Below are 56,051 nucleotides of genomic sequence, written 5' to 3' on the forward strand. Positions count from 1 at the left end.
TCGGCAGCTGTTTTTCTCGGCGGTATGTTGTTGCTGGGGATTCAACCGGGTGTATCCATGGTATCGACGCACCTTGATCTGACGTACACGATTATCTGGTCACTTGCATTGGCGAATATTTTAGGGGCAGCGTTGTGTATTTTCTTAACACGCCCTATCTCAATGCTGACTTACATTAAGTTTTCGATTTTAGCGCCTGTCATTTTGACTCTGATTCTGTTCGCAGCGTATCAGGCAACACGTAGCTTTGGTGACTTCCTAGCGCTAGGTGTGGTTGCATTGATTGGTGTGATGATGAAAAGTGCAAACTGGCCTCGTCCGGCATTTTTGATCGGTTTTGTACTATCTGCGGGTGCAGAAAACTACTTTTTCCAAAGCATTCAGTTTTATGAATACAGCTGGTTTACTCGTCCTGGTGTCTTGATCATCGGTGCACTGATCTTATGTGGTCTATTTTTACCACCAGTATTCCGCAGAGTTATGCGCAAACGCCAAACTCAGCAAGAAGCTGAAGCAGCAACTCAGCCAGAGAACAACTTTAGTTTAGATTTTTGGATTGCAGGTGCATTTCTGGTCGTGTCAGCTGTGTTTGGTTACCAAGTATGGGGCGAGCAGACGCTTACAAGAGCTTTCCCATTAATCGCGGTGACGTTATTAGGTGGCTCATCTTTAATGGTGATCATTCAACATCTACGTAATCGTAATTTGGTTGTCCCAGTCGAAATTCGCCAAGGTCTGGTTTACGTTCTTGGGTTCTTTGTGATGGCGTTTTTATACTTTGAACTTGGTTTCTTGACTACAACCTTTATTTTCACCTTGTTGTTTGTGTACTTCTTTGCCCAAGCGGGAGTGGTGAAATCTGTGTCGATTGCTTGTGGTTTGCTGATCTTCTTGTTAGGAATGGGACGTTTAATGAGCGTCGACTATCCAGAAGGTTTGTTTGACGGCTATGTGCTGGCCATTGCTAATATGATTTAGTGTTTTAGACTACATTTTGTAGCCTCCGCTAACCCCAGTGTTGATATGGCACTGGGGTTTTTTTTGTGTGGTATTCGATGTGTTATAACGCTTAAACACCATCATAGTCCTAATGGTGAATGGCTGTCCGATCTTCCTTGCTCTAAACCTTATTATGCATTCAGGATCATTAGGCTTATGGATTCAGCATCACTAGACATCAAAAGATGTCCAATAAGCGAATGTATGAAGGTGTTTGGTATGCGCATGATCAGGCGTATATCGCCACTTGACGAAGGTGTATCGGACCGTCAATCGAAGACAAGGCGAAGTATATTTAAGCGCGAAATTTGCAGTAAATATCGATAACAGGGAGTGTTTATCCATTTAGTTTAAGTATGCTGCTGAGGCAGCGAACCGTTCCGACGATCTAAGCACTAGCAGCGATGCAGATTAAGTTGTTGAATCTTGGCTGGGTGTTACGGTTCAAATCCCCTCCGAATCAGGACTCAGTCCTCTAGTTGAAATGATTTTTAGGTCGAACAATATGCTGTTCTTTTTTTAAGTGATTGGCTAGATAGACTTTGGGTTTATGTTTAGATTGGCCAAAAAAAAGCGCCCCGAGGGGCGCCGAAAAACATGACATTTAACTGCCATAAAAGGGTTATTGCACGATCTCGGGTCCCATGATTGCGTATGGTAACGCAGTGGATAGAGCTGGGATGTAAGTTACCAAGATCAAGAATACAAATAGCACCGCTACAAACGGCATGGCAGCTTTTACGACGCGCGCTAAGCTCATGCCGGTGATCCCCGATGTTACAAAGAGATTCAAACCAATTGGCGGTGTGATCATACCGATTTCCATATTTACCACCATGATGATACCTAGGTGGATTGGGTCAACACCAAGCTCCATAGCAATCGGGAACACAACTGGTGCAACGATAACTAATAGACCTGATGGCTCCATGAACTGACCACCAATCAACAATAGAATGTTGACAGCGATTAGGAAGGTAAACCAGTTGAAGCCTACGCCAAGCATCCACTCTGTGATTGCTTGTGGAATACGCTCTGCCGACAAGGTGTGAGCAAACAACAAAGCGTTAGCGATGATGAACATCAGCATCACAGTCGTTTTAGTGCCTTCCAGCATGGTTTTACGTGTTTCGTCACCAAATAGAGCAGGGAAGAAACCACGAACCATAAGTGATAGGTTACGGCCCCAGATTGGTATACCCGCCGCCATGCAGCCTACAAGACCTGTGTCTAGGTGTTGGCCACGTTTGGAGATGTAAAACAAAGCAGTCACGATACCTAGTGCTAGGCCAACTAAAGCACGTGCGCCACCAGTAAAGGAGTCACTGTTAGCGAAGGCGAAGAAGGACATGATTTCCCAAACTAAGAACAAGGATACACCGTAAACAGTACCGTTGAAGCCAACACGTGCTGCTGGGGCATCTGAGTCGTTTGTCCAAGTTTGACCTTTTAGAGGCCCCATATCACGATATACAAATAGAGCAATGAATATCGAATACACCGCGGCCACAACCGCAGCTTCAGTTGGGGTAAAGGCACCGCCGTAGATACCACCCATGATGATAACGATTAGGAACAAGCCCCACCCCGCTTCTTTACCACCACGAACGAGATGGCCAAAGCCTTTCCATTCTTCTGCAGGTAGGTTTTTGATACGTGCCACAACATAGATAGCAAGCATGAGCATACCACCAGCCATAAGGCCTGGGATGACACCCGCCAAGAACATACGACCAACAGATACGTCAGTTGCTGCGGCGTACACTACCATTACGATAGATGGCGGAATCAAAATACCCAGTGTACCAGCGTTCGCGATGATGCCAGAGGCGAACTCTTTTGAGTAACCTACTTGACGCATACCTGCAATCGCAATAGTACCGATTGCAACAACAGTCGCTGGCGATGAGCCAGATAACGCTGCAAACATCATACACGCTAATACCGATGCCATCGCTAGACCGCCGCGGAAATGCCCTACGGAGGCGATAGCAAAGTTGATGAGACGTTTTGCAACACCACCCGTTGACATAAAAGACGATGCCAACACAAAGAATGGGATCGCTAATAGTGTGTAATGCTGACCCGCGCCAAACAGTGAAATCGCTACTGAAGACAAGGAGTCATGCGAGAAAAATGTGATGAATAAAATGGACGATAAGCCCAATGAAATACCAACCGGTAGCCCGATAAAGAGCAAGGTCAGTACCATACCAAATAAAATTAATGCTTCCACGATACTCTCCTAACCCAATTAGTCTTTCAACGCGCCTTTGTTCTCTTCAACCAAATCTTGCGCTTCGTGACCACTAATCAACATGTCGCGCTTATTGGTTGCAATCGCCCAAAAGGCTTGCAGAGAACGGTAGGCAAGAAGTGCCAAACTGATTGGTAAGATAACGAGTACTAACCAGCGGTGCACACGGGGTTGAAGATCAAATGCTTCCGCAAAGAAAACAGGGTAGCGAAGTTCGTCTTGCCCTAAGCCAATGCGCCACATTTTATACCAGTATTCGATTGCGCCACCGCGAACATCGACACCGAGCATGGCAAGCCAAGTAGAGTCTAATAGGATCAGGCCATAGAGCATAGCGCCCGCTGCGCCAACCAAAGACAGGAATTTCATCGCTGGGCGTGGCACCGCATTAAGTACAATGTCTACCCCGAGATGGATGCCTGTTTTGATGCCATAGCTCATGCCTAGCAGAATCAGCCAAGAGAACATCACCGTATTAAATTCAAGGGCGGCGATCCAACCAGTATTGAACGCATAACGTGCAATAACCTGTCCGAAAGACACAACCATGATAGAGGTGATGACAAGAACCAGTAAGTTCTCTTCTAGACGTTCCATAAAAGTAGGGAAACGCTTTTCCAGTACCCAAAGTACTAGAATAAAAATAAGTAGGTATAAATGAGGCCAATATGCCATGGGATTACTCCTGATCTACGAAACGCAGCCCAATAGAACCGTATACACTATATGAATCGGATGGTGACCACAAAGTGAAAGGTGGAAGGAGCTGACCCCGGATGGGGTCAGCATTGCTGCACTGTCAAGCTGGGCTTAGGCGCCAGCTGCGGCTTCGATGGTTTCTGTGCCAATTGAATCTTCGAACTGTTTCCAAACAGGCTTCATCGTCTCAACCCACTCATTACGTTGCTCTGGAGTCAATACGTTGATTTTGCCACCTGCTTTAAGAATGTTCTCGCGGTTCGCGGCTTCAGCAGCTTTTACATTTAGGTTGGCTTCTTGAGTGACTTCGTTTGCAATACGCATGAACTGCTCACGATCGTCATCACTTAGGCTATTTAGGAATTCAGAAGATGTCATGAACAAGTAAGCCAACAACTGGTGGTTGGTTTCTGTCACGCTATCTTGAACCTCGTAGAATTTTTTCGTGTAGATGTTAGACCAAGTATTCTCTTGACCATCCACAACGCCCGTTTGCAATGCACCGTATACTTCTGAGAAGGACATCGCTTGTGGAGAAGCGCCCATTGCAGAGATCATTTGCTTCGCAACATCAGAGGTTTGAACGCGGAATTTTAGACCTTTAGCATCGCTAGGTACGATCAATGGTTTGTTGGCAGAGAAGTATTTCATACCAGACATCCAGTAGCCCAAACCAACGAAGCCAGCGTATTCATCCATCACGGTTAATAGCTCTTGACCTTTTTCGGTTTGAGTAAAGCGGATCGCATGATCCATATCTTTAAAGATGAAAGGTAGGTCAAATACACCGTACTTAGCCGTGTAAGAACCAAATTTAGATAGGGAAGGTGCTAGAAGTTGGACATCACCTAGAAGAAGAGCTTCAAGCTCTTTAGAATCACCAAACAGGGTAGAGTTTGGGTAAACTTCGACACACAGTTTGCCATCCATTTCTTTATTAACACGCTCAGCAAAACTGTTAGCAGCCACCACTTTAGGGTGAGTCGTACCGCCTGTTACGTGGCTGAATTTAACAACGCGCTCTCCAGAATCACAGCTAGCAGAAGCTGTAGTTGCAGTGAAAGCTAAGGCAGCAGTTGTTAGTGCAAGGCTAATTTTTTTCATTGTTATATGACTCCAAATATAGGTTTTATTATTGTTAGTTTGGTCTTCGCCAAACGAGCAACAAATTGATGGTTGCTGGTCATACTTCTTACATATTGCGTGCCAACTTTTTGAGTTTTATATAAGTTGATGATATATATCACTTTTATTTTTTTATTCGGCTGTTTCTAAGAAAATTCGAAAATTCTGTTGAGTGGTATTACGCCGACGAGATGATTGTGGTGGGTGGAATTCCGCCTATTAAGGCAGTTGATTTAATCGCTCTTGAACGGTTTGCTTGAGCGCTTGATAAAAATGCTTTTTGCCGTGGAATCCGAGCCGCTTGGCATCCTTCTCAGAAAGGATATTTAGTGCGCAGCCCAGTAACAGTCTATCTTTCGGAATATTCTCATCGAGTTGTTTGTTTTGAAGCAGTAGCAAAACAAGACTCAGTAACTGCCCACGAATAGCATCGTAAGGACGGTGATACTGACAAAAAAGCGTTAAATCAGCAGAGTCTTTGGGTGTGAATTGATAGAGTGGTGGAAAGTCGCCTATTTCACAATGTTGGTTAATTAACGCCGATAGATCCTGTGGCAGAGTGCGTAAATTGAGTGGTGTTTCACGGTGCCATTGACGAGAAAAGTGCTGTTGCCACTGTTCTAATTTAGTGTTCGCTACAGGTGAGGTAGCGCGCAACATCATCATCGAGTAGCTGCCGCTGGCCTGGTCTTTGCTAGATCCGAGTCTTACCATCTTATAGTGGTTTGTTAGCCAAAATGACAAGACATCTGCCGTCGCAGCAAAACTCGTCGCAACGAATTCGATATTATGTTGTTTGGCGCCCTGATAGATTCGGGCGAGCAAACGACTGCCGAGCCCTAACCGGCGCTGCCCCGAGGCAATGGCAATTCGACTAATACGCCAATACCGGAAGCGCCCGGCATCGTCAAAACCCTCATGTGCGAGCAGGGACTGGGGTAGCAAGTGACCTCTTGGACGCCGTTTACCTTGTAAAACCTGCCCGCTAAGGACATCTGGAAGCCCGCCTTCCTCGCTGATGAGAGCAACCCCGACTAGTTGATCGTGCTCGTACTCTAGAAAAGTAGTAACGCTGGGGTCATCGACTATCCATCTTTTATTATCAGGATTGGTTTGATAGTGAGCATTCACTAATAACGCAAAGGCTTGGTCTAGTAGATCAGGGTGGGACAACCAATCGGTGCCATTTAACCTTGAGGGTCGCGTACTATAAATATGCTTGGGTTGGAAATCCTGAAACAGCATTGCATCGAGCCAAGCCTCTAACGGGTCATTTTCCGCCCAGCGTATCGGTTGCTGTAAGGTGTGACGATAATAGGGTTTACGGTGCTGACGTAAACTCTCTGAAAAACGCAGACCAAAGCCTCTTCCTACGCCCTCGTATCCAAAATCTGTACTGCTGTAAATAACCGTTTTTGCTTTGTTTGCCATGTCTTCCAACATGGGTATCGGCAGACTCGCCGCTTCATCAACCACTAACAGGTCATAGTGGCGGTCATTAGCAAGTAAAGCATCTGGAGCAATAAATGGTAAGCTCGCGGAATTTAGTGTTTCGAACCGATGTTTAACAGTAGAAATGTTATGCGGTGCCGTCGCAGTACATGCAATGCATAGGTTGTCTTGTTTGGCTTGGTGAAGTAGCTCTCCTAGTAAAAAAGACTTACCGCGTCCTCTGGGTGCAAGTAGCGTATGTAAGGCATTAGTATGATTGTTTAATGTTGCAATAAGAGCAGCCTGATTCTCCGTTAACTCGGGTGAACTTACGTCTCCAATTGTAAGGGAGGGAAGAGGGTTCTCAGGCCACTGCGTCGTAAACGGGGAAGGAACCGCGTCAGCCGCAGTACTCTCGATATTATGAAGCGCGTCCCAAAATATGCATTTATAACTGCTTTTATGGTTCGCTTCTGTCATAGGCCACGGTAAAAAGCGTGCTAGTTCCCGATCGTCTCTGTTTTTCCAGTCATCGCCTAAGTGAACGACCAGTAACCCACCTCCGTTTACGGTACCTGCCAATATTGCTAATGCAGAGAGGTTCAAGCCTTCGCTGAGGTCAATAAATACCGCATCGTAACTATTACCTAACTGGTTCTTGAGCGCATTGAGACCGATGTAACGGGCGTGCTGATCGTCAAGCGCTTGATGAGAGACGACTAGGGTGTTTTGGAGGTTGTGACAGGTGCGATAAAACAGGGCTAACGCCTCTGGCAGCGATGTTTTACTTAAAATACAGTGGCGATGTTGGTGACGCGAAAGCAGCATGGTAAGGGCTCAAAAGATTGGATCATGATAAGAGATACTTTGAATAGGCACCTCTTATCATGATACCCCTGCAGAACTTGCAATAAAACGCTTTAGGACACCGTAAATTTGGATAATTGATTCCGCAGCGATTGCGCTAATTCTTGAATATGGATGCTTTGTGCTTGTGAATTATTCGCCTCTTCAAGCGTGCTTTGTGCTTCTTGATGGAGCGTGTTTGCATTGCCTTTTATTTGCGTTGCTGCAACGCTTTGCTCCTCCGCTGAAGCCGCCACACTGGCGATCCCTTCTGCGACAACGACCATTGATTGGCGTATTTGCGCCAATAACTCCCCAGCATCGCTTGCTTGAGATACACTGAGTTCCACTTGGTCGCGACCTTCTTGCATTGTCGAAACCGCAGAGCGGCTGCCTTCTTGTAAGCGCGTCACTACCTTATGGATTTCTTCTGTCGATTGCTGAGTGCGTTGCGCCAGAACGCGGACCTCATCCGCAACCACTGCAAATCCTCTACCTTGCTCTCCTGCACGTGCCGCTTCAATGGCTGCGTTTAATGCTAGTAAGTTCGTTTGCTCAGCAATGTCGTTGATGACGGTGACCACCGCCCCGATATTCGAGGTGCTACTTTCAACATCTTCAATGGTTTGCGCTGCGCGTTCAAAGGAACTGGATAAGTTGCTGACTGTATTTTTGACGAGTTCTACAGCTTGGTAACCACTTTCGGTCGCCGCGCTGACCGAGTTTGACTCTTCAGAGACTTCAACTGAATTACTGGCCACCTCTTCGGTTGAGGCGGAGATTTGTTCAATGGCGGAGGCGACTTCCACACACGACTGAGTGCTAGACGAGGCCGATGACATCAAATGAGCATTGGCTTCATTAATTTGATGTGCAGCGCCATGCAGCGCCTGACTGGATTCATTGACTTGAATGATAAGGCTTTGAAGGTCATCACGCATACCACGAATGGAATGTTGTAAATGGTGTAGCTCGTTGTTGCTGTCTTTTGGTACTGGCTTTTTAAAGCGGTAGGTTAAATTGCCTAAACCGATTTCTTTCAGGCCAGCGTTGATTTCCCGCAAAGGCGAGAGTGCACGACGTATAAAGTACCAAACTGCCAAGGATAACAGTATTGCCCCAACTGCAGCGATGACAGCGATGACTAAAAGGATGCTGTTGATCTCAGCTTGATACTCGGAACTATAAGTCTTGATAGCGACCACCCAGTTCCAACCCTTTACGTGTTGGAAAATGGCTTTAGATTCACGAGCGTCAGAGTCTTGCCCATCGACTTTAACAGTGTAATACAGGGCACCGTTGTCAGATTGAAACATTTTTTGAAATTCAGACTTCAATGCAGGGAATAGAGCATACAAGTTCTTGCCTGCAACAGACGGATGAACTAATAAATTGCCTTCGTTGGAACCCATATCCGCGACATAAACATAGCCTGACTTACCAAAGGTTAACCCTGACAGTTGTTCGCTAATGTCTTTGAGTATGTCATCTAAGGATACCAAGGTAATAACGAATAGCGTGTCATCGGTGGCTAAGGGGCGAATATCTGCGAGGTAGTCAAGGCCCTCAATAGTAATCATTTCAGAAGAGGGAAGGTTTGTCGGCAGTGAAAACTGCTGATCGAAAGCACTCGATGATGAGGACAAGAGTTTGTATTGGTTGCCATCTCTTTGCGCCAAAAGAATGTCTGTTTGGGCGATATTTTTCAGGTTTTGTAGACTGGCATCATTTTTTTGGATCGGCTGACCATTTATTAAAACCTGACTGCTATTACGGGTGACAGATTTTGAAAGCATGGCGTTGGTCATACTGGATGCACGCGTTAGAGACTCTTTAATGAGTGCGTGCTCGGTTTCTAGTTCATGTGCAACCAATGATACTTCTGTGAGTTGATGGTCGGTAACAATGTCGTTGAGCTTCTGACTCAGTACTTCGTTGATCGCGATGACCAGCACTACGAATATAGTCGTGATGAGCAGCAATACGCCAAGACCGACTTGATTGGGTAGGCGCATGTTTTTAACAGCTGAGAGCATGACCGATACGTCCTTTTTCTTATAAATGATCAGGTTGCTCTTTTATAAAGTATTTCGTATTGATCTATTATGGCAAACTATGAAAAAAAATGTATTTTTTCAGTTTTGGTCCGACATTTATGATCATTCTCAATGATTGAAATAAATGCGAGTGGCGTAGGCGATCTGAGTGCTACCAAGTAATCGATTTATGATTCCAATCCATGTAGCTGGCTTTTCCATCAGGCTCCATGGTTGCCATTAGCGATAATAATTGCGAAGCAACAAACTCAGGCGTAAAGAGCTTGCCTTCCGGTACAGAGCTTTGAAAAGGTTTTGATAACGGTGTGTCCGTCGTGCCAGGGTGAAACGCTAGCAGCTTTACATTCTTTGCTCGTCTAGCAAGCTCAATAGAAGCCGTCTGAATCATCATGTTTAGAGCGGCCTTGGAAGCCCGGTAACTGTACCAGCCGCCTAAATTATTATCGGATATGCTACCAATACGAGCACTGAAAATGGCCACTTTGCTTGGCGTGCTACTTTTGATTAATGGCGTTAAATGCTTGAGCCAAAGCGTTGGCACTACGGTATTACTATGTAAAGTGTCCATCAGCGCAGCGCCATCAATGTCTTCAATCTTTTTCTCTGGTTTTTTTTGCTCGTTGTGTAACACCCCATTGCAAATAAAGACATGACTGACGGGATATCGAAGATCAAGTGAACGACAAAGCGCAGCGATATTATGTTCTTGGTAGTCGCATGTTAATGGAGTAACTTTGGCGGTTGTCTGTTGCGCTTTACGACTGATAGTAATGATTTCGCAGATATCGTTGCGATCGAGGAGAGCTTGAATAATAGCCTGAGCGATTGCACTGCTGGCCCCGACAACGATTGCAGAATAAGACATGTTACGACCCCTTAAAAGTATATATGGGGTACGCTACATATCAGGATTTGGATGAGTTAATCGCGATCGCAGTAGCCTTTTTCGCAGGGTTCGCAGCGTGCTTTACCAGTCAGCCAGTAAGATAACTTGTAGCGATGTTTCGCAAAGAGTAAATACGCTTGGTCTGCAAACCATCGCACTACTGGTAAGCGTAAGATAGCGAGCCACGAATGCTTGCCAACGGCTTTCCAGACGGCACGTGTCGCATCAAGCCCTAGTAGCAGAGTACCATCGTCGAGTTGTGCGTGAAGCATCCGATCTGCGGCGTGTTTATCGATATGAGAAAACTCATCCGCGAAGCGATCGGAATGAATATCAACTAAATCCAGTTGATGCTGGTGATCATACTGTCGTAACTGTGCCATCTCTTTCACGCAAAGAGGACAATAGCTGTCATAGAAGAGCGTGATCATAAGTCACCATTAATATCGCGGGTATAACATCAATAAATGCATGGAGCAGACAGATACCGTTAAAACAAAGCGCATACCTGGGTAATAGCTAGTATCTGTGCGAACCATTTTGAGCCATCTTGCTTCAACCCAAAATAGGCTCACATAGCCAAGCAGAAGCACAAGCAAAGACAATTGCGGTTGGTTCGTCAGTAAACCAACCCATGCGACCAAGGCAATAAGATTGCTGCAAATAAGTAGTAGGCGACCTTTTGTCTGGAAAGGTTGTTCTAGCACTTGTCCCCAAATAGCGCCACCTAAAAAGCTTAAGATGATGGCGCCGTAAGAAATAAACAACTTTTGAGCCGTTAAACTCGCGTGGAACCAGCCAGTATGATAGGCCAGCAAACTGCCTATGAATGGTAAAAGGCCTAAGAAGCCAAGTGACGTGATGAGATAGCGAGATGACGTTCGCATGGTACGGGCCTTAAAGTGAAACTGTGCAAAGAATACGCATTATCCAATACTATGGATCACAAAACATCAAAAAAAGTTGATTGATTCAGATTTTTTCGCCCATTGAGCGAAATCCGGTCACGGAGTACAATGGCGAACTTATTTTTTATCGGCGACGCGGTGTGTGTCAGCTGTTCTAGAACTAATAAACTAAGGTGTGTTTAGAAAATGCCAGCTAAAACGATGGATGAACTCGTCTCCCTTTGTAAGCGTCGTGGATTTATTTTCCAAGGCAGTGAAATATACGGTGGTATGCAAGGGGCTTATGACTACGGTCCACTAGGCATTGAGCTAAAAAATAACCTTAAAGGTGCTTGGTGGCGTGCCATGGTATATGACCGTGATGATGTCGAAGGTCTTGATGCTGCGATCATTCAAAACAAGCACGTTTATAAGTACTCTGGTCACGAAGATACCTTCACTGACCCGATGGTTGATTGTCACGAATGTAAATCGCGCATGCGTGCTGACCACATGAAAGACATCAAGAAATGTGACAACTGTGGCTCTGATAATGTGACTGAGCCGCGCGATTTTAATTTGATGTTTAAAACCAACGTTGGCCCCATGGTTAACGAAGACTCTTACACTTACCTACGTCCGGAAACGGCACAGGGTATCTTTACTAATTTTAAAAATGTCGTTGACTCAACAGCGCGCTCTTTGCCATTTGGTATCGCTCAGATTGGTAAATCGTTTCGTAATGAAATCACGCCACGTAACTTTATTTTCCGCGTTCGTGAGTTCGAACAAATGGAATTAGAATTCTTCTGTAAACCAGGAGAAGACGAGCAATGGCATGATACATGGGTGAAGCTACGTAAACAGTGGTGGTTAGATCAGGGGCTCGGTGAAGAAAATATTGAGTTCGAATACGTTACTGGTGACGACCTAGCGCATTATTCAAAAGCGACTGTGGATATCTTGTACAAGTTTCCACATGGTTTTGAAGAATTGGAAGGGGTTGCGAACCGTACAGATTACGACCTTGGCTCTCACACGAAAGCCCAAGATGAATTTGGTCTGTCTGCAAAAGTTAAGCCGAACGCGCATTCAACAACTAAATTGGCAGTACGCGATCTTGAAGCGAACAAAATGGTGGTGCCGTTTTGTATTGAGCCATCCGCAGGTCTAGACCGCGGTGTATTGGCGGTGTTGACAGAAGCCTTCACAGAAGAAGAGTTAGAAAACGGCTCCAGTCGAATTGTTTTAAAACTTAAGCCACACCTTGCGCCGATCAAAGTCGCGGTATTGCCGCTTAAGAAAAACAAGCCAGAAATCGTAGAAGCGGCCAAAGGTATAAAAAACCGTCTGCAGAAACTGGGTCTGGGCCGCATCCTATACGAGAACACAGGCAACGTAGGTAAGGGTTACCGTCGTCATGATGAAGTGGGTACACCTTTGTGTATCACCGTTGACTTTGACACCATCGAGCAAGAAGGTGCGCCAGTAACGGTTCGTCATCGCGATACGATGGCGCAAGAAGTAGTTAATACGGCTGACCTGCCAAGCTTTATTTTGAATTACTTTGTAAACCAAGATTAAGCTTTTATTTTTGGTATAAAAAACCGACGCACATGTGCGTCGGTTTTTTTATGGGTGCTGCATTGCTATGCTTTTTTTCAATGATGTGCTCAGAAAAACTAAAGAGTGCTTGCTAGTAGTCAGTGCTACCTTATAACTGTTTTGGATGAAAACAATTATAAGGGAAACCAAATATGAGAACATTATGGATACTTGGACTGGCATTGCCAGTGGTTGCGCACGCGAACGTTGAACAATGCTCGACTGAGACGTTCAGCGCTTCTGGCTTAACTGTGACGTCAGCAAGTTGGGAGGCTCCTGAAGGGAATGTACATGTTGAGAACTGTTTGGTTCGGGGTGTTCTAAACCCTTATGTGGGGCAGGATAACCGCGACTACGCAATTGACTTTGAATTGCGTTTGCCTAAGGATTGGAGCCAGCAATTTGCCTATCAGTTCAATGGTGGTGCAGACGGTGTGGTGAAGCCAGCTCTTGGAAACCTCAGCAGCTTTTTACCGAAAGAGTATGCGGTGAACCGTGGTATGGCTGTTGTATCGACCAACGGTGGACATGACCCGAAGCATCATAAAGATATGGGCTTAGCCAGTGGAAGTGGTTTTGGTTTCGATGCCAAGGCAAGGGCACGGTATGGTTATGCGGCGGTTGAAGAAATGTATCCGGTCGCCAATCGCCTTATTGAACAATTCTACGGCGCCCCTGCTAGCTATCGATATGGGATTGGACCATCCAACGGTGGTCGTATGGCGATGGTTGCAGCCTCCCGCTTTCCAAACTTTTTTGACGGTCTAATGGTTGGGTATCCAGGTTTCAATCTACCTAAAGCAGCGATACAACATGCTTGGGATGTGCAGCATTTATACAGTTTGACAGGTGATTTAAAAACGTCTTTTAGCCGTGAGCAGTTGTCAGCTGTGGGAGACTATGTCGTAAAGCAATGTGATAATTTGGATGGCTTAGAAGACGGTTTAATTTTTAATGCGTCGCAGTGTCAGAATCTCGTTGATATGAATGATTTGGTTTGTCAGGACTCAAATACCTGCCTATCCCAAGAACAAGCAGACGTCTTAATAGCTATGCATCAAGGTCCGACAAATAGCGCTGGCCAACCGTTATACAGTGATTGGTACTTTGATGCGGGCATTGGCTCGGAAAATTGGCGCGTCTGGAAGATCGAGAGCCCAGTTCCAGCGTGGGGCTATAATCCGATCATTGGCGCTATGGGATCTTCGGCATTAGCGACGGTATTCACAACGCCGCCGACGCCAGTGGATGGTGATCCAAAAGCATTGATTGATTTTCTATTGGAGTTTGATTTCGACAAAGACGCGCCGCGTATTTATGCTGAGACCGAACATTACCCAGAATCAGCAATGGACTTCATGACACCGCCTGATGTCGCCAATCCGACCTTAGCTGGCTTCAAAGCGGCAGGTGGTAAGATGATCATTTACCATGGTAATAGTGATCCAGTTTTCTCGGTCGCTGATACCATTCGTTGGTACAAAATGTTGGACAAAAACCACAACGGCAAAGCTAATGAATTTGTGAATTTCTACCAAGTTCCTGGCATGCCTCATGGTAATGGCGGCCCCTCTCTTGATCACTTCGATACGCTAAGCTCTTTAGTGGCTTGGGTTGAGCAAGATAAGAAGCCAGGTCGAATTATCAGTAGTGCATTACCAGATAAAGAAGTTAGTGAAACGTTACAAGGGGCGACACGACCTTTGTGCCCATTCCCAACCATTGCGGTTTACAACGGTGGTGATACCAAAGACGCAGCGTCTTTCGTGTGTCGCTAATCGTTCATCTACCTGTAAAGTAAGCTGATTTATCAACAAGCGAGACACTTTTTGTCTCGCTTGTTTTATTTGTGCTGATCAAAAAACTGCGTCACATCATCAACAATCGGCGCTTTACTTGGTAAAAACCAAATTAAACTCGACACCATCTCAACGTGCCCAGCGTTGGGGTAGGTTTTGGTGGTCACTTCACCTTGTTGTTCACGAATCTTAGCGCTTAGGAGATCGATATTTCGTCTTCCTACCAAATCATCCTGTTCACCCCATAAAAGCTGCATCGGTGGCTCATCTCCATCGATAAACGTTGTCACCGTCATCTGAGGGTAGCGTTCCGGTGGGCCGAAAATGTCTTTCAGGTCTTCGGCAACCGGTACAAAATCATAGGGTCCAGCTAAGCCTGAAAACGCATCAATGATCGTCGGGTCTAGTTGGTGAGCAGCAAGATAGTCTGGATTGGCACAGATCAGTGCGCCAATATGAGCGCCCGCTGAGTGTCCTAAAATAAAGAATTGATTGGTGTTACCGTAATATTGATCGATATTACTAAATGTCCAAGCAATCGCTTCGGCACCGTCTTCAACAAATGCGGGAAATTTGACTTCAGGATATTTACGATAATCTGGAATAACAACAACATAGCCTTGTTGTGCAAAGGTTTCGCCAACAAACTGATACATTTCTTTATTTCCATCTTGCCAACTGCCACCGTAAAAGAAGACGACAACAGGGTGTTTGTTGTCTGCTGAGGCGTCTTCGGGCACATAGATATCCAGCTGTGCTAGGTGGTGCGCTCCATAGCTAACTTCTGTTACGCGCTCGGTATTACTTAGCTTAGCGGGGATGTTGGCAATGTCGACTCCTACCTGCGTACAGCCAGCCATAACCAATGATGTAAGCGCAATCCATGAACGTTTGAGTTTAATGACGGCATCCTCTTAACATTATGCTTTAAAGGGGATACGCAGCAAACGGTAAAAAGGATGACTAATAGTGAGGATAAAAGCCCGAATTCCTTATAGGTTCCATGAATGCTCCTTGGCGTTAGGCTGCAATTCAGGATAATCCTTACCATGATAAATTAAGGAGAGCATATGAACCCGACCATCGAACTACTTACCTCTCACCGATCAATCAGAAAGTTTACTTCTGAGTCACTACCACCTAATTTACTTGAAACGCTTGTGAAAGCGGGCCAAGGCGCGTCGACCAGCAATCACGTGCAAGCCTGTTCCGTGATCCGAGTATCAGATGCGGCAAATCGTGAGACGATCATGGCGTTGGCGGGGAACCAACCTTACATCAGCACAGCGCCTGAATTTCTCGTATTCTGTGCGGATATGAAGCGCAATGTCGACGCGGCAGAGCGTACTGGTATTGAAGCTACCCGGGGTATGACCGAGCAGCTTCTGGTTTCGACGGTCGATGTTGCATTGTTTGCGCAAAACGTCGCCGTTGCAGCCGAATCGGTAGGATTAGGTATTGTCTATATTGGCGGCATTCGTAATAACCCTGCACCAATCAGCGAGCTGCTAAAGCTGCCCGAGCATGTTTACCCTGTTTTTGGAATGTGTATCGGATACCCAGACCAACAGCCTGAAGTTAAGCCGCGCTTGCCCCTAACAACCGTGCTAAAGCAGGATTACTACAACTCAGAGGATGACGAAGCCATCATCAATCGCTACGACCAAGACATGTCAGATTATTACCTGCATCGCAGTGGTGCAGCGAAAGACTCCAATTGGTCAAAAGGTATGGCTCCCATGTTTAGTGGCAAACTTCGTCCCCACATGCGCGAGTTCTTGATTTCGAAAGGTTTTGAGATGAAATGATGACGTCTGACGCTTAACCAGAATGATTCATCATTTAATCGATATTAATTTGCATGAGCCGCTTGGCAAGCGCTATCTCTCTGGCTATAATGGGCGCCGCTTTTAGGGCCTGTAGCTCAGTTGGTTAGAGCATCCGACTCATAATCGGCAGGTCCCCCGTTCAAGTCGGGGCAGGCCCACCATATAAAATAAGCCCCAGTAGGTAGTTACTTGCTGGGGCTTTTTTATTGCTATTTCTTTTTGGATTTCGCAAAGGGGTTGCTGCGTAGACTGGGGCCTTTCGTTACGTCCGGTGGCGGAAGGTCGATTTTGGGCTTCTTATCTTTCCCCGAGTTGGCGTTAGGCGTTGAATTCGCTTTGGCAGACTTTTGGTTCCGAGGGTGAGAGTCGGGCACTCGGTGCTCTGCTTCAAATCCGGGGATCTCTTTGCGTGGGATGCGTTGCTTTAATAAGGCTTCGATCGCTCGTAGGGCTTCAATTTCATCGGCGCAGACAAGTGATACAGCGCGCCCTTCTAGGCCAGCACGGCCGGTCCGACCAATTCGATGGATGTAGTCTTCGGCCACGTGTGGCAGGCTGACATTGATGACGACGGGTAATTCTGCGATGTCCAAGCCGCGGGCTGCGACATCGGTGGCGACTAAGTAATTGAGTTGCCCGTCACGAAACGCTTTTAACGCAGCAAGGCGAATGTATTGCTGTTTGTCACCGTGCATGGCAGCGGCATTAAAGTCTTCCGCGATCAGTAGCTCGGTGAGTTCATCGGCTTCACGTTTGGTTTTTACAAAGATCAGTGCTTGGTGCCAATGCTGGCGGTGTAGCAACTCGGCTAGAAGCTCAGGCTTTCGGGCTTTGTCGACAGGGTAGACTTGGTGGCGCACTGTCGTGGCAACCTTATTGCTTTGCTTCACGGCCACTTCTTCAGGGTTATTTAGCCACACTTTCGCCAATTGTTTGACCGCATCGGAGTAGGTCGCAGAGAACATCATGGTTTGGCGAGTGTTGGGCAGAATGGCGAGCAGCTCATTGAGGGATTCTTCAAAGCCAAGATCCAGCATGCGATCGGCTTCATCCAGCACTAGATATTCTAGTTCGTCAAACGCGACGGCACCTTGCTTCATTAAGTCCATTAATCGGCCAGGAGTCGCGACTAAAATATCGGTTCCACGTTTTAGACCATTTATTTGAGGGTGGGTTTTCACACCACCGTAAACGATTTGGCTACGTAGCCCGAGCCCTTGGCTATATTTGCGTACGCTTTCGCCGATTTGGCTGGCCAGTTCCCGTGTCGGCGCTAAGATTAGGCAGCGTACTTGGTTTGGGCTTGCTCTGTTCTGCCCAGCAAGCTTCTCCAACAATGGCAGCGTAAACGCCGCGGTTTTCCCCGTCCCTGTTTGAGCAGCTGCGATGATGTCATTGCCTGACAAAAGCAGAGGGATGGCCTTTGCTTGGATGGGGGTTGGCTGTGTATAACCAAGAGTGTTTAAGTTATCGATTAGCGGCTGAGATAGCCCGAGTTTTGCAAAGGTCATAGCACTTCAAAGAATAAGAGGGTTTAAGGCATGCAGCACAATTAACAGCGCTGCACGTCAACAGAGACTTTAATGGTTTGAGATTCACCGCCGTCAAATATTACGCCCTGTAGTGGCGTGACGTCGCTGTAATCTCGTCCCCAAGCCGTCACAATATGTTGGTCGCTTGGCATAAGGTTGTTAGTGGGGTCAAACTCTACCCAACCCATGTCTGGAATGTAAATGGCAAACCAAGCATGTGATGCATCGGCACCCACAAGTTTTTCTTGTCCTGGAGGGGGTAAGGTTTCCAAATAACCACTGACGTAGCGTGCCGGCAAGCCGACGGACCGAATGCAGGCAATGGCTAAATGAGCAAAGTCTTGGCAAACCCCTCGTTTTTCCAATAGAACTTGTTCCACAGGGGTACTGACGCTTGTTGCAGTGGGGTCAAAGGTAAATTCATTGAATATTTTTTGGGTAAAGTCGAGCGCTGCTTGTAACACGGGTACGGTATCATCAAAAGTTTGTGCGGCATAATCGGCCAAATCTGATGAGCGATGGATAAGCGGTGAATCCATCAAATATTCTTTCGTCATGCGAAGCTCTGGTGTCTCTGCTGCGGCAAGCAATTGGCGCAGCTCCCCGCAGGTAACTGAGCCAAGAAACAGTTGTTGGGAGCGTTCCAACGGCGTTATGTCATAGACGCATTCCATATCAATTATCAGCTTTTTATGAGGCTCTTGAATCGAAAAGTAGTACGTCGGATTACCGAAATAGTCTTCGCTCTCGGTTTGGTATATGGGCGTCGGGGTAACGTGTAGACGTCGGTTTACACAGATCTGATTTAACGTGTCTCTTGGTAATAGGTGCGCCATGTTATAGCACAGGGTTACCGCTGATCCATATTTGTATTCTGTGAGATGTCGTACTCGGTACTTCATACGTCATTCTTCCATTTCGATTTGATCAGCTGCTGAGGGCCTGCTGTGTGATCAAAATACTTGTCACTGATAATGGTCGTGAGCTGTTCTAACTGGTCGGTGATTTCTGTCATCAGTAATTCTAGGTTTTGACGTGTTTGGGACGATTCTTCTGTTTGAGCTAAGTCTTCCAAATCAGCCAATTGAATGTCATTAAGAGACTTAATAATCAGTTTGTTCTCTGGCGACAAACCAAGACCTGCCTGCTGTGTATGCGGTAGCTCGTTGACGTATTTTCGTAGTTGTTCAACCTGATAGATCAAGGAGCGTGGGTTGCTTCGATCAATCATCAGTAAGTCTAGACCGAACGATACCCTGGCTTGCGTGCGATAACGTCGACGAAAGGAGATCAATGCTTCCACACTCAGTAACACGGATTCTAGTATCTGTTGTTGCTGTAAGCTTGGTAACGGCTTACTTAAGGTCGTTTTAAGCAACTTGGCGGTTAGTAAGGCGCGTTCGGTTCGTCGTCCAATCTCTTGGAACATCCAGTCCATGCCCCGTAACATGCTCTCGTGACTGAGGCCTGATAAAGCGAGTAGAGTTGTGACTAAGCCATCTAACGACTCCTCTGGCACCGCGGGTAAACCATTTATATAAGCGCGTTCTAAGCTGTGAATGTGATCACGTAACTCATTCAGAATGATACGCGTGTCGGCAGATAGCATTTCTTTGACTTGTTCGCCGCAGGACAACATCAACTGCAAATTGGCTTTAATGCTACCTGTACGTTGGCCGTCGATTACCAGCGAGGCCAGCTCATCGTTGGGTTGTTGAGTAAGTTCTGGGTTATCAACAAAGCCAGGCAAGCACCCAGTAATTTCAGACAATGCACTTAACAAAACTTCTCGACTTTCATCGGGGAAGTGGTCAATGCCATTGAGCTGTTTAAACGTCGTGCGCATTAGCCGTAGGCCCATCTCAGCTCGTTCAGCATAACGGCCAAACCAAAAGAGATTTTCTATGACGCGACTAGGCAGGTTGCTTTGCTGTGCTTGGACTGCTTGTATGGTCGCGACACTGACTTCACGATCGAGTTCAGGTGTATCGCTGAGAATCCAGGTGTCTTTACTGCGAGAGCCGGATAAATTGGTGACGATGTCTTCACCTGGAAAATCTGCGACTCGCGTCAGGCCACCAGGCATCACACAATACCCTTCATCCGTCGCAACAGTAAATGCTCTCAGCAGACACGGGCGATTACTTAATTGTTCTTTATCCCAAATGGGCATCATCGAGCCTGGGATATAAGTTTGCGCGACGTACTCGGTTGGGTTTGCCAAGATCGTGGCTTTGGCGTTTGCTAACCCTTCTTTATCCAGAGTATGGCCGTAAAGGCTTTTGCTTTGAGTGCTGCGATGCGCTGGTTTGATGATGAAGTCGGCTAAATGTTCGAGCACATAATGTAATTGCTCAGGGTCTCCACACCAGCGGGACTCCACTGATGGCAACAGTGGTGCCTCATTCATCAGACATTGACTGATTTGGGGTAAGAATGACAATAGCGCGGGGGTTTCGAGAATCCCTGATCCGATTGGGTTTGCAATGACGACATTTCCCTGACGAGCAACTTCGAGTAATCCCGGGACGCCTAGCATCGCATCGGACGTCAGCTCAGCTTGATCGCAATAGTTGTCCTCTAGCCGACGCATAATGACATCGACTTGTGTCAAACCCGTGAGAGACTTCATCCAGACTTTACCATTGCGAACGGTTAAATCGCCGCCTTGTACTAATGGGTAGCCTAGGTGGTTGGACAGATAAGCGTGTTCAAAGTAAGTGTTGCTGTATGCCCCTGGTGTTAACACGACAATACGAGGCGAGTCAGTGATATGACTGGCTAAGTTCGTTAACGTGTCACGCACGTTTTGAAAGAAGCGTGCCAACCGCATGGTATGGCTATCACGGAACAAACTCGGGAGTATTCGTGAGACAACCGTGCGGTTTTCCAGTGCATAGCCTGCTCCGCTAGGGGTTTGAGTACGATCACCAATCGCAATGAATTGACCACTTTGATCTCGCACCATATCCACAGCGTGAAAGGTTAAATGCTTGATACCAGGCAAATTCATATTGTGGCATTGGCGTAAGAAGCCTGGATGCGCAAAGATGATTTCCGACGGCACAATCCCTTCTTTTAACAAGCGTTGCTCGCCGTAAAGGTCTTTGAAAATAAGGTCGAACAGCGTCGAGCGCTGCTGTAAGGCTAACTCGATGTGTTGCCATTCTGCACAGGTGATGGCATTTGGCAAAATATCTAATGCCCAAACAGATGGCGATAACGGGTCATTTTTAAGGTTAAAGGTGGCACCGTCATCGCGCAAAATACGCTGCGCGCGACTGTGTCGGTCTTGCATTCCTTGCATACCTAAACTGGTAATACACTCCAAAATGGCTTGCCAATGTGGGCGAGCCGCCCCGTTGGAGGTAAACGCTTCATCATACGCACCTACGGGTTGTTTGTAGGGAGACGTAAGCAGCGACGTTGATGTCGCTGCTGTTTGAGTGGAAACAAGGCTGTTCATGATCTCTGAGTTCTGAAGTAATTAAAGCCTAGTATACTTCTTTCTGAGATCTAATGTATGTGGATACTCATGACATATTTCCTCTTCTGGTGGCGCCATCGGTCGAGGGACATGCTCGTTTTCATAGAACTCCCGTAAACCAGCCAATTCCGGTGCTGGTGAGATAGGTCCTTGGCTAAAGCCATGATCCCAAAAACGGTTCACACGCCTTGCTTCAGCTTCATTGCTGTTAACTGGGAGCGTATCGTAGCTACGTCCTCCTGGGTGGCTGACATGGTACGTACAGCCACCAACCGACATGCCATTCCACGTATCGATCAGATCAAAGACTAACGGCGCATCGGGCTCTAACGTTGGATGGAGCGCAGACGGTGGTGCCCACGCTTTATAACGAACGGCGCCGACGGCTTCGTCTTTACGCCCTGTGTTGCGAAGTGGTACACGACGACCATTACATGCCAACACATAACGACCTTCCGTTAACCCAGTTAATCGTACTTGCAAGCGTTCGACGGAAGAATCCACATAGCGAGCAGTGCCTGACTGGCTGACTTCCTCGCCTAACACATGCCAAGGCTCAATCGCCCAACGCAGTTCAAGCTCGACTTCCCCGATTTGCTGACGCCCGTAATGAGGGAAGCGGAATTCCTCAAAGGCAGCCAACCATTCTAATTTGAAAGGGAAACCATGTGCTTGAAGGTCATCAACGACTTCTTTGATGTCGTTCCAAACAAAGTGCGGCAGCATAAATTTGTCATGCAATGATGTGCCCCAGCGGACTAATGGCTTTTTATAAGGTTCGTTCCAAAAACGTGCGACCAAACAACGTAGTAAAAGCATCTGAACGATGGACATCCGCGCGTGCGGTGGCATTTCAAAGCCACGGAATTCGAGCAATCCTTGGCGACCACTGCTGGTACCCGCCGCGTAAAGCTTATCAATACAAAATTCCGAACGGTGAGTATTACCTGTGATGTCGACCAGTAAATTGCGCATTAGGCGATCGACTAGCCAAGGTTCTTCTACGAAGCCATCTGGCATGTTTTGAAAAGCAATCTCCATCTCGTAGAGAGCTTCATCACGACCTTCGTCTGGACGGGGGGCTTGGCTGGTTGGGCCAATAAACATGCCAGAAAATAGGTAAGAAAGCCCAGGATGATGCTGCCAGTAAGTGACTAAGCTGCGCAGTAAATCAGGGCGACGTAGCAGTGGGCTATCGGCCGGCGTTTTACCACCGAGAGTAACGTGGTTACCGCCACCCGTACCCGTGTGACGACCATCCAGCATGAACTTTTCCGAGCCTAGACGACATTGGAATGCTTCCTCATAGAGCGTCTCCGTATTGTATACTAGCTCCTTCCAGTTATTTGCTGGGTGTATATTGACTTCGATAACACCTGGATCAGGCGTGATCAAGAACTTCTGCATACGTGAATCTTTAGGGGGCTCATAGCCCTCTATGATCACAGGGATGGATAATTCTGAAGCGGTGGTTTCAATGGCATGAATCAAAGCCACATAGTGCTCTAGTAAATCCACTGGTGGTAAGAACACATGCATACGGCCATCACGAACTTCAACACACAACGAGGTGCGAATCACTTCTTTATTGGTGACCTTGCGCTGCTCTTCAGGTTTAACGCTGGCCTTCTTCTGTTTGTAGCGTGCTTGCAACGTGGTTGCTGCTTTAACTGGCTCTGAGGTGCGGCCAAACGTCGGCAGTGGATCACTTGAGTCAAACGGATCCCGTGGGTGAGTTTGCTCCTCTTGGCTGATCGCCGGTAAAGAGTTGAGGGGTAAACGTAGCCCCATTGGGCTGTCACCAGGAATCAGCGTGATGGTATCAGCACGCATTGGCCAAAGGCTGCTTTGCCACTCATCATTACGATATTGCACCGGTAAAACGTAGCCACTGACTCGGTCAAGTCCGTGATTCAGTAGTTTGGCTAATCGGCGGCGCTCTAGGTCGTCTTCGAGCGATGCTTTGCGGGGATTCACATTATCCGGTAGGGAGCGCTCAAGCCATAAATAATAAAGCGTGTCTTCGTAGGTGGGTTGAAGATACTTCTGTTCTAAACCTAGCGTGTCACAAAGCTTTGTACCAAATTTCGCTGCATCTTTCTCTGTTAGACCATAGTTTTTATCAACGCGCGCTAGGAGTTCTGGGCTGTGCCAAAGTGCCTCACCATCTGTGCGCCAAAAACAACCGAGCGCCCAGCGAGGCACTTCTTCACCCGGGTACCATTTACCTTGCCCATAATGCAGCAATCCATTTGCGCCAAACTTGGCTTTCATGCGCAGTAATAGATCTTTTGCAAGGCGCAGTTTGTCTGCACCTAGCGCGCCAGTATTCCATTGGTCTGAATCCATATCATCAACGGAGACAAAAGTTGGTTCGCCACCCATGGTTAAGCGAACATCGCCCTCGTTGAGCTGTTGATCTACGGCTTCCCCGAGCGCTTTGATATTGCGCCACTCTTCATCACTGTAGGGTTTGGTTACACGAGGATCTTCATGAATACGCGTAACAACGTTGCTGTAGCTGAATTCACACTCACACTCGTCGGTAAAGCCTGTAATCGGCGCAGCAGAGATAGGTTCGGCAGTACAAGCCAAAGGAATATGGCCTTCACCGGCAAATAAACCACTGGTGGGGTCTAAACCTACCCAACCTGCACCTGGTAGATAGACTTCACACCATGCATGCAAATCAGTGAAGTCTTCTTCAGGGCCAGACGGGCCGTCAAGTGCTTTGATGTCTGCGGTGAGTTGGACAAGATAACCAGACGCAAAGCGGGCTGCGAGTCCTAGGTGGCGCAAAATTTGTACTAATAGCCATGAGGTATCACGACATGAGCCCTTTTTTAGCGTGAGCGTTTCTTCACAAGTTTGAACGCCTGGCTCTAAGCGGATACCGTAGCCAATATCACTGGCTAAGCGGCTGTTCACTTCGACAAGAAAGTCGATAATTGGCTTTTCTGTTAGATCGACATCTTTAAGCCATTCTTGTAACGCTTCGCAGTCCTCAGACGTTTTGAGGTAAGGTGTTAGCTCTTCTGTCAGTTGCTTATCGTAGGCAAACGGAAAGGTTTCAGCATAGCTTTCCACGAAGAAATCAAATGGATTGATGACTGTCATGTCGGCGATGACTTCGACTGCAAATTCCAGCTTATTGGTTTTTTCCGTAAACACTAATCGAGCTTGGTGGTTGCCATACGGGTCTTGCTGCCAGTTAATAAAATGATCACTTGGGCTAACTTTTAGTGAGTAGCCGTGAATATGAGTACGTGAGTGTGGCGCTGGGCGCAAACGCAATATATGCGGAGCAACGTTTACAAAGCGGTCAAATTCGTAGGTAGTCGTGTGTTGAATCGCTACACGAATGGTCATGCCGCATCTCCTTGTTTAAAGTTAAACCAATTTTCCGTGATCTGATGATGTAATGAGATGATGTCGAGTTGGACTTGGTTTAGGTACTCGCTGAAGTCTTCGTTAAGCATGCTTGAGTGCTCAATGCCTTGTGTTTTGTTCAAAAGGTTATCCGCTGTGACCAATACAATTCCTGCACGCGGTAACGCAGAGGCGGCGTTCTTAATTTCGCCTATGCAATATTGTTGCGAGCGAGGGAAGTTTGGATCGGTTAGTAAAAACGTTACTGCCCGTGCACCACTAATGGAGGTGCGCATAGTACGTCGGAAACTCAAATACGCGCTTTGTGATTTCAATACTTTTGACCAGACGACTTGGCCAAGTTCAATGGCTTCTTCGGCACGTGATTGGAGCATTAGAGTGTTGGCCGCATCAATGATTCGAGTGTTCATATCGGCACGTTCTAAATAGCGTCCAAGGATGAGGAAGCTCCAGCCTGCATCTCGGTCCATGGTGGCGGCGAATAGCCCGATGATCTTTTGGCAGCCTTCGACAATGGTGTTCAAATAAGCATGGCGATCAGAGCGATTGATGCCCCGTTTAATGTTTTCGCGAGCGTACATATCGAGCTCGTTAATGAGCTCCCATGTCTCACCGGGCATGACATCTCGGCTGGTTCGAATGTTTTCGCGAACCATTTTCAAAGACGATAATAATGAGCTTGAGTTGGTGTCATCCGAAAGTAAAAACTTGACGACATTATGCTCGTCACGAATCTTGTAGCGTTGGTTAAAGGCTTCAACGCCACTGTTTATCTCGATCAAGTTGTACCAAGAGATCGCCACATTTGGTGGCAAATCAAATAATAGGTCGTCGTATACACTCACCAAACGAGCCGTGTTTTCTACACGCTCAAGGTAGCGAGCACTCCAATATAAGCGTTCAGCAACTCTTGAAAGCATAGTTAGTCTCCTTTAGTTTCCACAATCCATGTGTCTTTACTACCACCACCTTGTGACGAATTGACGACTAACGAGCCTTTTTTCATAGCGACGCGTGTCAGCCCTCCGGTAGTAACGTGAGTGGTTTTACTTTGTAAAATAAATGGGCGCAGATCGAGATGGCGCGGTTCCAATGAACCTTTGCCTATCAAGGTCGGTGAAGTAGATAATTTTAGCGTTGGTTGGGCAATGTAATTGCGTGGATTGTCTTTGATCAGCTGCGCGAATAACTGCTGATCTTTTTTCGTTGAATGCGGACCGACGAGCATGCCGTAGCCACCAGACTCGTTTGCAGGCTTGACGACAAGCTTGTCGAGATTGGCGAGAACATATTCACGATCTTTTTCGTCATCACATAGATAAGTTTTAACGTTCGCCAAAATGGGTTCTTCGTCCAAGTAGTATCGAATTAAGTCGGGGACATAAGCGTATACAACTTTGTCGTCGGCAACGCCAGCGCCTGGCGCATTGGCGAGTGCCACATTGCCCGCTTGCCAAGCACGCATCAACCCTGGAACGCCCAAGACAGAGTCTTTATGGAACACTTCTGGGTCAATAAATAGGTCGTCAATGCGTCGATAGATCACGTCAACACGTTCTGGTCCGTAGATGGTTTTCATGTAAACGCAGTCATCGGAATCGACGAATAAGTCACTGCCTTCTACTAATTCAACCCCCATTTGTTGTGCTAAAAAAGCGTGCTCAAAGTAAGCAGAGTTATAGATTCCAGGCGTTAACACAACGATTTCAGGTTGCTCTGTGTCTCTTGGTGACAGGGCGGCGAGGGTATCAAATAGATCTGATGTGTAGGAGCCAACTGGTAATATGTCGTCGTTTTCAAACAGCTCTGGTAGAACTCGCTTGGTAATTGCACGATTTTCCAACATATAGGACACACCAGAGGGCACGCGTAAGTTGTCTTCCAATACAAAAAACTTACCTTCTTCATCCCTAACTAGGTCCGTCCCACAGATGTGGGCCCACACGCCGTATGCAGGGGATACGCCGACACACTCTGGTCGAAAGTTTTTTGAATGTTTAATGATGTGTTCTGGAATGATGCCATCTTTGATGCAGTTTTGATCGTGGTATAGATCATCAATAAAGCGATTGAGGGCTGTAAGTCTTTGTTTGAGCCCTGCGGCGGTGACTTCCCAATCTTTCGCGTCAATGGTTCGTGGGATGATGTCAAAGGGCCATGCTCGGTCAATGTTCCCTTCTTCGGTGTAGACTGTAAAGCTGACTCCCATTTCTTGAACGGTTGCCTCGGCTGCAATTCTGCGCTTTTCTAACTCTTCCGTTGGTAGCGAATCGAGGTATTTGAGAAGTTGTTTTGCAGGTGCTCGAGCATTGCCTTCTTGGCTGATTAGTTCATCGTAGAAAATGCCAGCTTGGTAGTTCGCTGTCAGTGTATCCATATCTTTGGTGTCCCCTTAACGGCTTATAAACCGCATCAACAGTGTGCATCCATTTGATCTATAACTCTATTGATGCGCTAAAAATGCGCCCTTGGCAAATGGTTTTATGTGTTTCGGACAAATTAGTTGTTCTTATTCAGTGTTAGCCGACATGTCACTGAACCGCTAGTCATTATTTGGCTAAATTGCCAGATGTATCTAGCAATTAGGCTAGTATCCATAACATCGTCTAACCTATATCAAGTAACTCGCATCCATTTTTGCTAATATGTCACTGGATTTGATCAATGGATAAGGAATTTGTCGTGAATGATGTGCATCAGACGTGCCATATTATTGTTGTTGGTGCGGGGATCGGTGGATTAACGCTGGCGTTGGGGTTGGCGAAGCAGGGTCATCAAGTCAGAATATTTGAGCAAACGAAAACGTTGTCTGAGGTTGGGGCAGGTTTACAACTTAGCGCCAACTCAATGAAAGTGATGCGCTCACTTGGTATTGATAATGCTCTAAAAACACATCATTTTGCACCTCAAAACGCTTGTATTCGAGATTATCGCTCTGGTCGTTACTACTTAAAAAGTGCGCTTGGTAAGACGGCTCAAACACGTTACGGAGCGCCTTACTGGCATGTCCATCGGGCCGATCTTCACAGCATATTGGTTCAGCAGTGTTATGCTAATGGGGTTGAGATAGAGCTTAACCATCGTGTTATGGGGTACCGTAACACCAAGCAAAATGTCACGGTTTTGCTGGAAGGAAAAACGGAACAAGCAGATCTGTTGATTGGCGCAGACGGCATTCATTCTAAAGTGCGAGAGTTAATGCTTGGTATCGAGGCACCATTCTTTACTGGGCAAGTCGCTTGGCGCGGCACCGTGCGAGCGGATGATATAAAGCACATTAACGTGAAGCCCGATGCGACCGTCTGGGCGGGACCCAATCAACATCTTGTAACGTACTATCTACGTGGCGGTGAATTGGTAAATTTTGTAGCGGTTGAAGAGCGTGCTGAATGGTTGCAAGAATCGTGGCGAACAGAGGGAAACGTTAATGAATTACAACAGAAGTTTGCGGGTTGGCATCCTGAAGTAACCGAAGTCTTAGCCGCGTGTGACAAAACGTTTCTATGGGCGCTTAATGGGCGACCAACTTTAACAAGATGGTCTGATCAACGCGTCGTGCTATTAGGTGATGCGTGTCACCCAATGCTGCCGTTCATGGCGCAAGGCGCGTCCATGGCCATTGAAGATGCATACGTCTTGGCTCAATTGTTAACAAAATATCATTATTCTGACGCGTATCAAAAATATGAAGCGCTCCGTAAACCTCGGACGACACAAATTCAGCAAATGTCACGAGATAACGCGAGCTTATATCACATGCATGGTGGCTTAGCTGGGCAGCTCAAACTCAATGCGTTGAGTCTTGTTTCCCGTTATGCCAAAGGCATTGTAGACAGTAAACTTGATCAAGTTTATGGCTACGATGTCACTAGCTTACCTCTTTAACGTAGCGAACCTAGTTTGCTGCGAATCTTTTACAAGGATCTCTATCGTGGGTCATCGCTCCCATTTTAAAGCCGAACTCGTACTTTTGTTAGTCACGATAATTGCAGCGTTCGGTTGGATTTTTTCAAAAGAGGCGCTGCAAGGGCTACCGCCGTTTTTCTTTATGGCCGCACGATTTATGGTCGCGGGTTTTGTCTTGTGTATTGCGGGTCGGAAATACTTTCATAGTTTGCGTTGGCAGGATATCAAGGGCGCTATGACTGTGGGCTTAGTGATGGGAATCACGATGGCGTTTTGGGTGCTGGGCTTAGATCAAGGCAGCAGTCTTGGGGTGGGGGCATTCATTACCAGTTTAGGTGTTATCTTAGTGCCTGTCTTTGCTCGCTTTATTTTTGGTGATAGGCCGCCTGTAAGTATCTGGTTTGCTTTACCGTTTGCGGTTTTAGGGTTGGGCTGTTTGGCCCTGAATGGCCGTGTTGAGTTTGAGTGGGCGTTACTGTTTTTCATGGCTGCTGCGGTCTCATCAGCGTTACAGTTTAATCTTCTATCACGCATGTCCACGAGATTGCATGTACTGGTTTTGACCGCTATACAGTTGACCGTCTCAGGGTTGTTTTTGGCTGTCTTGTCAGCGCTGACAGAAACATTGCCAGCCGCCGTGCCGCTTCCTATTTTTGGTTGGTTCCTAGCCAGTGCGTTGATTGCCACCAGTTTGCGGTTCTTACTGCAAACGTATGGTCAAAGTCTTACACCTGCCAGCCACGCTGCTGTGATTATGAATCTTGAGCCAGTATGGACAGCGTTATTGGCGGCATTGTGGTTCAGCGAGCAGATGCTAATGATTCAAATTATTGGGTGTGTACTCATATTTCTGGCGATGTTAATCAGTAGGTGGACTCAAATCCGAGCCATATTTACCGCTAATTAAGACCGATTATGATTTGGGAACAGTTCATCAAATATGCGCTGGTAGAGTGCGTGAGCTTGGATCGAGAAAGGTCTTTGTAAACACTGGCTTCGAGAAAGCATGCCTTCTGTTAAGGAGACAAGAAACTCAACGCGAGCTGCGATATCGATCTCATCTTCTAGATGGTAGCGTTGTTTTACGATGCTCACTGCTTGAGCGTTTAAGCGCAATTCTGCGTCGTATTGGATCTTGGCGACTTTGGGGTTACGAGTTGCCTCCGCACGAATTTCAATATGGAGTATGCGTTGGTTATAAAAATCCTGCGTTTCTACCTGTTCAAAATGGCGGGCAAGCCAGTCTTTCTTATCTAAAAAATCTTCCATAAGAGATAAGTATTCTTCGGTTTTGCGTTCTACCAGTGCATGAATAATGTCTTCTTTGCTTTCAAAGTAGCGATAAATCTGACCAACACTCAAGCCTGCTGTTTTCGCAATGCTGCTCATACTGGCGCGGTGAAACCCCTTTTCTATAACGTGCACGATAAATGCATCCAAAATGTGCTGGCGGCGTTGTTGCTCATTTATCGTTGGCGTTTTCATATTTATTTGCACTATTTATACATGGGAACTACGGATAGGCTCGATTATAGTGTGAGTGAACGTTCATTCTCAAATGATAATTATTGGAGTTTTCTCAGTATATGCTGTCACGAAATACACTTTTGATCGGGGTGATGCTGGCCTCTGCTGTCTTGGCGGGTTGCCAAGAAAGCGAAAGCAGTTCTAAGAGTGGGGCGGCGTCTGCACCTCAGCAAAGGCCGGCGACTCAAGTCGGTGTAATCACGATCCAATCGGCAGATGTTGAGCTGACATCCGAGCTACCCGGTCGAACCGTTTCTAGCCTTGAAGCTGAGATTCGCCCACAAGTTGGTGGGATTGTTGAAAAGCGTTTATTCGAAGAAGGGCAAACCGTCGCAGCCGGTGACCTGCTGTATCAGATAGAGTCTTCGTCCTATGAAAGTCGTGTTGAACAGGCTCAGGCAGACCTAGAAAGTGCCGAGGCGACACTTAAATCAACAAAGCAAACTTATGATCGTTACCGTGCTTTAAAACAACAGAATAACGTTTCTCAGCAGAATCTTGATGATGCCTATGTTGCATATTTGTCGGCCGTCGCTGCTCAGAAAAAAGCGAAGGCGTCGTTGAATAGTGCGAAAATCGACCTTGAACATACCCAAATTACCGCGCCTATTGATGGCAAAATTGGCATTTCTCGAGTGTCGGTTGGTGCTTTAGTGACTGCTGCACAAGCGACGGTTATGACGACGATCCGTGCAACCTCTCCGATGTATGTCGACTTAGCTCAGACGAGCGTGGATCAACTCCATATACGTACTCTATTGCGTGATGCCAACATTGAGCAGGGCTCTCAAAACGTCACCCTGACGCTCGAAGATGGTTCGGTTTATCCATTTGAAGGAAAAGTAAAGACGCGCGAAGTCAGTGTTGATGCGCAGACAGGCTCTGTCACCATTCGTGCTCAGTTTCCGAATCCAGATGGTTTGCTGTTGCCAGGGATGTTTGTCCGCGGCGAAATTGCTGATTTACGCGATAGACAGGCGTTGTTAGTACCTCAGCAAGGTATCTCTCGAAACGTTAAAGGTGAGGCCGTGGCATTGGTCGTCACGCCTGACAATAAAGTAGAACAGCGGATCGTTAAAACCGAACGCGCGGTTGGTAATCAGTGGTATGTGACCCAAGGAATCACTGTAGGCGATAAGGTGATTGTAGAAGGAACGGCAAAAGTTCGTGTAGGTTCAGATGTGACATCAGTTGAATTGAAGCGTGATGCTCAAACAGGTCGTATGGTTGCCGTAAACGCTGCAACCAGTGGCCAGTAAACTAGGGAGTCGTTCATGATCGCTCAATTTTTTGTTCGCCGACCTGTGTTCGCGTGGGTTATTTCGATTGTTATCATGTTGGCAGGGGTTTTGGCGATTACGCAATTGCCTGTGTCACAATATCCTAACGTTGCACCGCCATCCATTCGGATAACGGCAAGTTATAATGGCGCATCCGCTGAGACAGTAGAAAACAGTGTTACGCAAATCATTGAACAGCAATTAACTGGCTTAGATGGGTTGTTGTATTTCTCATCCAGTAGCAGTGCCAGTGGCCGTTCCAGTATTCAAGTCACTTTTGAACAAGGGACCGATGCTGATACGGCACAAGTCCAAGTGCAAAACAAAGTACAGCAGATTTCGTCCAGCTTACCTAATTCCGTGCAGCAGATGGGAGTCTCTGTCACCAAATCCCAATCTGATTTTTTGCTGATTTTGGCGCTGTTTGACGAGACCGATCGTGATACCGCAAGCGACTTATCAGATTATTTGGTCTCAAATATACAAGATCCAATCTCGCGGGTTGATGGTGTCGGCAGTGTACAAATCTTTGGTTCCGCTTACGCCATGCGTATTTGGTTAGACCCTCTTAAGTTGGCGACCTATAACCTAATGCCTTCGGATGTGTCGAGTGCTATTGCGTCGCAAAACACCCAAGTAGCAGCAGGCAGTTTAGGTAGCTATCCAGCGGAGCAAGGTCAAGAGCTTAATGTGACTGTGACCGCTCAATCAAAGCTGCAAACGCCAGAGGAATTCGAAAATATCATCTTAAAGTATGATGATAATGGTGCGACAGTGCGTCTAAAAAATGTCGCTAAGGTTGAGCTTGGCAGCGAAAACTATAACTTCTCACCACGCTTAAACGGTCACCCCTCTTCCGGTATGGCTGTGATGTTAGCTCCTGGAGCTAATGCGCTGTCGACCTCAGAAGCTGTTCGTGCTGAGTTGGATAAGCTGAAAAGAAACCTACCTGACGGCTACTCTATCGAGCTACCGCGAGATTCGACAGACTTCATTAAAATTTCCATTAAAGAAGTTGTGAAGACCATGTTTGAGGCCATCGCGCTGGTGGTCATCGTCATGTTTGTATTTTTGCAAAGCTGGCGGGCAACCTTGATACCTGCCATTGCGGTGCCTGTCGTGTTGTTAGGTACATTTGGCGTCTTGCAAGCGTTTGGTTACTCCATTAATACCTTGACCATGTTCGGCTTGGTGCTCTCGATTGGTTTATTGGTTGATGATGCCATCGTCGTCGTAGAGAACGTCGAACGGGTGATGGAAGAGGAAAAACTATCTGCCCGCGAAGCAACGATTAAGTCGATGAAGGAAATTACCAGCGCATTAATCGGTATTGCTGTGGTTTTATCAGCGGTGTTTGTGCCGATGGCCTTCTTTAGTGGCTCGACTGGGGTAATCTACCGTCAGTTTTCGATCACGATTGTATCGTCGATGATTTTGTCAGTTATTGTTGCGTTGACTTTGTCGCCTGCGTTATGTGCCACTCTTCTAAAGCCGAGCCATCACAAACAAAAGCGCGGTCTTGGTGCTTGGTTTAATAAGACGTTCGATGGTTTTAACAAACGTTATACGGGGAGCGTAGCGCGTTTAATCAGAAAGCCAGTGCGTTGGATGGCCGGTTATTTGGTGATCATTGCTGGGATGGGTTACCTGATGGTGAATGTTCCGACAGGGTTCTTACCTGAAGAGGACCAAGGTTCGATCATGGTAATGGTGTCATTGCCAGAAGGCGCATCGCTGGCCCGAACCGAAGAAGTGATGGAGCAAGTTCAAAATCATTTCTTGGAAGGAGAGAAAGACTACGTTGATTCGATCTTCACAATCTCGGGCTTTAGTTTTATGGGTACTGGACAAAATGCCGGTATGGCATTTGTATTGCTCAAAGATTGGGACGAGCGAACTGCACCTGGCAGCAGTGCGAAAGCAATCGTAGGGCGCTCATATGGTGCGTTTGCGCGACTCAGAGATGCACGCATATTCTCACTTTTGCCTCCTTCTATAATGGGGCTTGGGCAAAGTAATGGCTTTACCTTTCAGTTGCAAGCCGCAGGTAATACCACTCGAGATACATTGGTCGAAATGCGTAGTCAGTTACTGGCTGATGCGAATGCAAGCGCTATTTTGAATGGAGTGCGCATGGGCGGGCAAGGCGAGACTACTCAACTGCATATCGATATTGATCAGGAAAAAGCGGCTGCATTGGGGCTTTCTATGAACGACATCAGTCGCACACTCTCAGCCGCGTGGGCAGGGAGTTATGTGAATGATTTTATTGACCGTGGGCGAGTGAAGAAAGTGTACCTTCAAGGTGACGCGGCATACCGTGGCGCGCCATCTGATCTACAGCATTGGTATGTGCGCGGAGACGGTAATACGATGACGCCATTCTCTGCTTTTTCTGAGAGTGAATGGACGTTCGGCCCTAAGAGTCTGACGCGCTTCAATGGCTTACCTTCTTATCAAATTCAAGGTTCCGCAGCGCCTGGTTTAAGTTCTGGTGATGCCATGACTGAGATGGCTCGGTTAGCTGATAACTTGCCTTCTGGGGCAACGTACTCGTGGAGTGGCTTATCTTATCAAGAACAGCAGGCGGGTGGTCAGACTTACTTTTTGTATGCCATTTCTATTCTGGTGGTGTTTTTGTGTCTTGCCGCGTTGTATGAAAGTTGGACGGTGCCTTTTTCTGTCATCATGGTAATTCCGTTGGGTGTTTTAGGTGCAGCTGCGGCCGTCTACTTTAGGGAGTTGCAAAATGATGTATTCTTCCAAGTCGCGTTGCTGACGACGATAGGGTTGTCGTCTAAAAATGCGATATTGATCGTAGAGTTTGCTGAAGCGGCCTATCGACGTGGTGAAACCGTTTGGGATGCGGCAAAAGAAGCCGCGACGCTTCGCTTACGCCCAATCATTATGACGTCTTTAGCGTTCATTGTCGGGACGTTGCCGTTAGCGTTGTCCTCTGGGGCTGGCGCGAACAGTCGTATTTCTATTGGTACGGGTATCGTAGGGGGAACGCTGTCAGCGACTGTACTAGCGATATTTTTTGTACCGCTGTTCTTTGTGTTGATCCGTCGTATGTTCCCAAAACGTCCGATAGTTGATTGATTCTGGTGACTGAATGAACAATCAAAAGGAGCCAATGGCTCCTTTTTTTTCTAAGTAGGCTACTTATTAGTCATGCTTTAGGTTTTTGAGCGCTTAAACTTGACCTTTTGGTTGTTGTTACACAGTTGACTGATCTCCACTGGTTTACCCTGTTTGTTAATACTTACTAACCCTATCCCAGATTGGTTTAGTAATCGTTCTCCTCGATTGGCGTTTTCGGGTTTACGTGGGGAAATATGGAGCGTGCGACGTTTGGTAAAGATATTCAACGGTGACCATGGTGCATAAAGCCAGCGGTTGAGTCGGTCAAACCAATCTAAAAGACGGTGTGGGAACTCGTTACGCTGGCCGCTGCTAGTGATTTGCCAGATATTAGGGCTGCTTTTATGACCTCTAAGTTGAACATCGTAAACAAACGAGTAATGCACATCACCGGATAGGATGATGAAATTATTAGGGGTTTTAGGGTGAGTAAATAGGTTGATCAATGCGTAAGCGGATCCGGGGTGTGCCATCCAGTTTTCAGCATCAACCATCAAGGGTTTGCCACACCATGCAAAAATAGCTTGAACCGTTTCAATCAGCTTAACGCCAAAAATTGGAGCGGGTGATACGAGTATTACCGAGTCTAAATCTTTTATTTCTTGTTGAAGGTCCGTAATCGCTTCCCAGTCCATCAGTCCAGACGGATGATTTAGCCCTTTTTCCGAACGCCAGCGATGAGTGCGAGTATCTAACACGACCAGCTTTGGCGCAGTGTCCCACTCATAATGCCATTGATCGAACTTCAATAGCCGATCAATGAATACATCTTTTGCGTCGTTGTGGTTATCTTCAATGGCGACTTGCGCATCGTGAAAGAAAGATTGGTCAAACGTACTTGGGCTATTGCCCCAGCCTTGACACAGAAAGTAGCCGAAGATGGCATTGCCAATGATGCGCTTGGAGAGGGGGTGTTCGTATGCGGTTTGCTCCCATTCAGCGGTCAGGTTCCAGTCATCTGTGACATCGTGGTCATCAAAAATCATCGCGGTTGGAAGGTGAGCTAACACCCGTTGGGTGCGATGGAGCTGAGTCACAAATTCTTCTAGTGCTTTTTGCTCTTTTAGGTAGCGACTTTGATCGTCATCGTCTTGAATACTCGACGGGATGTTTAATGAGATTGACTTCCACAAGTTTGGCGACCATACCAGCAGATACATGCATAGTATTTCCGCGAGGCTAATAAGGTGATTATGTGCTGTGTCAGTGGTAAACACAGGTTTTCGTTTGCCTTTGAAAAATTGCTGGTAGATCGCTTCGGATTCTTGGTTCTGGGGTAGGAGGGCTTCGCGATGATAGTAAAGTGGATCATGATTAAGGTCATGCTCTCGGTCGGGCAAAGACTCTTCATCAATTTCAAGTATTGTGATGGCCTGTCTGATAGCGCTGAGCATTGGGCCTGCCACATCATCGGCATAGATTTGGTCACCAGATAGCATGAGCAGCGCTGGCCGTTCGTCTATGGGGACTGTTTCGACCCATTTGTCTGCCTGTGCAAGGCCGTCACCGATGTGATGGCGTTCGTTTAGGTTCTTATAGCCGTAATGAGCCTTACGGCATGACCCATGAAGCAACGAATCAATCCGCGTTTTTCGGATAAATGTTGGTAGGGTTTCAGAGTCGTAGCACAGCTCGTCTAGTTGCCCCGAAATCGTCTCGCCAGTGATTGGATCGAGCAATTTAATTGAGTAAGAATAAGGGGTTAACTCTTCGATTTCTTGTTCTGTGTGGACAGTAATGAAATGTAGAAAAAGCTTTTTACCGACCTTGATACGCTGCGAGCTAGTGTCGCTAGAAAAAGGATGATGTTCATCAAACAAGTCAATGATTAAATCATACGGGGCGCTAGTGGCCAGCCAGATGTGGCAACAGTGTGTTTCTAGTTTGCGTAGTATTGGACCTGCTAAAATGGGTGTAAGGGTGCTGCTTTGAGTATCTAAGGGTAAGTGCATTTTTATACTCTATCTTGTTGAGGCCAATCTTCATGCTACAGCATGTTACGCACTAATTATGTGTATTCTTAGTCAGGCTAATCCATGTTTTTTGCAATAAATGAAGTTTTTGTATTCTTGCAACGCACGCTTAGATTCGTTAGCGTATATAAATCAAAGTTATTTTAGTCATCCTGCTCAGAGTATAGTTCGTTTGGCGCAGTAAATTAGGTAAGCACATGATTAAGAAGTCTTTTTGTTGTACTTTGATGGCTGCTATGGCCATGGGTGCAGGTGTGGCGTCTGCTCAGACGCATGAAGTCCCTAGCCCCGCTTCAACAGACAAGACCGATAAGCGCTTTTCTTTCCCTTCAAAAACCCATTTTTTAATGGCGGTTGATCTTCAAATAGATGCTCGCATTCAATACAAAGACGTTTCCAATCTAATTGGGATCGAAAGTATGCAACCATCGGATAAATTAGCGATTTATCGTGGTATGCGTAAAGCAATGCTAAAACACGCTGCAAGAAAGTGGGATTCAGGTGTCGCTGACGATTATGGCCGCAAGCTTGCGCCGATATTAGGTTGGCGTTCTCACTATGGAACGCATCAAAATGAATTACAAAATCGGCTGATTTTATTTCGTTTTGCGCAAGAATCCAAGCCCTCTAAGCGTGTGCTAGAGCTTTATGAAGAAAAAGTGGTTCACTCTGTTACCCTAGCGGAAAAACAACAAGCAATAGAAAAAGGTAATTGCCAAAACAAATTGGTTTCGATTGCTGACTACGTCTTCTATCAGCAGCTTGGCTCTACCATGGCGCAAGATAGCGACGCGATGGATTTAGCGCTAATGTATGAAACGTTAGAGCCGTGCCAAAGAGTAAAACTGGAACGCCAACTAGCAAATCATAAGCCTGGCTTATCCAAAGCTGAAATTGAACAACGCATCATCAATGTTAAATCTTCCTCGATCTCCCCAGTGATTCTCTCTTATTCCCAAGATCAGCGTTGAGTATCCACTCAGGATCGGTGAAAATACGCGGCAGTTTTCAAATATCCTGATTAATGCTTGATTAAGCATGATCTTTAGCAAATTAACGAAGAAGATAATTGTCCATGTCGCACTCTGAATTTATTCAGCAGGTTAAAAGCCGCAGAACGTTTGCCATCATTTCCCACCCAAATGCAAGCCTCTAGGACTACCTAAGACACCCTAAGGCACATTTTCTAGAAAGTCCCAGTAAATACCAGTATTTAAGCTCAATTCACCATAATAACCCAAGACAACCAAGGACAATCTAAGGCACAATAAATGTGTACACACCTGTGTACATAATTTGGGTTTTACTTGTTTGTTGGATTTTTGTGTACACAGAGGTGAATAGTGGCGCTGTCAGATTCATGGCTAAAGGCCAATTCAGGGAAGGAAAGAGATAAGCGTGAAGAGTTTAGCGACCGCGATGGTTTGAGTGTGCGGATTACAACCAAAGGCAAAATTACATTCCAGTTGCGTTACCGTTATATTGGGAAGCCAGCTCGAATTGATATTGGTTCATATCCCCACACAACATTGAAGGAAGCTCGAAGCGCTGCGCTGCAGTATCGCTCTGAAATAGAGAAAGGCAACGACCCACGATTGGTTAAGAAGCTAGCCACAATAAAAAAGCAGAATTACCAAAGCTTCAAAAAGCTATTCGATCAATTCTTTAAGTCTTACTGCGTTAAGAACAAGAAAAACTCACATGAGATTTATAGGACGTTCGAGATATATGTTTTTCCGAAGGTAGGCGATTTACCAGCGGATGATATTCACGTACAGAAGTGGCTGGAAATTCTGGAAGGGATCATAGAGCTTGGCAAACAGTCTATTGCTGACCGTGTGCTTATCAATGCGCGTCAGGCGTATAAGTGGGGCATTAAGCGACAGATTAATGAGAAAAGCCCATTGGCAGATATTAGCGCAAAGAATGATTTGCGAATCGAAAAAAGGACAGGTGAGCGCACGCTTTGCGACGAAGAGATAGGGCATTTATGGGATGCTATCGATAATTCGCGTATGGCGTATAAAAATAAGCTCTTTGTGAAGCTGTGCCTATTCTATGCAAATCGTGTTGGTGAACTGCTGCTTAGCGAGAAAGAGCATTTTGATTTTAAAGAGAATGTTTGGACGATTCCGCCTGAGAACCACAAGATGGGGAGTAAAACGAAGAAGCCGCTTAAGCGACCGATCATAGATGAGGTCAAGCCAATGCTTGAGGAAGCATTCGCGTTGAGCAGTGACAGTAAGTATGTTTTTACAAAGGTGAACTCGAACGAGGCGATGACTAATAGCAGTGTAGAAGCGTTGCCTTACAACATCATGCAGTGGCTACGAAAAAACAAAGGCTACGAAATGCAGCATTGGTCTATGCATGATCTGAGGCGTACAGCTAGGACCAACTTTTCTAATTTGGCCCCGCCGCACATTGCCGAGATTATTCTTGGACACAAGTTGCCAGGTGTGTGGAGTACATACGACAAGTATGACTATATTGAAGAGCAAGCGGATTGCTATAAGAAGTGGTGGGATAGATTGATGGGCATAGTTAGTCAATAACTATGCCTCCATCACAAAATCATCATCATTTTGCTTAGATGCTGACAGAAGCCTTTGTTCGAACGCTAAAACAGTCTCTATCTTCCAAAGGTTTTCAGCGCCGTTTTGTACGATATCTGGCTTTGGAAAAGGGTTGTCTTCCCGATTCATCCAACGCCATAGTGTTTTTGACGATTTTACATCAAAGCGTTTGAGCACACTTCTTGTACCCCAATAACCTTTTGATACCATAAGTCCCCCTTAATCATTTTTTATTGCTCGCACTAGCCTCGTTCGCCAATTGAATTAGCATCTCCATTGACTGCGTTAGAAGCTCTTTCTTGTGTTCTGGATCGCGCACCGGCACGGCTACAAAGTCGATGCCTGCTTTCATAAGCGACTCAACATTTTTAAGGTTGGCGCGCATGGTGACTGGTGAGCATTTAGTTAGCATGATTGATAGCCTCTAGTCGGTAGCCTTTGCCTTTGCAACCGCCACATGGATTATCAGATCCAATATACGGTGTTTTATAAACACCAGAACCTAGGCAGTAACGACACGACACCCGCTCGAACTTCGCAGGTTTGGTGCGTATAGTTTTGAACACTGACCATCCGCCATGAACGACGTCAGGCTCCATCCGCCATACTGGTTTCTGTTTCATGCCTCCCCCTAAGCCGCAACAGAGCGGCGAATTGTTTGACTGGTGTTTGATTACTGATCGAACATCGGCAGCTTAAAGGCCTGTTCGCGTAGTTTTTCTGCTTCACGTTGGTCATAACCCCAAATATTGCCACCATCCTGATAAAACCCCGGATTAGCAATCAGCCGTTTATCAATTGGTGTGCCTTCTAGAATGTAGCGCTTTAGGTGTGAGATGAGGCTTTGCATCGTTCCGCCTTCGCTAAAGCCGCTCCAACGAACATGCTCACGGTTGGTGTAAACGCGTCGGCGTGTGTAGGCATCCACATAGAACACCTTGCCGCCTTTTCCAAGCTCAATGTGGGCAATCGTTCCCTCATGGCTTAAGAATTCTCGACCATATATAGCGATCAGCTTTATTAGCTCGTTGGCATGATCTACTCGCTCGCTTGGGATCGGCTCGTCCAATTCATAGAACGAATTGCAGCCACACTTTGGGCACACGCAAGCAGATGAAATGCCATCATCGTTACGAATTTTTGATGTCTCGGAATATACGCCAGTCCATCGACAGCCTGCTTTGCTGCACTCGATACGCTCTTGCTTCATGGTCATTGGATGATTCCTTCCTTTGGCGCCTGCGGCACCACAATGTGAGCCACACGCTTGATTAGTAATTCAGGGATGATTGAGCTGTTGATGAAGTGGGGTGGGTGGTACTTCACTAGCTCAACGTGGTCGTTGTCGTGGCAAATCCAGACTAAGCACTCGCGTTTGTTTACGTGCTTGAACTCATTGGGAGTTAGCCAGATTTCTCTTTGTTCATGTCGCCTCATAGTATTAAGTGAACCTTTAGGCATAATTCCTTTGCGTTGTTGTAAGCTTCAATCCATGCATCCCGCTCTTCTGTAGTCTTGAATTTCCTATATGATATGCCTCGCCCTTTTAGTGGCTTGGCAGAAATGTCAAGATCGCCGCTAGAACGCCAGTCACGCAAACCTAAAATGCACCACTCATTGATACCTTTGAAAACCGCTACTTGAGACGGATAGCCACTGCCTAAGTCTCGAATGTGGTAGCCTTCACGGTTTACATTGACCGCTTGAAGCATGTCGCCAATTGAAGCTGGTTTAAGCTGCTTCACTATCGACTTGTTTAGCTTTTTCTTAGTTGTGATTACCTCAATTTCTATACTCATTTTTGCCCCCGATCTTTGAGCCTTTCTTGAAGTAGGTCGAACTTCTCACGTAGGACACGATTCCTGGCCTCGTGACTATCGATCACCGCCCAAAGAAGACCACTTTTTATTTCACTACCAGAGCCATGACCTACGGTTACATCGTGTTTTCGCTCAATCGTTGGGTAGTTTGTGGATGCTAAAACCTTTGAAAGTTGGTGAAGGATTTCGGTGGCGTGGGCGTGGTTCCCTGTCTGTTTCCAGCGCGCTATTTCTTCTGCTAGGTTCATGCCGCTTGCTCCATTTTCTTGCCGTTTAGCTCTACGATTTTGAAGTCGATTACCCATACCCAGTCGTTGTTTTCCCATGAGTTTGGGTACAGTTTTCTCCAAAGATCTTGAAATTGGCGGCGGTCGCCAAATCTCCAAGATAGCCCCGCATCAGCGGCCATTTGTTCGGTGATCATGCCTTCTTTCTTGGCGTCTTCCTCGGTAATTTCCTGAACTCGCTCAATCCGCACATCAGTGATTTCAAGCACCAGGCGGCAAGCCCAGCGAGGCATATGGATTGATGGTTTCCAATCGTACCCGCGAACGTCTGCGTCTTGGTTTGCAAGCCTTTCACTAGCCTTGTAGCGGATGTCTTGATTTATGCCTTCAGTTGGTTTGGCTTGTTCATAACTACCAGCATCGAGTGCGGCAAACGTCTCGCGCACCCATAGTCGGTCGCCAACGGCTCCGGAGCCTTGACCAATAGGTATCACGCCTTCTTCGGGATATTCGGTGCAATACAGCAGCCATTGAGGTCGTTCGGCTTCCCCGTTATCTAGCTGGCATTTGCCATAAGACAGACCAAGAAAATCAAACTCAGTGTCGTCGTCATTGCTTCCGGCTACATACTTGATGTGCTCAATGTGTTCCTTCTTCACTGGTCGTCGTGTCTGAGTTTTGCGGCCATCGATGACCGCTTTCACCATGTCGGTGTTTAGTAAGATCGGACGCTCTTTCATGCCGCCACCTTTTCTTCTGTTGGTTTGTAGGTGTACTTGCGGCCACCACTCCAAAGTAGTTGGTTAATGGTCCGCTTGGCTCGCTCGCGGTCTTCTTGGGTTTTTCCGTTGTCGGCGGTTTCTTGAAGTAGTTGCACCTCAAGGCTTATTGCTTCGTGAATTAAGCCTTTTTCGTGGGCTGTATCGCGTGTGTAGTGTGATAAACGCAAGGCGGCATCAACCGCCTGCTTTGCAAGTGCTGTCATGGTAAGTACCTTTGATTGTTTGTTTGGGAGGTGCGCAGGGCGCTTTGAATTGCAGTCAAACCCAAGCCACTTATGGGCACCCGGCAAAGTTAGGTGTTGCCGCACCTACTGACTGCAAATCAAAGCACTCTAGTTTTTGGCCGGAACTAGAAAACCGGCTGGGTTTTTTGCTTGTTACTGAGTGTAGATTTCAAACCAGTGAGCAAAGTGGTTTTGGAAGAAGTCGCGGATCGTTAGCGACATCAGTGCAAAGTTTGCATCGAGGTCGGATTGGGCGCCGCCTTGGGAGTCGTTGAATGCTTGCTCTTTAAGCGCGTCATCCCATTTGATTGACTTGATTGTTAAGTCATCACACAGAACGAAAGACATCTTATCCATCCAGCGTAAGCCGATATTTTTAACCGACATACCTTGTTCAAGATGGCGCGTTACATCTTCCGAAAGTGGCTCAAGCTTCTTGAACTTAATGGAAGATCGGTCTTCTGAACTGTCTTGCAGGTCGCATGTATCACCAGTCTCTAGGCTTGCTGGCACATCGTTTTTCATTAGCCAGTCAGCCATGATACTGGACGGCGACACTTGCGCTTGCAGTGGCACCATGGGGAAGCTGCCTAGCATAGCTTGAAGCTGCTTAAACGATTGCTCGGTCATGCCTGCGTTGGTGGTGTTGAGCACCAGCAATTCAGCCTTCTTGTCGATGAATAACCACACATCAGATAGGTTTGAGAATGCCTTAGAACGCAGCGAGAAAATCAGCTCTTCTTTGAGGTCAGCTTTCTCTTTGCGGCCAACCTTGCGACCTTCAATAGTTTCGATGGCGGCAACTATCGTCTCAAGCTCTTCACGTACCACTGACGACGGTAGGTTTTTCTCTTCCTTGCCAAAGCGGAACAACATGCAATCGTTAGAAGTAAGCGACCAGCATTCAGAGTTGCGAATGAGTGGCAAGGCACCAAAAGTGAACTCGTCCTGTGATCCTATCTTGCGCAGCGGATGATCTTTTAAAGCCTGCTCAATGGCTGAAAAGTCGAGGGCCGCACCTTCTTTGAGTTGGAATATTTGGAGTGTTTTGAAAAACATTAGTGCTCACTCCAGCTGGTTTCGTAATCATCGGCATGAGCGCCTTGTTCCAGATCGGATAGCAGTTCGGTTGTATCGGTTGGCTTTAAGCCTTGTTCTTGCGTTGCTTGTGTCATGGTAATTTCTCCTTCGTTGTTTCATGAAAGCTCAAAATGAAGTAACTTAATTTCAATTGGTTTTTGTCAAACAGGGAGTGTTTAGTGTGCTTAGGCTAGGTTTACTATTTATAAGTGTTGTTCTGTCCTCTCATTTATCTGCAACTAGCTTCAATGACTTGGATATAGACTTGGAAGACTGTCGGCCCGATGGTTTAATTAGTGGAGCTAAAGAGTCATTTAACCCAAGACGTTTCTGGGCAAGAGAAACGGTAAAAATAGAGTCCATTCTGCAAGACCCTTTTTATAATGTCCGCCAGTTGATCAGTGAATGCTCAATAGATTATCGAAACGACAATCCCGGAAGGTCTAGCTGCGTTCTTTTTTACAGAAACAGGCATGCTGCGTTGCTCAGATGCCTCAATAGCTCAAAGGTAATGTGTCGTACCCATGGTGGGGTGTGTGGCTAATTCCTGCCTGCGTAGACACTAATAGACTCAATATTTCAGTGTGCTTTCGATCAGTTATAGCTGGTTTTGATCAGTGAATTATTTAACGTCGTTCACCGGCGACTTGGTTAAAAGGTATGTCATCGTCGAAGTCGTCAAAGTTCGGCGCTGGCTGCTGGGGCGATGCTTGCTGTGACATTGGTCGCTGCTGTTGCTGTGGCGCTGGACCACGGCTTTGCGTCCCTCCAGACTGCGCGGCATAGCTGCCTTGCTGTGGAGCGTTACCCCAAGAACCGAAAGACTGCGGCTGGCCGTATCCACCTTGCTGTTGTGGTGCCTGCTGTGGCTGTTGTTGCGGCGCGTTACCGTAACCTTGTCCACCTTGAGGGCCACCGTACCCACCTTGTTGCGGTGTTTGCTGACCGCCGTAACCGCCTTGCCCTTGTTGGTTGTCTTGGCGACCATCTAGCAATTGCATTTCGTTGGCGATGATCTCTGTGGTGTAGCGCTTGATGCCGTCTTTTTCCCATTCACGGGTGCGTAGCGAGCCTTCTACATAAACTTTTGAGCCTTTCTTGATGAAGTCCCCCGCGATTTGACCTAGACGGTAGTTGCCACGGTCCATAAGGGCCACACGATGCCACTCTGTGCGCTCTTGCATTTCTCCTGTCTGCTTGTCTCGCCAGCTTTCGGTTGTGGCAAGGTTGACGTTTGCGACCGCTGCGCCAGAGGGCATGTAGCGCACCTCGGCGTCAGCTCCCGCATTGCCTATGAGGATTACTTTATTGATTCCGCGTGCCATTACTGCACCTTCTTGGCTTTGGGTTTGGTCGGTTTACGCTTTATGCGATTGCCAACTCTACCGTTAATGGAAAAGTCGCTTACCTGTGGGCGGTAGTCGCGACCTTCTGCGATTTCCTCTTTCTGGATCGTGCCGCCAGCCCTCAAAAAAGCCGCTGTTTGAGCGGCTATTTCTTCTTGAAGCTGGCGTTGCTGTGTGGTGGGTCGGTGATTCATGATGCCTCCAGTTGCTGCGCCTGTTCATGCTGTATGCGAAGGTAGATTTCTTCGCGGTGAACGGGGGTTTCTTTAGGAGCGTTAACACCTATGCGCACCTGATTGCCTTTGACGCTCAGTACGGTTACCTGAATTTCTGCGTTTTCACCGACACAAAGCGTTTCACCAACACGACGAGTTAAAATAAGCATGTTTAAATTCCTTCTTAGCAATTAGAAAAGTGGGGGGTGAGCTAGGCGCTCACTCGCTGGTAAATTTCACCGCTGAGCCCATCTACGATGGCAGTGCGGCCTGCTGATTGTGTCCATACGGCCACATAGAACGGTTCACCTTGCGTAGAGCGATTGGCGCTTTCAGACAAAGCGGCTTGAATTGCTTCACTTGGGTTGTTTGTGCGAAATGGCTGCGTAAGCGGTTTTGTTGTGTCGTGAATCCCACAAAGCATGTAAGCCTCTTGCTGTGCTACTGGTTCCTGCTTAAGTAGTTCTGCCCGTTCACTTTTAAGCTGGGTTACGTGCTCCATTCCCCGACGATGTGCTGCGCGATCTTCACAATATTGCGCTGACATGGTGGCATCTTGGATGCGTTCATCTAACTCTGCGATTTGCTTTTCAAGAGTTGGCTCAGGCTTGGAAGACAGCGATTGTGGTTCTTGCTGCTTCGCTTGCTCACGCTTCTGGGCCTCTTGTTGTCGCGTTTGCTCTTGCTCGTATTGTTGTCGAGTCGCTTCCTCTGTTGCTTCTTGGCGACGCAATTCACTGCTTAACATGGCGCTTAGACGTTGCTGGTATGTTTCTTGGTCAGAAAATAGGAAAGCTTCAACGTGATCACGCGTAAGAACGGCCTTGAGTCCCGCTTTATAAGACTCGTTTTCGAGCATAAGCAAGCGGTGCTCTGTTTGCGTTTGCAGGCCCTTGTCACCAGCAACCAAGTCTTTCAGCTTGGTCATGGTGCCAGAGGTCAGAGCGCCTTTGGCGGTTAGGCAGGTGAGCGTCACTAACTTCCCTACATCCGCGCGGCGGAATTCATCTTGTATGCCCTCCGATTCCCAAAGTTGATTTTGGGCGGCAACAAGCTTTTCGTAGGCTTCGGCTTTGCGTTCCGTCTCAAATTTTTCAACCTGAGCTTTAAGCTTAGTTCGAGACTCAATGATTTCTTCAACCAGTGCAGCGACCTGTTCACCTTGCTCGTCTACTTGAGCTGTGGCTTCCTTGGCTGCGCCTTTGAACACGTCTTTGATGCTTTTGGCTTTCTTGTTCAGGTCTGCCATAAGCTCTTTGGCACCCTTCAACGTGTCGGCGGTCACAACGATGTCGTATGGTTCCAGAGCTTTGCGCACCTTGGTGCGCAGCTCTTCGATGTTGAATTCAACCTTTGCAGGAGTTGATTTAATAACCACTAGCTCTGTAGTGGTTTCCGTAGTTGAGGGTAACTGTAATGCTGCATCTGCCATGGTTATTGCTCCTTCTTAATATTTTTAAGGCTGGTGGTGGATGGCTCCAACTGTATGGCGCCTTCAAAGTAATTTTTGATCTTGGCACCTTGGCGAATGGCGTTAGAAACACCGAACAAGTCCACTAAGTCGTCGCTGGTGCACTCGTCAACGCTATGCCCTAGATACTTAGAGAGCATCGATACAGTCACGCCCATAGAGTTGAAATCGCGGACCATTGCCGCTCGGTTAGACGACACACTGGCCTCACTTCTCCCTGCTATTGTTTCGCGACACTCACGTAAACCGATCTCCACAAGCGCTTTAGGCAGTAGAGCCATGATGCGGCCGCGCATTTGCTTACTGGCTACGTTGGCAATGCGGTTATCAATGTCCGCTTGGTCTTTCAGGTATTTCGGCCCATTCCTTGTGTCAACGATGTGCGCAACTGTTATCTGACGCTTGCTCACGTTGTTTTTCTCTTTATCCCACGCAAACACTTCGATCTCTGACTTGCCTTTAGTACGAGACAGTTCACGGTGACCGTACTCAAAGTTGCCATAACAACGCGCTACTTCTTCGGCAAAGCGGATGGATGGCCCAGAGCCGCGATTAGGAACCGAGTAAAACGCGGACTTGGCAAACTCAGGGTCTTTGCAGGCTTCAAGTAATTCTTATTGTGCTTCTGCTAACGAGCGTGGGAACATCTTGGCAAGCTGTATCTGTCCGCGAGCTTCGGCGATAGCGCGCTCTTGCTCGATGGCAATGGCACCCATATTGGCGCCTTCATCTTGTTGCTGATTGTGCTGCTGCATATCAAAACCGGACTGTTGATTTTGATTGCTGTAACCGTTTCGCTGCTGTGGCGCACGGCTTTGGTATTGCTGCAAGCTTTGTGTATTCCCTGACATAAATCCCCCTATGCCCAGCGCGGGCGTTTAATTTCTCGAACGTGAAGCCAGTCATTCTCGCGGCGACAGTAGCTGTATCTGTTTAGGTTTTCGCGGAAGATTTCTTTGCCGAGGTCTTTCCACTCAGGCTCAAGTGACACCACCTCAACTTCGTATTTACCAGCGCTTACGGTGTCGCTGACACATAGAAACCAGAACAGCGGGTCTTCACCAAAGTGGGCTTTGTATCCTTCGCGATACATAGCGTCTTGAACGTGGTATCGAAACTCTTCAACGTGTCGCTCGAAGCGATCCAAGCCAGCTACTTTTTTTACATCTACCATCACTGGTTGACCGTCTAAATTGATCACTCGGTCTGGACGAATGCGGCATAGCTCGCCCGTTTCTTCGTCTTCCCAGAAGATCGACGCCTCGTTGTAGCCGTTAGCCTCAAAGATCATGCGTGCAACAGGATGGGCGAATACTGACTCGCGCATGATCATCAGCTTGCGATGCTCTTCAAAAGTCATGATCGTGCGGTCTTGGTTGGCTTCGACAAACTCTTTCCATTCTGCTTTGCCAGCGTTAGTGCGCATATTTAACTCAGGCGCGACAACAAACTGCTGATTAAATAACTCTGGCTCTAAAAGCATGGTGTGAGTAGCTGTACCGAAGTCTAAAGCCTTGAGTGCTTCTTGATCGCGTGGCGCGTTCTGGGACCAGATCAACTGACTTGGGTTGTGCTCCATCCAGTCTAGGCCTGACTTGGAAATGCCAGCACCGCGATGGTAGTCATGGTTCGACATATCGTAGTAGATGTCTGGCTGGATGCCGTGTGCATCATTTGCTGGCGCTGGCTCGCTCGACTCTATGTAGAGTTCATCGAACACATCATCTTCAAAGTCTTCATAAGCATCAAACTGTGGCGGTGCTTGCTTTTCAGGTGGTGTCTGAAAGCTCATTTCGGTTTGCTGTGACGCATCACCGAAGAGGTCAAAGGGATTTTGCTGGGCGTGCATAGTGGTCGTCTCCTTTCGTCCCTATAGATGGTCAAAATTCATCAAGCAAAGGCTTGATGGCTTCGCGTACAGAGCGCTTGCGATAAATCGCAACGCCTGCGGTGATGGTGATCATGAAGAGCCAGCCCATAACGAAGATCATGGACAGGCCTGCGATGACACCGAGTAGTCCTAAAACTTCATTAACGGACATGGTTGTCTCCTATGTGGTTTTCGGTTTCCGGCTGCGCACTCCTAGAATGCGCACTCGGAAAGCTGCCAGACTCTGCCTGTCACACTGGTCTGGCGCTTTGGTTTTAAGTTGAATTGTTAAAGAGCGGTGAAGCGGTGTTCGTTGCTTCGATGGAAATAATTGTGTACCTAAGGTATACAAAAGTAAAGTACTTAGGGTACACAAAATTGATATTTTTTGGGAACTTTAACGGAATCAAAAGGTTACAGGCGAAAAAAAACCGCCCAGCTGGGCGGTTTTTTAGTAGATATTTGAAAGGAGGCTTACGAATAGATTATTTGCTAACAAAGACGATATACGTATTCCAGAAAGAGTAGGCATCACGCCAGTTGGGATATATTAATTTGAACTGCTTGATCATTCGGTCAATATACCAGGCATAATCTTTTGATTTTTTAAACTCTGCCCAAGAAGAATCTATGTCTACAGTAAACATATCTCCATCTGTATCTATGGCGTCACATAGGTTTTGGTAGGATTGGTTGACTTTCTCTAGAGCTGGTTCGTATTTGCTTTTCCCGAATAGAGACTTTTTTCCTTTGGCTGCATTGGCTTTAGCGCATGACCGAACAAAGTTCTGTAAGGCTTTGTTTGTCTTTGGTCTATCAGAAAAAAATTTTTTTATGATTTCGCTATCTCGTAACTCCACTCTAATCTCCTTTTTTAGATTTTAAATCAACGCAGAAAACCAGAATACACGTCCAATGATTTTTATATCAGAAGCAGCTTCAGAGCTTAATTCCTCATCTGGATAATTAGGATTGGCCGATCTTATGCGAAGTCCGCGGAAAGGTAGGCGGTACAGATACTTGACTCGAAGTAGACCGCCATGATTTATGGCGTACATCTTGCCATCTGTAATTTCTCTACTAAACGTATCGACAGCCACTATAGCCCCGTCTGGTAGAACTGGCTCCATGCTATCGCCATTTACGCGACAACAAGCCGCTTTATCGGTATTAACACCTGCGCTATTAAGTGTCGAAATATCAAAGCGCATAGAATGTGATGCAATCTCTAGCACGTTTGCGTATCCGTTTCCTGCAGACAGTTCTATTTCCGAAAAGAAAGGCACTTCCACTTCATTTGGGTGAAGAGGGTCATTGCTTTCATAAACATCAACATGCCCTAGTGACTCAGTTTTGTATTCAAGAGCTGGTTCACGAACCTGCCCAGAAGACTCGCCATACTCTAGCCAACTTGGAGAAATTTCAAGGAAAGTAGCAATCTTTCTGATGCTATTAGACGAAGGGGCATTTTCACCATTGACCCACTTAATTGCAGCTTTACGCGTAACGCCAGCCGCCTCGCTTAGACGCGATGCAAACCCACGCTCTTTGTGGCCCTTACTATCTCTTATCTCTATAAGTCGCCGAGCTATCTCTTTGGCGTGTTCGGATGACATTTCCGCTCCAATTGGTTTGTGTACCTGATGTTCATTTTTAAATAAGGTTGAAGAAAAGTCAGTAGACAATTAATATGCGTACTATAGGTACACAAATAGGCATATAGAATGACCAAAAGTATACAAGATCAACTCACCAGCGTGCGGGTAGCTCGCGTTGCTGAAATATGTGGCATCACGCGCAAGGCTGTTTATGGCTGGATTGCTCGTGGTCGATTGCCTCGTACTGAGTACACCGGCGAAACCGACTACGCCAAACAGCTTGAAGAAGCTACCAATGGCGCAGTTATCGCCCAAGAACTTCTAAACCCAAAGGCCGACACAGAAGCGGCCTAACCATCAACCAAAACAGGAAACACAACTATGCCAGCTCCGAAACCGCTAAACCTGCACCACCTTTACGACTGGAGACCACGCTTTGACGAGGAAACACACCAACTGCTTTTGCAGCTAACCGCCGAAATGACTCGTCTAAATGGTGGTGATCCAGTTCCTAAAAATGTGGTGCTTCGCGCTATAGCTGAATACCAGCTAGAGCGATTAGGCCCAGCAGATAAACAAAAGATATTAACAGCAATCCATTGTTCGTGAAGGGACTAGGGGGATCAATGAAAGACGATTGGAGGGTGGTGCCGCTCCCACTGAGCGAGCACCACAGCTTAAGCCTTGAGGCGTTTGCAGGTTCGACACGACTCAAACCAAGTGAAGCGTTAGACATTCTTGTGGGGGATGCGTTGGAAGAGGGCGTACAGGATGCGAACTTTTTGAGCGACATCTTTGCGCGTTGCAAGGAATTAATGGAAGAGAGGCCAAGCGTTGTTCATTAGAGGGACGCAAGGCTAGAGGGAAACGACAGCCAATAAAAAAGCCAGATGGCGGTCTGGCTTCTTTGGGGTGGCTGAATTAAATCAACCGGATCAATGGTGAAATTATGAGCGTATTAAAAATGTATTTCAAGCTTGTTCGGCGCTTTTCGCGCTTTTTATTAAAAATGTATTTCAAGTTCGTTAGGCGCTTTTCGCGCTTTTTAATGTTCCATGTGCCGTTTGACGGCGCTTTTTATATGCACATATGGGCAACCGATAAGCTGCTTGGCGGCAGAGGAAAAGAGATTTTTGGAGACCCGCTTTAATGCAGTTCACGATTTACTTAAACCAGCCTAGAGCATTGGAGTGGCGATTAAATTTAGCTCAAGCCGTTTTCTTCTCATATCTGTATGAGTCTCAAAGTTGGTGTGACAGTCAAGTTATAGATGAGGACGTTTACTATTGGATGAGTAAAGAAAAGGTCATGGAAGAATTACCTGTTTTGACAGACAAACCCGACACGATAAAACGGTATTTGTCTGCATTAGAACAGGCGAATTTGATTAATCGCAAAGTGATTGGCAACCGAATTTTTATTTCAATCACAGCCAAAGGAAAGCTTTGGAACCGTAAAAAACTCAGCGAATCAGGTAGGGAAAAAAATCCCCCCCTTAGTGATCAGGTAGGGAAAAAAATCCCCCCTAAGCAGGGAAAAAAATCCCCCCTAAGTAGGGAAAAAAATCCCCCATATCATAATACTAATGATCAACCTACCAATGATCAGAATAAAGAAAGTAAACCAAAGAAAACGGCTAAGCCTTCGCTTCACTCTCGAATGATTGAACGCTACTCAAATTCTATTCCTGAAAGCTCGATTGATGACGCTTTGGAGCATCGGAAGGCCAAGGGTGCTGCAAACACAGAACGTAGTCACACGATGTTTTTCGACGAAGTTTTACAGTGCTCGCAGGAATTGCAGATCACGCCAAGCGCCGTGATCGACATTGTAATCCAACGAGACTGGAAGGGAATCAATACCGAATGGGTACGAAACCACTTGCGACAAGCGCGCCCCGCTGCGCCAGTCGTCCAGAATCAACCAATGATCGCGCCGCCCAATAGTCGCCAAGCTGTAAGCGACTCGATCACCAACATCCACGACACCGACTGGTAGGAGACAAAATGGACGTTATCGCAACAGATAAAGACATTACCGATTTAGATGTGAAAATTTTTTTAGCCCAACAGCGAATCATCGAATGGCATGAGCACTGGGAAGGTCAGGTTTATATATCATTTTCTGGCGGCAAGGATTCAACCGTGCTGGCTGAGCTGGTGTGGTCAATTTACCCAGAGGTGCCTGCTGTATTTTCTAACACGGGGCTGGAATATCCAGAAATCGTACAGTTCGTGAAGCGTAAGAAAAAACAAGGTTACCCGATAGTGATTATGCGGCCTAAAAAGACGTTTCGTGAAGTGATTCTAGAAGATGGTTTTCCACTGATCAGCAAGAAAGTATCTGAAATGGTGAGCCGTTTTTATGATCCAAAGCCAAGTAACGCGGCAACACGTCATTTGTACCTTACGGGGTTTAGGCGTGATGGTGTGTTTGTTAAAGGTAGTAAGTTGCCAGAGCGCTGGAAGAAGCTAATCGATGCGCCGTTTAAAGTGACGGCCAGTTGCTGCGATTCATTGAAAAAAGAGCCGTTTCGCCGCTACCGTCGCGAAACAGGGCGTGTTCCGTATAACGGCATGATGTCCTCAGAAGGGGGGCGTCGAGGGGCAATGAAAACCTGTAACTCGTTCGATGGAAAAGACCCGCAATCACGTCCAATGCTGCCATGGACTGAGGACGATGTATGGTCCTATATCCGTAAGTTCAATGTTGAATATTGCGAGGTCTACAACGACCGCTACGTTAACGGCATTTTCGTTGAGGGTGAAAAACGTACTGGCTGCATGTTCTGTGCATACGGTGCTCATCTAGAGAAAGGTGAAAACAGGTTTCAGCGCATGGCCATCACACACCCGAAGCTTTGGAACTACTGCATAAACAAATTGGGCATGGATGAAGCCTTAGACTTTATCGGCGTGAAGTACATGCCTAATAACGATAGTCAGCTTTCATTGCCAATAGACATTAATCACAAAGGTGATCCGATTAATAAAGTATGCAAAGAGGAGCAACCATGATGAACATCCAAACCCCAGCGGCACGTTCAACTGATCCGATTGGATCACACTTAGCCGCTGACGAGATCAACGAGGACGGCTCCCGTCATGTGCAACAGGCGCTAGTGGCTGGCTATCTTGAAGACGCTTACAAGCGTGGCGTTATCAAACGTCACCGAGGCGTTACAAGCCGTGAATTGGCAGCGATGTACGGCGAAGACCGCTACATGATTGCTCGCCGCTTGCCTGAGTTGGTGACAGCTAAGCGAGCAGTTCAGGGACCAAAGGAAGAGACGCGAAAGTGTGACATAAGCGGTCGCCAGTGTCGTGAGTGGTGGCCTAGTGAACGAGTTATGGACCTAATCGACAAGGGGGAAGCATGAGTACGGCTTCACAAGACCTTGATCCAGAGACATGCAAGCGACTAGGCGATCAGCTTATTAGGCTTGGAGACATGATGGGCGATGGCCTACATCTTGAGCCCGACGGAAAGTGGATCAGCAGAGAGTACAGACAAGTAGCTAAAGCACTTGGATATATAAAAAAGGAAGATCGATCAGCTCGGATCACTGAAATAAATCGATTGATGGATAAGCGTACAGCCCAAGTAAAGTGTCGAAAGTGCGACGGGAAACTAAAGCAAACCCGTTCTGGGGCTAAGCGCGCAAAGTGCCACAAATGCGAGAGTCTTTGGCAGCTTCTCAAATAGCTGCTGTTTAGGGACTCAGGGGAGGCGCAGTGACCACGGCAAGCGGGTCATTACGATACAAATCACGGTGAAAGTATGAGCAGAGCAGCGAAAGCAGACATCGAAATACTGATCAATGGTAAAGAAGACCTACGCACCAAAATGATGATGGTGTGGGAAAGCGTGTGCAAAGCAGTCAAAGCCAATGAATCCATGGGACCAATCGTTATTAAGCTTGGTCGCCAGAAACGTAACAACGGACAGAATGCTCGACTATGGGCAACGCTAACAGACGTGGCGACACAGCTAGAGTGGTATGGCGAGAAGTTAAGCCAAGAGGACTGGAAGCACGTTTTCACTGCGGCATTAAAAAAGCAGAAAGCAGTACCGGGCATTGATGGTGGCTTTGTGGTTCTGGCTACTCATACAAGCCGCATGAACAAAACCGAATTTAGTGAATTACTCGAGTTAATTTATGCGTTTGGCTCTGAGCGTGGAGTGCGCTGGTCCGATCCAGTGCTTAAGTATTACGAAGAGATGGGATTGGGGTTAGTAGCATGAGTGGCGCAATGACATACCAAATTAAGGTGCAGACTGGTGATCAAATCAAAGGCGCGTCGGTGTCTGATGCACAAAGCCAGTCCGTAGCGGAAGCCATAGCCGATCAACTCAGTAACTGGGGCAATCGCCTAATTGAAATCCGCATGGGCGGCAAGCGCATTTACCCGTCAGATGAAGAGGGCATGACAGCATGAAGGTCGTGAGCAAGAAAATACGAAAGAGTGCGCGCGGCCAAGATTGCGCACTACGCATACCTGGTGTGTGTAATTTTAATCCTGAAACCACTGTGTTGGCTCATGTAGGAAAAAATCGCGGCATGTCGATCAAGTGCCACGACACGATGGCCGTCTATGCGTGTAGCTCATGCCACGACGCGATAGATGGGCGCTCTAACGTGCTCGATGCAGGGACTAAAGCCCGTTACATACTCGACGCGCTGGAGGAGACGCAGGCCAAACTATTGGAGCAGGGGTTAATCAACGTCGCATGAGATACGGAAGAGAGATCAATTTTACATTGCCAGAGCCTACGTTGTTGCTCAATAAGTGGCAGCGTATGCACTGGCAGAAGCGCCGCGAGTATCACAAAGCCCTGTGTTGGAGCGTGCGTGCGGCACTACAAGCGGAGGGTATCACCCGCCTAAGTCCCTATAAACACTGCAAGATCGAGATCGACCGCTATTCCACAGCATTAGCCGACTGGGACGGCGTTATGGGCGGATTGAAACCGCTAATAGATACGCTCGTCGTTTGCACGAAAACAAATCCATTAGGTCTAGGGCTCATCGAGGACGATAACCCAAGCTGCATCATCGAATGCCCCGTTATCCGTCAACACAAATCAACACGCAAAGCGGCCTCTACTGTCGTGACCATTACCGAAATTTTGGAGATATAGCTATGAAGTATTTATCAGCTCGCCAAATGTGCCACGACGCATTCTACATTCGCAGCTCGAATGATGCTGTTTTAGAGATGCAGCGATCAAACCCAAATATACTGCGACGTAAGCCCGTTATGAATGAAACGGATACTCGCGGCCCTGCGTCCAATATGTCCAAAGTTCAGCATCAAGTAATGGCGGGTAAAGTGCAGCACGTCATTTCTCAATTACCACCACACTTACAACAACTGGCCCTGTATTGCTGGGCTCCACGATCTGAATCTATGCCAACCTACAAGAAGCAAAATGAATTTATGCAATACATCAACGCACAAGTGAAAGAACAATTCACCGAACACTACGCCCGTAACACCAGTGACGTATCGATCCTGATAATCCAGATACTGAAATACGAACGAGCACGAGAAGAAGGGCGACAGCAACCGCCCCTAGATTACGTGTTAGCCGGTGCATTGGCACAACCTAAGCACACTGTGCGTCAACGATGGCATGATGTGATCACGATGATTCGCAAGCATGTGCGCGAATACATCAATGCGCAGCCAAGTGTCGCACCTGAAACATTGCTTTCGCTTATGAATGCGGTCGAGTACGACGAAAAGAAAATGGGCAAGGTTTTTGTGCTGGGTGATCTAGCTATACGAGACTTTGCGCACCGTGACCAGGCTTACCTATTCAGCGCTGGTGACAAAGAGCGTGAAGCAGTGGTGCCAGTGGGACCGCTATACACTGATGAATACCTATCGTGGCGTGTAGGAACAGCACGCAGCAACTGGAAACGCGATTGGGCGAGTACATATCAGCAGATGATAAGTGTGTTGAATAATATGGCGGGGCAGGCGCTTAAGCCAATATCATATCTAAAGCGTTAAAGTATGCGCACATTCTGTACGCAGTGCGCATTAGTGCGCACTGCGTACAGCGAATAGAAGTGAAACAGGACTAGCTTGATTTGTCTGATAAGAGCTCATCTAATATTAAAGATCGAAGTACTGCCACATTGTGAGCAAATAAGGTCACTTCGTTATGATTATC

Annotated in this window: 60 protein-coding genes and 1 tRNA gene (2 of these 61 cut by a window edge); 24 read left to right on the forward strand and 37 right to left on the reverse strand. The window is 46.9% G+C overall.

Going from position 1 to position 56,051, the window contains the following annotated elements:
• Window positions 1–978, forward strand: partial view of a tripartite tricarboxylate transporter permease gene (locus DN730_RS07755; RefSeq protein WP_115467554.1) — the 3' portion only. 975 nt of this gene lie to the left of the window's left edge; the window shows 978 of its 1,953 coding nt (coding positions 976–1,953); its start codon lies beyond the left edge, outside the window; its stop codon occupies window positions 976–978.
• A gap of 643 nt (window positions 979–1,621) precedes the next feature.
• On the opposite strand, the gene DN730_RS07760 is transcribed toward DN730_RS07755, so the two are convergent.
• The 8 genes from DN730_RS07760 to DN730_RS07795 all read right to left on the reverse strand — a co-directional run bounded on the left by DN730_RS07760 (window position 1,622) and on the right by DN730_RS07795 (window position 11,187).
• Window positions 1,622–3,235, reverse strand: a complete 1,614-nt coding sequence (locus DN730_RS07760) for a TRAP transporter large permease (RefSeq protein WP_115467555.1) — start codon at window positions 3,233–3,235, stop codon at window positions 1,622–1,624.
• Window positions 3,236–3,253: 18 nt separating this feature from the next.
• Window positions 3,254–3,931 (reverse strand): TRAP transporter small permease, encoded by a 678-nt coding sequence (locus DN730_RS07765; protein ID WP_115467556.1) that lies wholly within the window; start codon window positions 3,929–3,931, stop codon window positions 3,254–3,256.
• A 135-nt stretch (window positions 3,932–4,066) separates the two neighbouring features.
• Window positions 4,067–5,059, reverse strand: coding sequence for a TRAP transporter substrate-binding protein (locus DN730_RS07770; protein ID WP_115467557.1), 993 nt, complete (start codon window positions 5,057–5,059; stop codon window positions 4,067–4,069).
• Between the two features lie 240 nt (window positions 5,060–5,299).
• Complete coding sequence (locus DN730_RS07775; protein WP_115467558.1) at window positions 5,300–7,339, reverse strand: GNAT family N-acetyltransferase; 2,040 nt, start codon at window positions 7,337–7,339, stop codon at window positions 5,300–5,302.
• A gap of 92 nt (window positions 7,340–7,431) precedes the next feature.
• Complete coding sequence (locus DN730_RS07780; RefSeq protein ID WP_115467559.1) at window positions 7,432–9,393, reverse strand: methyl-accepting chemotaxis protein; 1,962 nt, start codon at window positions 9,391–9,393, stop codon at window positions 7,432–7,434.
• 172 nt (window positions 9,394–9,565) lie between these two features.
• Window positions 9,566–10,279: an SDR family NAD(P)-dependent oxidoreductase gene (locus tag DN730_RS07785; RefSeq protein ID WP_115467560.1), complete on the reverse strand. Its 714-nt coding sequence runs from the start codon at window positions 10,277–10,279 to the stop codon at window positions 9,566–9,568.
• Window positions 10,280–10,335: 56 nt separating this feature from the next.
• Window positions 10,336–10,731 (reverse strand): thiol-disulfide oxidoreductase DCC family protein, encoded by a 396-nt coding sequence (locus DN730_RS07790; RefSeq protein ID WP_115467561.1) that lies wholly within the window; start codon window positions 10,729–10,731, stop codon window positions 10,336–10,338.
• A 9-nt stretch (window positions 10,732–10,740) separates the two neighbouring features.
• A complete protein-coding gene (locus DN730_RS07795) occupies window positions 10,741–11,187 on the reverse strand; it encodes a DUF3429 domain-containing protein (protein WP_115467562.1) in 447 nt (148 codons plus the stop codon).
• 207 nt (window positions 11,188–11,394) lie between these two features.
• Between DN730_RS07795 and DN730_RS07800 the strand changes: the two genes are divergently transcribed.
• Window positions 11,395–12,771, forward strand: coding sequence for a glycine--tRNA ligase (locus DN730_RS07800; protein ID WP_115467563.1), 1,377 nt, complete (start codon window positions 11,395–11,397; stop codon window positions 12,769–12,771).
• Window positions 12,772–12,944: 173 nt separating this feature from the next.
• The gene (locus tag DN730_RS07805) at window positions 12,945–14,570 is read left to right on the forward strand and encodes a tannase/feruloyl esterase family alpha/beta hydrolase (RefSeq protein ID WP_115467564.1); all 1,626 of its coding nucleotides are present in this window, start codon (window positions 12,945–12,947) and stop codon (window positions 14,568–14,570) included.
• 65 nt (window positions 14,571–14,635) lie between these two features.
• Here the strand turns inward: DN730_RS07805 and DN730_RS07810 are convergent, their stop codons facing one another.
• Window positions 14,636–15,451, reverse strand: a complete 816-nt coding sequence (locus DN730_RS07810; protein ID WP_115467565.1) for an alpha/beta hydrolase — start codon at window positions 15,449–15,451, stop codon at window positions 14,636–14,638.
• A 210-nt stretch (window positions 15,452–15,661) separates the two neighbouring features.
• Here DN730_RS07810 and nfsA point away from each other — a divergent pair, with 210 nt between their 5' ends.
• Both nfsA and DN730_RS07820 read left to right on the forward strand, forming a co-directional pair.
• On the forward strand, window positions 15,662–16,399 hold the full coding sequence (gene nfsA, locus DN730_RS07815) for an oxygen-insensitive NADPH nitroreductase (protein WP_115467566.1): 738 nt from the start codon (window positions 15,662–15,664) through the stop codon (window positions 16,397–16,399).
• A gap of 105 nt (window positions 16,400–16,504) precedes the next feature.
• Window positions 16,505–16,581: transfer RNA gene (locus DN730_RS07820), tRNA-Ile, on the forward strand.
• Between the two features lie 48 nt (window positions 16,582–16,629).
• Here DN730_RS07820 and DN730_RS07825 read toward each other — a convergent pair.
• From DN730_RS07825 to DN730_RS07850, 6 genes are read right to left on the reverse strand one after another with little or no spacing between them, the layout of a single operon-like run.
• Window positions 16,630–17,931, reverse strand: coding sequence for a DEAD/DEAH box helicase (locus DN730_RS07825; RefSeq protein ID WP_115467567.1), 1,302 nt, complete (start codon window positions 17,929–17,931; stop codon window positions 16,630–16,632).
• 41 nt (window positions 17,932–17,972) lie between these two features.
• Window positions 17,973–18,854 carry a transglutaminase family protein gene (locus DN730_RS07830; protein WP_115467568.1) on the reverse strand — a complete coding sequence of 294 codons (882 nt, stop codon included), beginning with the start codon at window positions 18,852–18,854 and terminating at the stop codon, window positions 17,973–17,975.
• Window positions 18,851–21,418, reverse strand: a complete 2,568-nt coding sequence (locus DN730_RS07835; RefSeq protein ID WP_115467569.1) for a circularly permuted type 2 ATP-grasp protein — start codon at window positions 21,416–21,418, stop codon at window positions 18,851–18,853. Before DN730_RS07835 ends, DN730_RS07830 begins: the two co-directional genes overlap by 4 nt.
• A gap of 21 nt (window positions 21,419–21,439) precedes the next feature.
• Window positions 21,440–24,808, reverse strand: coding sequence for a transglutaminase family protein (locus tag DN730_RS07840; protein WP_115467570.1), 3,369 nt, complete (start codon window positions 24,806–24,808; stop codon window positions 21,440–21,442).
• Entirely contained in the window at window positions 24,805–25,749 is a 945-nt protein-coding gene (locus DN730_RS07845) for an alpha-E domain-containing protein (RefSeq protein ID WP_115467571.1), read from the reverse strand. Before DN730_RS07845 ends, DN730_RS07840 begins: the two co-directional genes overlap by 4 nt.
• Before the next feature lie 2 nt (window positions 25,750–25,751).
• On the reverse strand, window positions 25,752–27,206 hold the full coding sequence (locus DN730_RS07850) for a circularly permuted type 2 ATP-grasp protein (RefSeq protein ID WP_115467572.1): 1,455 nt from the start codon (window positions 27,204–27,206) through the stop codon (window positions 25,752–25,754).
• A 287-nt stretch (window positions 27,207–27,493) separates the two neighbouring features.
• Here DN730_RS07850 and DN730_RS07855 point away from each other — a divergent pair, with 287 nt between their 5' ends.
• Both DN730_RS07855 and DN730_RS07860 read left to right on the forward strand, forming a co-directional pair.
• Window positions 27,494–28,714 (forward strand): FAD-dependent monooxygenase, encoded by a 1,221-nt coding sequence (locus DN730_RS07855; RefSeq protein ID WP_115467573.1) that lies wholly within the window; start codon window positions 27,494–27,496, stop codon window positions 28,712–28,714.
• Window positions 28,715–28,760: 46 nt separating this feature from the next.
• Window positions 28,761–29,642: a DMT family transporter gene (locus DN730_RS07860; protein WP_115467574.1), complete on the forward strand. Its 882-nt coding sequence runs from the start codon at window positions 28,761–28,763 to the stop codon at window positions 29,640–29,642.
• Here DN730_RS07860 and DN730_RS07865 read toward each other — a convergent pair.
• The gene (locus DN730_RS07865) at window positions 29,639–30,220 is read right to left on the reverse strand and encodes a TetR/AcrR family transcriptional regulator (RefSeq protein WP_115467575.1); all 582 of its coding nucleotides are present in this window, start codon (window positions 30,218–30,220) and stop codon (window positions 29,639–29,641) included. The genes DN730_RS07860 and DN730_RS07865 overlap by 4 nt on opposite strands.
• A 101-nt stretch (window positions 30,221–30,321) precedes the next feature.
• Here DN730_RS07865 and DN730_RS07870 point away from each other — a divergent pair, with 101 nt between their 5' ends.
• Window positions 30,322–31,521 carry an efflux RND transporter periplasmic adaptor subunit gene (locus tag DN730_RS07870; protein ID WP_115467576.1) on the forward strand — a complete coding sequence of 400 codons (1,200 nt, stop codon included), beginning with the start codon at window positions 30,322–30,324 and terminating at the stop codon, window positions 31,519–31,521.
• Between the two features lie 15 nt (window positions 31,522–31,536).
• Complete coding sequence (locus DN730_RS07875; protein ID WP_115467577.1) at window positions 31,537–34,644, forward strand: efflux RND transporter permease subunit; 3,108 nt, start codon at window positions 31,537–31,539, stop codon at window positions 34,642–34,644.
• A 77-nt stretch (window positions 34,645–34,721) separates the two neighbouring features.
• On the opposite strand, the gene DN730_RS07880 is transcribed toward DN730_RS07875, so the two are convergent.
• Complete coding sequence (locus tag DN730_RS07880) at window positions 34,722–36,638, reverse strand: metallophosphoesterase family protein (protein ID WP_115467578.1); 1,917 nt, start codon at window positions 36,636–36,638, stop codon at window positions 34,722–34,724.
• 218 nt (window positions 36,639–36,856) lie between these two features.
• Here DN730_RS07880 and DN730_RS07885 point away from each other — a divergent pair, with 218 nt between their 5' ends.
• Window positions 36,857–37,630, forward strand: a complete 774-nt coding sequence (locus tag DN730_RS07885) for a hypothetical protein (RefSeq protein WP_115467579.1) — start codon at window positions 36,857–36,859, stop codon at window positions 37,628–37,630.
• Between the two features lie 372 nt (window positions 37,631–38,002).
• Window positions 38,003–39,214: a tyrosine-type recombinase/integrase gene (locus tag DN730_RS07890; RefSeq protein WP_115467580.1), complete on the forward strand. Its 1,212-nt coding sequence runs from the start codon at window positions 38,003–38,005 to the stop codon at window positions 39,212–39,214.
• On the opposite strand, the gene DN730_RS07895 is transcribed toward DN730_RS07890, so the two are convergent.
• From DN730_RS07895 to DN730_RS07985, 19 genes are all read right to left on the reverse strand, one after another.
• The gene (locus DN730_RS07895) at window positions 39,215–39,445 is read right to left on the reverse strand and encodes a hypothetical protein (RefSeq protein WP_115467581.1); all 231 of its coding nucleotides are present in this window, start codon (window positions 39,443–39,445) and stop codon (window positions 39,215–39,217) included. It abuts the gene before it with no gap.
• A 13-nt stretch (window positions 39,446–39,458) separates the two neighbouring features.
• On the reverse strand, window positions 39,459–39,647 hold the full coding sequence (locus DN730_RS07900; protein ID WP_115467582.1) for a DUF1382 family protein: 189 nt from the start codon (window positions 39,645–39,647) through the stop codon (window positions 39,459–39,461).
• Window positions 39,637–39,858: a hypothetical protein gene (locus DN730_RS07905; protein WP_115467583.1), complete on the reverse strand. Its 222-nt coding sequence runs from the start codon at window positions 39,856–39,858 to the stop codon at window positions 39,637–39,639. The genes DN730_RS07900 and DN730_RS07905 overlap by 11 nt, the downstream gene beginning before the upstream one ends.
• Before the next feature lie 50 nt (window positions 39,859–39,908).
• The gene (locus DN730_RS07910) at window positions 39,909–40,451 is read right to left on the reverse strand and encodes a hypothetical protein (RefSeq protein WP_115467584.1); all 543 of its coding nucleotides are present in this window, start codon (window positions 40,449–40,451) and stop codon (window positions 39,909–39,911) included.
• Between the two features lie 217 nt (window positions 40,452–40,668).
• Window positions 40,669–41,034: a hypothetical protein gene (locus DN730_RS07920; protein ID WP_115467586.1), complete on the reverse strand. Its 366-nt coding sequence runs from the start codon at window positions 41,032–41,034 to the stop codon at window positions 40,669–40,671.
• A complete protein-coding gene (locus DN730_RS07925) occupies window positions 41,031–41,303 on the reverse strand; it encodes a hypothetical protein (RefSeq protein WP_115467587.1) in 273 nt (90 codons plus the stop codon). The genes DN730_RS07920 and DN730_RS07925 overlap by 4 nt, the downstream gene beginning before the upstream one ends.
• Window positions 41,300–42,022, reverse strand: coding sequence for an ASCH domain-containing protein (locus tag DN730_RS07930; RefSeq protein WP_115467588.1), 723 nt, complete (start codon window positions 42,020–42,022; stop codon window positions 41,300–41,302). The genes DN730_RS07925 and DN730_RS07930 overlap by 4 nt, the downstream gene beginning before the upstream one ends.
• Window positions 42,019–42,267, reverse strand: coding sequence for a hypothetical protein (locus tag DN730_RS07935; RefSeq protein ID WP_115467589.1), 249 nt, complete (start codon window positions 42,265–42,267; stop codon window positions 42,019–42,021). The genes DN730_RS07930 and DN730_RS07935 overlap by 4 nt, the downstream gene beginning before the upstream one ends.
• A gap of 174 nt (window positions 42,268–42,441) precedes the next feature.
• Window positions 42,442–43,347, reverse strand: coding sequence for a recombination-associated protein RdgC (locus tag DN730_RS07940; protein WP_115467590.1), 906 nt, complete (start codon window positions 43,345–43,347; stop codon window positions 42,442–42,444).
• Between the two features lie 647 nt (window positions 43,348–43,994).
• Window positions 43,995–44,693, reverse strand: coding sequence for a single-stranded DNA-binding protein (gene ssb, locus DN730_RS07945; RefSeq protein ID WP_115467591.1), 699 nt, complete (start codon window positions 44,691–44,693; stop codon window positions 43,995–43,997).
• A complete protein-coding gene (locus DN730_RS07950; RefSeq protein WP_115467592.1) occupies window positions 44,693–44,908 on the reverse strand; it encodes a hypothetical protein in 216 nt (71 codons plus the stop codon). Before DN730_RS07950 ends, ssb begins: the two co-directional genes overlap by 1 nt.
• Window positions 44,905–45,099 (reverse strand): carbon storage regulator CsrA, encoded by a 195-nt coding sequence (gene csrA, locus DN730_RS07955; RefSeq protein ID WP_115467593.1) that lies wholly within the window; start codon window positions 45,097–45,099, stop codon window positions 44,905–44,907. Before csrA ends, DN730_RS07950 begins: the two co-directional genes overlap by 4 nt.
• Window positions 45,100–45,140: 41 nt before the next feature.
• Window positions 45,141–46,361, reverse strand: coding sequence for a DUF1351 domain-containing protein (locus tag DN730_RS07960; RefSeq protein WP_115467594.1), 1,221 nt, complete (start codon window positions 46,359–46,361; stop codon window positions 45,141–45,143).
• Between the two features lie 2 nt (window positions 46,362–46,363).
• On the reverse strand, window positions 46,364–46,810 hold the full coding sequence (locus tag DN730_RS07965) for a hypothetical protein (RefSeq protein WP_147290564.1): 447 nt from the start codon (window positions 46,808–46,810) through the stop codon (window positions 46,364–46,366).
• Window positions 46,811–47,014: 204 nt separating this feature from the next.
• Entirely contained in the window at window positions 47,015–47,251 is a 237-nt protein-coding gene (locus DN730_RS07970; RefSeq protein WP_115467596.1) for a hypothetical protein, read from the reverse strand.
• Window positions 47,252–47,259: 8 nt separating this feature from the next.
• Entirely contained in the window at window positions 47,260–48,249 is a 990-nt protein-coding gene (locus tag DN730_RS07975; RefSeq protein ID WP_211313849.1) for a PD-(D/E)XK nuclease-like domain-containing protein, read from the reverse strand.
• Between the two features lie 31 nt (window positions 48,250–48,280).
• Window positions 48,281–48,442: a hypothetical protein gene (locus tag DN730_RS19060; RefSeq protein ID WP_158541189.1), complete on the reverse strand. Its 162-nt coding sequence runs from the start codon at window positions 48,440–48,442 to the stop codon at window positions 48,281–48,283.
• 313 nt (window positions 48,443–48,755) lie between these two features.
• Complete coding sequence (locus tag DN730_RS07980; protein WP_115467597.1) at window positions 48,756–49,130, reverse strand: hypothetical protein; 375 nt, start codon at window positions 49,128–49,130, stop codon at window positions 48,756–48,758.
• 21 nt (window positions 49,131–49,151) lie between these two features.
• Window positions 49,152–49,886 carry an XRE family transcriptional regulator gene (locus tag DN730_RS07985; RefSeq protein WP_115467598.1) on the reverse strand — a complete coding sequence of 245 codons (735 nt, stop codon included), beginning with the start codon at window positions 49,884–49,886 and terminating at the stop codon, window positions 49,152–49,154.
• Window positions 49,887–49,994: 108 nt separating this feature from the next.
• On the opposite strand from DN730_RS07985, the gene DN730_RS07990 reads away from it, so the two are divergent.
• From DN730_RS07990 to DN730_RS08050, 13 genes are all read left to right on the forward strand, one after another.
• Window positions 49,995–50,222 carry a helix-turn-helix domain-containing protein gene (locus DN730_RS07990; protein WP_115467599.1) on the forward strand — a complete coding sequence of 76 codons (228 nt, stop codon included), beginning with the start codon at window positions 49,995–49,997 and terminating at the stop codon, window positions 50,220–50,222.
• A 27-nt stretch (window positions 50,223–50,249) separates the two neighbouring features.
• A complete protein-coding gene (locus DN730_RS07995; RefSeq protein ID WP_115467600.1) occupies window positions 50,250–50,477 on the forward strand; it encodes a hypothetical protein in 228 nt (75 codons plus the stop codon).
• A 17-nt stretch (window positions 50,478–50,494) separates the two neighbouring features.
• Window positions 50,495–50,713: a hypothetical protein gene (locus DN730_RS08000; RefSeq protein ID WP_115467601.1), complete on the forward strand. Its 219-nt coding sequence runs from the start codon at window positions 50,495–50,497 to the stop codon at window positions 50,711–50,713.
• Window positions 50,714–50,817: 104 nt separating this feature from the next.
• Window positions 50,818–51,018 (forward strand): hypothetical protein, encoded by a 201-nt coding sequence (locus DN730_RS08005; RefSeq protein ID WP_115467602.1) that lies wholly within the window; start codon window positions 50,818–50,820, stop codon window positions 51,016–51,018.
• Window positions 51,019–51,158: 140 nt separating this feature from the next.
• Window positions 51,159–51,866 carry a hypothetical protein gene (locus DN730_RS08010; RefSeq protein ID WP_158541190.1) on the forward strand — a complete coding sequence of 236 codons (708 nt, stop codon included), beginning with the start codon at window positions 51,159–51,161 and terminating at the stop codon, window positions 51,864–51,866.
• Window positions 51,867–51,874: 8 nt separating this feature from the next.
• Complete coding sequence (locus DN730_RS08015; RefSeq protein WP_115467604.1) at window positions 51,875–52,885, forward strand: phosphoadenosine phosphosulfate reductase family protein; 1,011 nt, start codon at window positions 51,875–51,877, stop codon at window positions 52,883–52,885.
• The gene (locus tag DN730_RS08020) at window positions 52,882–53,247 is read left to right on the forward strand and encodes a hypothetical protein (protein ID WP_211313850.1); all 366 of its coding nucleotides are present in this window, start codon (window positions 52,882–52,884) and stop codon (window positions 53,245–53,247) included. The genes DN730_RS08015 and DN730_RS08020 overlap by 4 nt, the downstream gene beginning before the upstream one ends.
• Window positions 53,244–53,573, forward strand: a complete 330-nt coding sequence (locus tag DN730_RS08025) for a hypothetical protein (protein ID WP_115467605.1) — start codon at window positions 53,244–53,246, stop codon at window positions 53,571–53,573. Before DN730_RS08020 ends, DN730_RS08025 begins: the two co-directional genes overlap by 4 nt.
• 75 nt (window positions 53,574–53,648) lie before the next feature.
• Window positions 53,649–54,113 carry a recombination protein NinB gene (locus DN730_RS08030; RefSeq protein WP_211313851.1) on the forward strand — a complete coding sequence of 155 codons (465 nt, stop codon included), beginning with the start codon at window positions 53,649–53,651 and terminating at the stop codon, window positions 54,111–54,113.
• Window positions 54,114–54,121: 8 nt separating this feature from the next.
• Window positions 54,122–54,307, forward strand: a complete 186-nt coding sequence (locus DN730_RS08035) for a hypothetical protein (protein ID WP_147290565.1) — start codon at window positions 54,122–54,124, stop codon at window positions 54,305–54,307.
• A complete protein-coding gene (locus tag DN730_RS08040) occupies window positions 54,304–54,603 on the forward strand; it encodes a DUF1364 domain-containing protein (protein WP_115467607.1) in 300 nt (99 codons plus the stop codon). Before DN730_RS08035 ends, DN730_RS08040 begins: the two co-directional genes overlap by 4 nt.
• Window positions 54,600–55,010 carry a hypothetical protein gene (locus tag DN730_RS08045; RefSeq protein WP_115467608.1) on the forward strand — a complete coding sequence of 137 codons (411 nt, stop codon included), beginning with the start codon at window positions 54,600–54,602 and terminating at the stop codon, window positions 55,008–55,010. The genes DN730_RS08040 and DN730_RS08045 overlap by 4 nt, the downstream gene beginning before the upstream one ends.
• A gap of 2 nt (window positions 55,011–55,012) precedes the next feature.
• Entirely contained in the window at window positions 55,013–55,888 is an 876-nt protein-coding gene (locus DN730_RS08050) for a hypothetical protein (RefSeq protein ID WP_115467609.1), read from the forward strand.
• A 70-nt stretch (window positions 55,889–55,958) separates the two neighbouring features.
• Here DN730_RS08050 and DN730_RS08055 read toward each other — a convergent pair whose 3' ends face one another.
• A protein-coding gene (locus tag DN730_RS08055) for a hypothetical protein (protein ID WP_115467610.1) crosses the window boundary here: on the reverse strand, window positions 55,959–56,051 show its final stretch. It continues 507 nt past the right edge of the window; only the last 93 of its 600 coding nucleotides appear in the window; its start codon lies beyond the right edge, outside the window; the stop codon is at window positions 55,959–55,961.

Origin of the sequence: Marinomonas piezotolerans (assembly GCF_003362755.1) — a bacterium.
Classification (GTDB): Bacteria; Pseudomonadota; Gammaproteobacteria; order Pseudomonadales; family Marinomonadaceae; genus Marinomonas; species Marinomonas piezotolerans.

What these genes read in the sequence shown, in the direction of transcription:
- DN730_RS07930 (WP_115467588.1), bottom strand. Translation starts at nt 42,022, where the DNA reads ATGAAAGAGCGTCCGATCTTACTAAACACCGACATGGTGAAAGCGGTC.
- DN730_RS08015 (WP_115467604.1), top strand. Translation starts at nt 51,875, where the DNA reads ATGGACGTTATCGCAACAGATAAAGACATTACCGATTTAGATGTGAAA.
- DN730_RS07810 (WP_115467565.1), bottom strand. Translation starts at nt 15,451, where the DNA reads ATGGCTGGCTGTACGCAGGTAGGAGTCGACATTGCCAACATCCCCGCT.
- DN730_RS07960 (WP_115467594.1), bottom strand. Translation starts at nt 46,361, where the DNA reads ATGGCAGATGCAGCATTACAGTTACCCTCAACTACGGAAACCACTACA.
- DN730_RS07985 (WP_115467598.1), bottom strand. Translation starts at nt 49,886, where the DNA reads ATGTCATCCGAACACGCCAAAGAGATAGCTCGGCGACTTATAGAGATA.
- DN730_RS07905 (WP_115467583.1), bottom strand. Translation starts at nt 39,858, where the DNA reads ATGAAACAGAAACCAGTATGGCGGATGGAGCCTGACGTCGTTCATGGC.
- nfsA (WP_115467566.1), top strand. Translation starts at nt 15,662, where the DNA reads ATGAACCCGACCATCGAACTACTTACCTCTCACCGATCAATCAGAAAG.
- DN730_RS07925 (WP_115467587.1), bottom strand. Translation starts at nt 41,303, where the DNA reads ATGAACCTAGCAGAAGAAATAGCGCGCTGGAAACAGACAGGGAACCAC.
- DN730_RS07855 (WP_115467573.1), top strand. Translation starts at nt 27,494, where the DNA reads ATGGATAAGGAATTTGTCGTGAATGATGTGCATCAGACGTGCCATATT.
- DN730_RS08010 (WP_158541190.1), top strand. Translation starts at nt 51,159, where the DNA reads ATGAGTAAAGAAAAGGTCATGGAAGAATTACCTGTTTTGACAGACAAA.
- DN730_RS07870 (WP_115467576.1), top strand. Translation starts at nt 30,322, where the DNA reads ATGCTGTCACGAAATACACTTTTGATCGGGGTGATGCTGGCCTCTGCT.
- DN730_RS07950 (WP_115467592.1), bottom strand. Translation starts at nt 44,908, where the DNA reads ATGAATCACCGACCCACCACACAGCAACGCCAGCTTCAAGAAGAAATA.
- DN730_RS07975 (WP_211313849.1), bottom strand. Translation starts at nt 48,249, where the DNA reads ATGCACGCCCAGCAAAATCCCTTTGACCTCTTCGGTGATGCGTCACAG.
- DN730_RS07995 (WP_115467600.1), top strand. Translation starts at nt 50,250, where the DNA reads ATGCCAGCTCCGAAACCGCTAAACCTGCACCACCTTTACGACTGGAGA.
- DN730_RS08020 (WP_211313850.1), top strand. Translation starts at nt 52,882, where the DNA reads ATGATGAACATCCAAACCCCAGCGGCACGTTCAACTGATCCGATTGGA.
- DN730_RS07845 (WP_115467571.1), bottom strand. Translation starts at nt 25,749, where the DNA reads ATGCTTTCAAGAGTTGCTGAACGCTTATATTGGAGTGCTCGCTACCTT.
- DN730_RS08035 (WP_147290565.1), top strand. Translation starts at nt 54,122, where the DNA reads ATGACATACCAAATTAAGGTGCAGACTGGTGATCAAATCAAAGGCGCG.
- csrA (WP_115467593.1), bottom strand. Translation starts at nt 45,099, where the DNA reads ATGCTTATTTTAACTCGTCGTGTTGGTGAAACGCTTTGTGTCGGTGAA.
- DN730_RS07990 (WP_115467599.1), top strand. Translation starts at nt 49,995, where the DNA reads ATGACCAAAAGTATACAAGATCAACTCACCAGCGTGCGGGTAGCTCGC.
- DN730_RS07805 (WP_115467564.1), top strand. Translation starts at nt 12,945, where the DNA reads ATGAGAACATTATGGATACTTGGACTGGCATTGCCAGTGGTTGCGCAC.
- DN730_RS07865 (WP_115467575.1), bottom strand. Translation starts at nt 30,220, where the DNA reads ATGAAAACGCCAACGATAAATGAGCAACAACGCCGCCAGCACATTTTG.
- DN730_RS08000 (WP_115467601.1), top strand. Translation starts at nt 50,495, where the DNA reads ATGAAAGACGATTGGAGGGTGGTGCCGCTCCCACTGAGCGAGCACCAC.
- DN730_RS08040 (WP_115467607.1), top strand. Translation starts at nt 54,304, where the DNA reads ATGAAGGTCGTGAGCAAGAAAATACGAAAGAGTGCGCGCGGCCAAGAT.
- DN730_RS07880 (WP_115467578.1), bottom strand. Translation starts at nt 36,638, where the DNA reads ATGCACTTACCCTTAGATACTCAAAGCAGCACCCTTACACCCATTTTA.
- DN730_RS07895 (WP_115467581.1), bottom strand. Translation starts at nt 39,445, where the DNA reads ATGGTATCAAAAGGTTATTGGGGTACAAGAAGTGTGCTCAAACGCTTT.
- DN730_RS08030 (WP_211313851.1), top strand. Translation starts at nt 53,649, where the DNA reads ATGAGCAGAGCAGCGAAAGCAGACATCGAAATACTGATCAATGGTAAA.
- DN730_RS07900 (WP_115467582.1), bottom strand. Translation starts at nt 39,647, where the DNA reads ATGCTAACTAAATGCTCACCAGTCACCATGCGCGCCAACCTTAAAAAT.
- DN730_RS19060 (WP_158541189.1), bottom strand. Translation starts at nt 48,442, where the DNA reads ATGTCCGTTAATGAAGTTTTAGGACTACTCGGTGTCATCGCAGGCCTG.
- DN730_RS07940 (WP_115467590.1), bottom strand. Translation starts at nt 43,347, where the DNA reads ATGTTTTTCAAAACACTCCAAATATTCCAACTCAAAGAAGGTGCGGCC.
- DN730_RS07770 (WP_115467557.1), bottom strand. Translation starts at nt 5,059, where the DNA reads ATGAAAAAAATTAGCCTTGCACTAACAACTGCTGCCTTAGCTTTCACT.
- DN730_RS07935 (WP_115467589.1), bottom strand. Translation starts at nt 42,267, where the DNA reads ATGACAGCACTTGCAAAGCAGGCGGTTGATGCCGCCTTGCGTTTATCA.
- DN730_RS07910 (WP_115467584.1), bottom strand. Translation starts at nt 40,451, where the DNA reads ATGACCATGAAGCAAGAGCGTATCGAGTGCAGCAAAGCAGGCTGTCGA.
- DN730_RS07840 (WP_115467570.1), bottom strand. Translation starts at nt 24,808, where the DNA reads ATGACCATTCGTGTAGCGATTCAACACACGACTACCTACGAATTTGAC.
- DN730_RS07830 (WP_115467568.1), bottom strand. Translation starts at nt 18,854, where the DNA reads ATGAAGTACCGAGTACGACATCTCACAGAATACAAATATGGATCAGCG.
- DN730_RS08045 (WP_115467608.1), top strand. Translation starts at nt 54,600, where the DNA reads ATGAGATACGGAAGAGAGATCAATTTTACATTGCCAGAGCCTACGTTG.
- DN730_RS07875 (WP_115467577.1), top strand. Translation starts at nt 31,537, where the DNA reads ATGATCGCTCAATTTTTTGTTCGCCGACCTGTGTTCGCGTGGGTTATT.
- DN730_RS07785 (WP_115467560.1), bottom strand. Translation starts at nt 10,279, where the DNA reads ATGTCTTATTCTGCAATCGTTGTCGGGGCCAGCAGTGCAATCGCTCAG.
- DN730_RS07765 (WP_115467556.1), bottom strand. Translation starts at nt 3,931, where the DNA reads ATGGCATATTGGCCTCATTTATACCTACTTATTTTTATTCTAGTACTT.
- DN730_RS07795 (WP_115467562.1), bottom strand. Translation starts at nt 11,187, where the DNA reads ATGCGAACGTCATCTCGCTATCTCATCACGTCACTTGGCTTCTTAGGC.
- DN730_RS07825 (WP_115467567.1), bottom strand. Translation starts at nt 17,931, where the DNA reads ATGACCTTTGCAAAACTCGGGCTATCTCAGCCGCTAATCGATAACTTA.
- DN730_RS08050 (WP_115467609.1), top strand. Translation starts at nt 55,013, where the DNA reads ATGAAGTATTTATCAGCTCGCCAAATGTGCCACGACGCATTCTACATT.
- DN730_RS07835 (WP_115467569.1), bottom strand. Translation starts at nt 21,418, where the DNA reads ATGAACAGCCTTGTTTCCACTCAAACAGCAGCGACATCAACGTCGCTG.
- DN730_RS07800 (WP_115467563.1), top strand. Translation starts at nt 11,395, where the DNA reads ATGCCAGCTAAAACGATGGATGAACTCGTCTCCCTTTGTAAGCGTCGT.
- DN730_RS08025 (WP_115467605.1), top strand. Translation starts at nt 53,244, where the DNA reads ATGAGTACGGCTTCACAAGACCTTGATCCAGAGACATGCAAGCGACTA.
- DN730_RS07970 (WP_115467596.1), bottom strand. Translation starts at nt 47,251, where the DNA reads ATGTCAGGGAATACACAAAGCTTGCAGCAATACCAAAGCCGTGCGCCA.
- DN730_RS07790 (WP_115467561.1), bottom strand. Translation starts at nt 10,731, where the DNA reads ATGATCACGCTCTTCTATGACAGCTATTGTCCTCTTTGCGTGAAAGAG.
- DN730_RS07780 (WP_115467559.1), bottom strand. Translation starts at nt 9,393, where the DNA reads ATGCTCTCAGCTGTTAAAAACATGCGCCTACCCAATCAAGTCGGTCTT.
- DN730_RS07775 (WP_115467558.1), bottom strand. Translation starts at nt 7,339, where the DNA reads ATGCTGCTTTCGCGTCACCAACATCGCCACTGTATTTTAAGTAAAACA.
- ssb (WP_115467591.1), bottom strand. Translation starts at nt 44,693, where the DNA reads ATGGCACGCGGAATCAATAAAGTAATCCTCATAGGCAATGCGGGAGCT.
- DN730_RS08005 (WP_115467602.1), top strand. Translation starts at nt 50,818, where the DNA reads ATGAGCGTATTAAAAATGTATTTCAAGCTTGTTCGGCGCTTTTCGCGC.
- DN730_RS07885 (WP_115467579.1), top strand. Translation starts at nt 36,857, where the DNA reads ATGATTAAGAAGTCTTTTTGTTGTACTTTGATGGCTGCTATGGCCATG.
- DN730_RS07850 (WP_115467572.1), bottom strand. Translation starts at nt 27,206, where the DNA reads ATGGATACACTGACAGCGAACTACCAAGCTGGCATTTTCTACGATGAA.
- DN730_RS07920 (WP_115467586.1), bottom strand. Translation starts at nt 41,034, where the DNA reads ATGAGTATAGAAATTGAGGTAATCACAACTAAGAAAAAGCTAAACAAG.